Genomic DNA, 55081 nt, shown 5'->3' on the forward strand with positions numbered 1-55081 from the left:
TCGCTGGCAGGCGTGCCATGCAGCAGCAGGACTTCGCCGTCGATCCTGGCCTGGTCCGGCAGCGCGGCCATCCAGGCGAGCTGCGCGGGGGTCAGGACCGCATGGGTCAGCCGGTCCGATTCCCCCATCGCCGCCGGATCGCCCTCCAGCAACTGGCGCTCGTGGTTGCCGCGGATGGTCACCGCCGGCAGGTCCATCAGCAGGCCCATGGTCTCGGCCGGCCACAAAGGGCCGGACGCCAGGTCGCCCAGGTTGGCGATGGCATCGCAGCCACGGTGGCGGATGTCGTCCAGCACCGCCCGCAGCGCGGGCAGGTTGCCGTGGATGTCCGAGATGACGGCGATGCGCATCGCGCGACGCGCTACAGGTCGAACTTGATGCCCTGGGCCAGCGGCAGCGCGTCGGAGTAGTTGATGGTGTTGGTCTGGCGGCGCATGTAGGCCTTCCATGCATCCGAGCCGGACTCGCGACCGCCGCCGGTCTCCTTCTCGCCGCCGAAGGCGCCGCCGATCTCGGCGCCCGAGGTGCCGATGTTGACGTTGGCGATGCCGCAGTCCGAGCCCCAGGCCGCCAGGAACTGTTCGGCGCGCTTGAGGTTGGTGGTGAAGATCGCCGAGGACAGGCCCTGCGGCACGTCGTTCTGCATCGCGATCGCCTCGTCCAGCTCGCGGTACTTCATCACGTACAGGATCGGCGCGAACGTCTCGTGCTGGACGATGTCGGCATCGTTCGACAGGCCGGTGACGATGGTCGGCAGCACGAAGTAGCCCTTGCGGTCGGTGAGTGCGGCGCCGCCGGTCTCGATCGTGCCGCCGGCGGCCTTGGCCTTCTCCACCGCATCCAGGTAGGCCTGCACGCCCTCGGGGCTGTTGAGCGGGCCCATCAGGTTGGCCGGGTCGGTGGGATCGCCGATCTTGGTTTCCACCTGCCTGTAGGCGGTGACCAGCTTGGCCAGCACGTCGTCGTACACCGACTCGTGCACGAACAGGCGGCGGGTGGTGGTGCAGCGCTGGCCGGCGGTGCCGACCGCGCCGAACACGATCGCCGGGATCGCGAGCTTCAGCTCGGCGGTCTCGTCGACGATGATCGCGTTGTTGCCGCCCAGCTCCAGCAGGCTGCGGCCCATGCGGCGCGCGACGCGCTCGCCGACCATGCGCCCGACCTTGGTCGAGCCGGTGAAGCTCACCAGCGCGATGCGGCGGTCGTCGACGAACTGCTGCGCCAGCTCGCTGCCGGCGTCGTTGAACAGGAAGAACAGGTCCGGGAAGCCGCCCTTGCGCAGCGCCTCGTTGCAGATCTTCATCGAGGCGATCGCGGACAGCGGGGTCTTCGGCGAAGGCTTCCAGATGCAGATGTCGCCGCAGGCAGCCGCGACGAACGCGTTCCAGGCCCAGACCGCCACCGGGAAGTTGAACGCGCTGATGATCCCGACCAGTCCGATCGGGTGCCACTGCTCGTACATCCGGTGGCCCGGCCGTTCCGAATGCATGGTCAGGCCGTAGAGCTGGCGCGAGAGGCCGACGGCGAATTCGCCGATGTCGATCATCTCCTGCACCTCGCCATCGCCCTCGGGCTTGGACTTGCCCATCTCCAGCGCCACCAGCGAACCCAGCGCGTCCTTGTGCGTGCGAAGCGCCTCGGCGCACAGGCGCACGGCCTCGCCGCGACGCGGCGCCGGCGTGGTGCGCCAGACCTTGAACGCGGCCTGGGCGCGCTCGACGATCAACTCGTAGTCGGCCTGCGAGGACGCACCGACGCGGGCCAGCACCTCGCCGGTGGTGGGGTTGACCGGTTCGATCGTGCTGGCGCCGCTGGCCGGCGACCACTCGCCGTTGCCGAGGTAGGTGCCGGATTCTTCGGCCCCGAGGCCGAGCGCGGTGAGGACGGGATGGGTCATGGGAATGCGGACTCCTGTACGCCGCGGGGCCGCGAAGCGGCAGCGGGCGCGTGCGATGGGTGGCGCCCCCGGCGCGATTCGAACGCACGACCTTCCCCTTAGGAGGGGGACGCTCTATCCAGCTGAGCTACGGGGGCAGCAGTGCGGGGATTTTCGCACGCGGCCCGGCGTTTCCCCAACCGTGCCGCCCGCGACGAGCGCGGCGACGCAGCGCGGTGGCGACAGGGCGCCCCGCGTCGATCCTGCGCCAATCCGTACCCGCGCGAAGCCGCGGGCGGGGTATTCGACGGGTCAGCGGTCCGCAGGAGACGCGGGGAAGCGCCGCAGAGTCTCGCCGACGATGGCATCCAGGCCGGCATCGCCGGCATCCGAGGCATGTACGCTGCCGCGGCTGTATGCGCTCCACAACAGGGCAATGGTCGCCGGATCGATGGCCTCCACCAGCAGGCCGCCTTCGACCTCCACATGATGGTGGACGCGCGCGGCCGGCGCCCCCGCGTTGCCGACCATCACCAGTTGCGAACATGTCCCGCCGGTGCACGCCACGCCCGCCATGGGCGTGCCCCGCACGGGATCGGCGGGCGTCGCGCGCACCTGGTCGACATCGCGCACGCCCGCGCGCCAGGCCAGCAGGAAGTCCGCGCCGGCCATGTCGTCCACCTTCCGGTAGCCCTTGTCCTGCATTGCGCGCTCGAGGGCGGACTGCAGCCGTGCGCGCAGCTGGGGATCCTCGATCCTGGGGTCATGTTCGGCCGCCAGCTGGCGCGGCATGGGGAACCAGGCGTAGGTGGCGCCGGGCATCGCGCTCGCCTCGTGCCGCACGGTGACGCGCTGCGGCGTATCCGGTGCACTCACCTGCGTCCCCGCGCAGGCGACACTGGCGATCGCGAGCGCGATCGTGATGACGAGCCGATCGACGGCACGGCGGCGCGGGGGGCAGGCGGGGCGGTACAGGTCCATGTGTCGGCTCCGGATGGGGCGGGAAGGGCGCGGTCGTGCCGGCCCGTGCCCGAATCTACGCCTTCGGCGCGTCGACGTCGCGCAAATGCGCGCGACACCCGCGGCGCGGAGGTCGTGCACACGAGTCCCGCCGGAGTCCGGAGGCCGGACTCGCGCAGCGGCGCTGTCGGCACGCCGCGCACGACGACACGCCTGCGCGGTCAGGGCGTCACGGTCACCGTGCCGCGCATCAGCGACGCGTGTCCGGGGAACGAACAGAAGAAGGTGTAGGCACCGCCGGGCTCGAGCTTGCTGCCGGGCAGCGAGGCGGTCGCGGACTCGCCGCCGCCGACGAGCCTGGTCGCCGCCAGCACGCGCGCGTCGCCGGCCGGCACGTAGTTCGCCGCGGCGCCGGCCTTGATGCCGTCCTTGGCCACGGCATCGGCATCCGGGGTGGCGGTGAGCACGATGTTGTGGCCCATCGCGGCCACCGGCAGCTTGCCGGTGTGCTGCAGTTCCAGCGTGATGGACTTGCAGCCGGCCGAGACGCTGACGGTCTTCTGGTCGAACTGCATGTTGTCCCCGCCCTCGAGCTTGATCGTGCAGTTGGGCGCGGCCTGCGCGGCGCCCGCGCAGGCGAGCAGGGCCAGGGCGAGCAGGGAAGCGTGAAGGTGCATGGCGTACTCCGAGGGAGGTGGGTCGTTCCTGTGGACCGCATTGTCGCGCACCCGGCGCGCGCGCGGCTGAATCTGCGGCAGCCCACGCGGTTCACGGCAGCGGCCGGCAGCCGAGCGCCGCGAGCACGCCGTGCAGCGCGGGCACGCGCATCAGCCACGGTGCGGCGATGGCCAGCAGCCCCAGTGCGAGCACCAGCATCGCCGCGCCCGTGCGCAGGCCGGGGCGCTGCAGCCAGCGGCCCATGCGCTGGCCCGACCAGGTCAGCGGCAGCATCACCGGCAGGGTGCCGAGGCCGAAGGCGAGCATGGTCAGCGCGCTGTTGCGCGGATGCGCCTGCAGCCAGGCCACGGTCAGCAGGCTGAAGCTCAGGCCGCAGGGCAGCCAGCCCCACAGCGCGCCGATGCCGAGCCGACGCGGTAGGGTGTCAGCCGGAAGCAGGCGCCGCTGCAGCGGCTGCAGGAAGGCCCAGGCGCGCGTGCCGGGACGCGACAGGAAGCCGGGCAGGACGCGCACGCCCAGCAGCCGCAGCGCGACCGCCACCAGCGCCGCACCGGCCAGCGCGCGCAGCGCGATGCCGAGCCACGGATTGGCCAGCAACCACACCAGTCCGTGGCCAAGGGCGCCTACCGCCAGCCCCGCCAGCGCGTAGCCGCCGATCCGTCCCAGGTTGAGCTGCAGCGCGCCGGCCCAGCCGCCGCCGGGCGCGGTCGCCGACAGTCCGGTGGCGATGCCCCCGCACATCGCGGCGCAGTGCAGTCCCCCGACCAGTCCGGCCGTGAGCGAGGCCAGCAGGACCAGCCAGTCAATCGGCATCGGGCGTCCGGAGCGACGTCGATGGCGAGGTCGATGAGCTCGACAAGATCGTGCTGCGACGCGGCGTGTCGTCGTCGTTGGTGAGGATGTCGAGCGCGGGCGTGTCGAGATCGTCGAACTGGCCCCGCCGCACCGTCCACACGAACGCCCACACCGCCAACCCCAGCAGCACCAGGCCGATCGGCACCAGCAGCAGGATCCTCATGCGTCGCGCCTCGCCAGCCGCAGCGCGTTGAGGGTGACCGCCAGGGACGAGCCGGCCATGCCCAGTGCGGCGATCCAGGGCACCAGCGTGTTACGCGACGTGCCGCAGGCGGGGTCGTGGTGGATCACCGCGCGCATGGCCGGCCCCCTCAGCGGCAGCAGGCCGGGCCGTTGGCGGTCCTCGTCGCCACCGGTCGGGCCGGCATCGGAGGCGCGGATTCGACCGTGCCCGACGCCTGCGCCAGCGCGGTGGCCGCCGCCGCGCCCTTGCGTTCGCTGTAGCGGTCGGTGAGGTAGTCGCTGCGGCCGCGGACCATCCAGGTGAACTTCACCAGTTCCTCCATCACGTCGACCACGCGATCGTAGTACGGCGAGGGCTTCATCCGCCCGTCCGCGTCGAACTCCTGCCAGGCCCTGGGCACCGAGGACTGGTTGGGGATGGTCACCATCCGCATCCAGCGTCCGAGCAGTCGCAGCGCGTTGACCACGTTGAACGACTGCGATCCTCCGCAGACCTGCATCACCGCCAGCGTGCGTCCCTGGGTGGGGCGCACCCCACCGTCTTCCAGCGGCAGCCAGTCGATCTGGTTCTTGAACACGGCGGTCGGGCTGCCGTGGCGCTCCGGGCTCACCCAGACCTGGCCTTCCGACCACAGCGAGAGTGCGCGCAGCTCCTGGACCTTGGGATGGTCGGGTGTGGTGCTGCCCTGCAGCGGCAGGCCGTGCGGGTCGAACACGCGGGTCTCGGCGCCCATCGCGCGCAGCAGGTGTTCGGCTTCCAGCGCGAGCTTGCGGCTGTAGGATTCCGGCCGCAGCGAACCGTAGAGCAGGAGGATGCGGGGCGGGTGGGAGGGGTCCGCTGGATCCAGCCGGGCCCGGTCGGGGAGCTCGAGCGTGTCGGGAGCGAGGTTGGGCAGGTCGGTCACGGGCATGGGCATTGGCTGTCTTGTTGCGGTCATGATATTTCGACTATTCTAGAAATATGGAAATGAAACATGCAACCGTTGCGCTCGCCGCACTCGGTCAGGACACCCGGTTGGCCGTGTTCCGCCTGCTGGTCGAGGCCGGCCCCGCGGGACTCGCGGCCGGCGTGATCTCGGAGACCTTGTCGGTTCCGCCGGCGACGCTCTCGTTCCATCTCAAGGAGCTGGGGTCCGCGGGCCTGGTCGTCGCGATGCCGCAGGGCCGCTCGATCCACTACCGCACCGACTTCGACGCGATGCAGGAGCTGATCGGGTTCCTGACCCACAACTGCTGCGGCGGCGACGCCGCGGCGTGCCGGCCGGCGCGATCCGCGCCGGGTGCCAGGCGTCGAAAGGCGCCAGCAGCATGAGCGCACCGGGCTCCGCCAGAACGCACACGTCGTCCGCCACGCTGGCGCAGCGACGTCTTCGAACTCGCCGTCGCCACCGCGATCGTGCAGTTCACCGTCGAGTCGGGCACCGCACTGGCGACGGTGGTGGGGGTGCTGGTCGAGGTGCCGGCGATGCTGTCGCTGGTGCGCGTGGCCAACGGGTCGCGCGGCTGGTAGGGGCGCGCGACCGGTGATTCGTGTCCGGTCCACCCGGATAGCGGCGCAGGCCGCAACGACGCCCGGCCGGGGCGACGTGCCCTCCGGGTTTCCATTCACTCCATCGGACATCGCATGAGTATCAGCATCGGCATCAACGGCTTCGGACGGATGGGGCGCCTGGCCCTGCGCGCGGCCTGGGGCGACCCAGGCCCGGCCTTCGTCCACATCAACGACCCCGCAGGCGACCCGGCCACGCTGGCGCACCTGCTGCAGTTCGATTCGGTGCATGGGCGCTGGGATCGCGGCATCCGCGCGGCAGACGGCGCACTGGTGATCGACGACGTGCGCATCCCGGTCAGCCGCCACCACGACATCGCCGCCAGCGACTGGTCGGCCTGCGACGTCGTGATCGAGGCCTCCGGCAAGTTCCGCAAGCCCGACGTGCTGCAGCCCTACCTCGACCAGGGCGTGAAGCGGGTGGTGGTGACCGCGCCGATCAAGGCCGCCGGCGCGCTCGACATCGTCATGGGCGTGAACCACCAGCGCTTCGATCCCGCGCGGCACCGCATCGTGTCGGCCGCCTCGTGCACCACCAACTGCCTGGCGCCGGTGGTGAAGGCGATCCACGAGGGGCTCGGCATCCGCCACGGCAGCCTGACCACCATCCACAGCCTCACCAACACCCAGGTGATCGTCGATGCGCCGCACAAGGACCTGCGCCGCGCGCGCGCCTGCGGCAGCAGCCTGATCCCCACCTCGACCGGTTCGGCGACGGCGATCGCCGAGATCTTCCCCGAACTGCGCGGCCGCCTCGACGGCCATGCCGTGCGGGTGCCGCTCACCAATGCCTCGCTCACCGACTGCGTGTTCGAGGTCGAGCGCGCGACCACGGTGGAGGAAGTCAACGGACTGCTGCGCGCCGCGGCGGAAGGCGAACTTGCAGGAATCCTCGGTTACGAGGAACGGCCGCTGGTGTCGATCGACTTCCTGCACGATCCGCGCTCGGCGATCGTCGATGCGCCGTCGACCCTCGTGGTCAACGGCACCCAGGTGAAGATCTACGCCTGGTACGACAACGAATGGGGCTACGTGAACCGCACCGTGGAACTGGTGCGGCTGGTCGGCGGGGCGGGCTGACGCATGTCCGCACGGCTGTCGCCCGACGTGCGCCAGTACCTGCTGGTCACCGGCAACTACTGGGCGTTCACCCTCACCGATGGCGCGCTGCGCATGCTGGTGGTGCTGCATTTCCACCAGCTGGGCTACAGCCCGCTGCAGATCGCGTTGCTGTTCCTGTTCTACGAATTCTTCGGCGTGGTCACCAACCTCGTCGGCGGCTGGCTGGGCGCGCGGATCGGGCTCAACCGCACCATGCACATCGGCCTGGCGCTGCAGGTGTTGGCGTTGGGGATGCTGCTGGTGCCAGCGGCGTGGCTGACCGTCGTTTGGGTGATGGCGGCGCAGGCGCTGTCGGGCATCGCCAAGGACCTCAACAAGATGAGCGCCAAGAGCAGCATCAAGCTGCTGGTGGCGGACGATCGCCCGGGCACGCTGTATCGCTGGGTGGCGGCCCTCACCGGGTCGAAGAACGCGCTCAAGGGCGTCGGCTTCTTCCTCGGCGGCGTGCTGCTGACCGCGGTCGGCTTCGCGCCAGCGGTGGCGATCATGGCCGCGGCGCTGCTGCTGGTGTGGCTGGCGAGCCTGGTGTTGCTCAAGGGAGAGCTGGGCAAGGCGAGCGCGCGGCCGAAGTTCCGCGACGTCCTGTCCAAGAGCCGTGCGATCAACCTGCTGTCGGCGGCGCGGATGTTCCTGTTCGGTGCGCGCGACGTGTGGTTCGTGGTCGCGCTGCCGGTGTTCCTGTCCACCACGCTGGCCTGGGATTTCTGGCAGGTGGGCGGGTTCATGGCGGCGTGGATCATCGGTTACGGCTTCGTGCAGTCGCTGGCGCCGTACGTCACCGGACGCGATGATGCGCGCATGCCCGGCGGGCGCGCGGCGTTCGCGTGGGGCGCGGCGCTGGCCCTGGTGCCGCTGGCGATGGCCGCGATGCTCGGCGCCGGTGTACCGCCGCAGCCGGTGCTGGTGGGCGGGCTGGCCGTGTTCGGCGTGCTGTTCGCGGTCAACTCGTCGCTGCACAGCTACCTGATCGTCGGCCATGCGGCGCGCGACGGCGTGTCGCTGGACGTGGGCTTTTACTACATGGCCAATGCGATGGGCCGGCTGCTGGGCACGGTGCTGTCGGGCTGGGTGTTCCAGGTCGCGGGAATCGGCGCGTGCCTGGTGATTTCCGGCGTGTTCGTCGCGCTGGCGGCGCTGATCGTGCGCGCGTTGCCGGCGGTGCCCAGGGCGCGGTCGGGGAGGGAGTGACATCCGGCTGAGTGCGTGGATCCGCGACGCGACTCCGGCCGGTTCGCCTCACTCGATGGTCGGATGTTCACCGCATCGGCTCTGCCGGCCAACGTTTCGAGCGTAGGCGGCAGCGTTGCCGGCTATGCCGGACCGCCCCCGCGTGAGACAGGCAGCCGCCAGCCGCGCCGGATCGCCAGCCAGCGAATCACGAAACAGGCGGTGGCGCCGCCCACGGTCACGGGCGTGGGCGGCAGGTCCAGCGCATCGCCGGCCACCACCACGGTCGCGCCGACGAAGGCAGCGATCGCATACAGCTCGCGCTGCAGCACGCTCGGAACCTGCGCCACCAGCACGTCGCGTACGATCCCGCCGCCGACACCCGACAGGATGCCGAGCATGATCGCCCCGGTCGGGCCGAGTCCGGCGTCCAGCGCCTTGTCCGCGCCGAGCACCGCGAACAGCGACAGCCCGACCGCATCGGACAGCTGCACCGGGTTGCGCATGCGCTCGACCTGCTCGTGGCGGTAGAACGTGAGCAGGCCGGCGGTGCTGGACACGGCGAGATAGCGCCAGTCGAGCACCGACACCGGCGGCGTCGCGCCCAGCAGCACATCGCGGATGATGCCGCCGGCCGTGGCTGCGGCGAACGCCAGCACCAGCACGCCGAACAGGTCGAGGCGATGGCGCACCGCCACCAGTGCGCCGCTGATCGCGAACGCGAAGGTGCCGACGAAGTCGATGATCGCGACGAAGGTGGAGGTCATCGGCCTGGCCGGTGGGAATGCGACGAGGATGGCCCTTGGCGGCGACGCGCGGAAGCCGGGACACGGGCCCGCGCCCGACCGGGCATCATCCGCAGGGCTGGTCTTTCGCGAAGGGGTTGAGCCGGCGCACCCAGCTGTCGCCGCAGTCGATGTCCACCGGCGCCTCGCGGGCCTCGCGCGCCGCGGCCTCGCGGGTGGCGGCATCGCGGCGGGTCCGTTCGATCTCGGCCAGGCGCGCGCGGATCGCAGGCATCGCCGCGAGCGCGGCGCGTTCGCCCTCGAGGATGGCGGCGTTGCGCTGCTCGAAACTCACCGGCCCGATCTCGTTGACCTGCGGCCGGATCACCACGTCCGCGCGTTCGAGTTCCTGCCGCCCCAGCGTCTGGCCCATGATCGTGATCGACTGGTTGACGATCCCGGCCATGCCGGTCGGCGTACGCCCGCCCGCCTTGCTGGAGATGTCGATGGCGATCACCACGTCCGCGCCCAGCTGGCGCGCCGCGTCCACCGGCACCGGGCTGACCACGCCGCCGTCGACGTAACTGTGCCGGCCGATGCGGGTGGGCTCGAACACGCCGGGGACGCTGCTCGAGGCGCGCACCGCCTGGCCGGTGTTGCCGCGTACGAACACCACGCGATCGCCGGTATCCAGCCGCGTGGCCACGGCCGCGAAGGGCTTCTTCATCCGCTCGATCGGGAGTCGGCCGACCTCCGCGTTCACGTAGTCCTGCAGGGCCTGGCCCTGGACCAGGCCGCCGGAGAACAGCCGGATGTCGCGCAGGGTGGACTCGTCCAGCGCGACCGCGCGCTCCTGCATCCGGAACGGGTCGATGCCGCTGGCGTAGAGCGCGCCGACCACGCTGCCGGCGCTGGTGCCGGCGACCACGTCGGCGCGGATGCCGTTGGCTTCGAGCATCTTGATCGCGCCGATGTGTGCGAAGCCCTTGGCCGCGCCGCCGCCGAGCGCCAGTCCGACCTTCGGCGGCGGGGAAACCGCGGCAGGCGCGACCGGAGTCGGGGCCGGCGGCGCAGGCGGACGGGTGGCCTCACCGCCGCCGCAGGCGACGAGCACGACGCACAGCAGCGTGGCGCAGAACGGGCGGATCCGGCGTGGAATCGGGCGCATGCGTGGGCGGGCGTTGGACACCGCGGCGAGCATAGCGGCCAGCGGCCTGTCGCCAGCTGAAGCCGTCGCGCCGGACGCCCGCGCCTTGCGCGCGAACCACGCCGGCGCAGGCATGAAAAAGGCCGGCGTGTGGCCGGCCTCTTCCATGCGGTATCGAGTGGTGGAGCCAGGGAGGATCGAACTCCCGACCTCGTCATTGCGAACGACGCGCTCTCCCAGCTGAGCTATGGCCCCACGGCAGGACGGCGATTATACGGGTGTAGAGCCGTCGTCGCCAGCCGGCAGCAGCAGCGGCGCGAGCGCGGGTTCGAGTTCGCTCCGGCGCCAGCCCGAGAGCACGCCGGGCCAGTCCTCGCCGTCGAGCAGCGATTCCAGCCAGCGGCGCGATGCCAGCACCCCGTCGGGCAGCCCCAGTTCGCCGCTGCGCGCGGCCACGGCGTCCTGCAGCCGGCGCAGCGCCTTGCGGTCGCGCTCGCTGGTGCGAGGCGCGGGCGCGTCGTCCTCGTCGGGCAGGGGCGTGCCCAGCGCCTCGAACACGGAACCTGCGAGCTTGCGCGGCGCCTTGGGGTGCGTTTCGAACAGGCGGTCGAGTGCGCCGCGGTCCGCCGGCGCCTCGCGCGCCAGCGCCGCGGCGAGGTCGTTGTCCAGCACCCAGGTGCGAGGACGGTCGCTGCGCCGCGCCTGCGCATCGCGCCAGCGCAACAGGCGCAGCAGGCGGCGCTGTCCCGCGTCGTCGAGGAACTGCGCGCTGCGCAGCGACAGGTGCGGCCAGCGTTCGCCCTCGTCGCTGCGTGCATTGTCCAGCAGGCGCGCGCAATCCTCGTCGAACCACGCGCGTCGCCCCAGCGCGTCCAGCCGCGCCGACAGTGCGTCGTGCAGCGCGAACAGGTGGCGCACATCGTCGGCGGCATAGGCCAGCTGCGACGGCGACAGCGGGCGCTTCATCCAGTCCGACCGGGTTTCGCCCTTGTCCACGGCGATGCCGAGCAGTTCCTGCACCAGTCGCTGGTAGCCCAGGCCCGCGCCGATGCCGGCCAGCCCGGCCGCGATCTGGGTGTCGAACAGCGGCTCGGGCAACGCGTCGCAGGTACGCCGCAACGCGACCAGGTCCTCGCTGGCGCTGTGCATCACCTTGGCCACGGACCGCTCGCGCAGCAGCGGTGCGAGCGCCTCGGGCATGCCGGGCGCGAGCATGTCGAGCAGCAGGATCACCGGCGCTGCGGGCGCGGCCGCTTCCAGCGCCAGCTGCACCAGCGACAGTTGCGGCCAGTAGGTGCGTTCGCGGATGAATTCCGTGTCGATCGCAACCCGGGTGGTGACGGTTTCGAGATGCGAACGCAGGACGGCGGGTTCGGTGACCCAGTGCACGGACGATGACGACATGGGCGGCAGCCTAACGGCCGGCGGCCCGGGGTGGCAATCCTGGGCGCCTCCGCGGTGTGCCGGCGGACGCGTCGCCTCCCCGGTCGCGATGGCTTAATCTGGTGGCGATGCCGTCGAAGAAGTCCGTCTTGCGCAGGGCCTGGATCGCGCTGGCCGTGTGCGCCGTGTCCGTGGCCGGCTGCACGCGCGATCCGGCCGCGGCGCCCGATGCCGATGGCGTGCCGGCTCCGGTCGAGCAGAGCGAAGCCGGAACCGGCAGCGTCACCATCAGCGGCGACGACCGGGCCGCGGGCAGTCTGACCTGGCAGGTGCCGGCGGTGGATTTGTCGGACACGGATCCGCAGGCGTTGCGCCGCCGTGCCGACGAGGCGCTGGCGGACGGACGGCTGCACGAGGATGCCGACGCCGCGATCCCGCTCTACCTGGCGCTGTCGACCCTGCCCGGGCACGGTCGTCACGCCGAAGCCGGGCTGCGTCGCGCCCTGCAGCGCGTGCTGCAACAGGGCGAGGCATCATTGGCGGCCGCCGGGGAGGATGCCGGCGCACTTCCGCGTGCGCGCCGGCTGGCGGCGGTGGCGCGCACGGTCGACGCCGAGGACGCCGCGGTGCTGGAATTCCTGCAGCGCGTGGACCTCGCCGAACGGGTGGGCGCGCTCAACGCCGCGGGCGAGCGCGCGCTCGCCGAAGGGCGCCTGGGGGAATCCGGTGGCGGTGCGCTGGGGGCCTTCCGCGACGCGCTCGACCTGCAGCCCGCGCAGCCGCGGGCGCTGCAGGGCGTGGCTGCGGTGGAGAGCGCGATGATCCGGCGCGCGGAGGATGCCGCCGATGCGGGCGAATTCGACCTCGCACGGCGCTGGCTCGCGTTCGCGGCCGAAGTCCGGCCCGACCAGGGACTGGAGACCGTGGTGGACGCGCACGCACGCGTGGACCGCCTGCGCGCCACGCGCATCGCGCGCCTGCGCGACCTCGGGATCGCGGCGCTGCCGAAGTTCGGCGGCGTCGATGTCGCCCGCCGGCACCTGGCCGAGCTGCTGCGCATCGCGCGCCCGGGCGATCCGGTGGCGTCCGAACTGCGCGAGCGCATCGACCTGGCGGTGCACTACGGCCTGTACGCACCCGGACAGGTGTTCACCGACGCGCTCGAGACCGGCGGGCGCGGGCCGCAGATGGCGGTGGTGCCGCACGGGGCGTTCACCATGGGCGCGCGCGACGGCGAAGTCGACGCCAGCGACTACGAGCGGCCCGCCCACGCGATCCGCTTCGAGCGCGGCTTCGGCATGGCGATCCGCGAGATCACGGTCGGCGAGTTCCGCCGCTTCATCGCCGCGACCGGGCACCGCACGCGCGCCGCGCGGCGCGGGTTCTCGATGGTGTACGACGAGCGCAGCGGCAACTTCGTGCGCCGCAGCGGGGTGGACTGGTTCTCCGACTACCTCGGCCGGCCCGCCGACGACGGCCTCCCGGTGCTGCACGTGAGCGCGCGCGATGCGCAGGCCTACGCCGAATGGCTGGCGGCGCAGACCGGCAAGCGCTACCGGCTGCCGAGCGAGGCCGAGTTCGAGTATGCGCTGCGTGCAGGCGGGCAGGGCCGCTATCCATGGGGCGATGGGGAGCCCCCGCCGCGCGTGGCCAACACCACCGGCGCGCGCGACCGTTCTCCCGCCGGCCGTGCCTGGGCCAATGCGTTCGGCGGCTACGGCGACGGCTACTGGGGCCCGTCCCCCGTGGGCCGGATGGTGCCGAATGCATGGGGTCTTCACGACCTGGCTGGCAACGTCAGCGAGTGGGTGGCCGACTGCTGGCATGATGGCTACCGGCGGGCGCCCGGGGACGGCTCGGCATGGGTCAACCCCGGATGTCGCGACCAGGTCATCCGGGGAGGGTCCTGGGCCAGTTCGCCGGCGCAGACGCGCTCGGCCTGGCGCGCCCCGGCCAACGTGGACACCACCAATGCGCGGCTCGGCTTCCGGGTCGTGCGCGACCTGTAGGACCGGGGAGACAGACTGATGCGACGCGATCCGTTCGGTGGGCGCCACGCGGGACAGCCGGCCACGCGCCGCCGCGGCATCAATCCCCGCTTCATCATCCTGCTGCTGTTCGCGGGCTACGGGGTCTACTACTGGTTCTCGAACCAGTCGGTGGACGCGGTCACCGGCGAGTCGGTGCTGATCGACAAGGGCCTGTCGATCGACGACGAGAAGGCGCTGGGATTGCAGGCCTACCAGGAAATCCTGCAGCAGGAGCAGCCGGTGGACCCGAACTCGCCGATCGCGCAGCAGGTGCGCAGCATCGCCCAGCGGCTGGTGGCGAAGGTTCCGGAGGTGGAAGCCGCACTGGCGGCGGAGAACGGCCAGCCGGCGCCGACCTTCTCGCGCGGCTTCGAGTGGGAAGTCAATGTGATCGAATCCGAGCAGGCCAATGCCTTCTGCCTGCCGGGCGGGAAGATGGCCGTCTACACCGGACTGGTGCCGGTGGCGCAGAACGAGAACGCGATGGCGGTGGTGATGGGCCACGAGATCGCGCACGCACTGCTGCGCCACGGCGCGCAGCGCATGGCCCAGCAGAAACTCAGCCAGGTGGGGCAGATGGCCGGCGCGATGAGCGGCATGGACCCGCAGCAGCAGCAGATGATCATGGCCGCGATGGGTTACGGCTACCTGCTGCCGTACGCGCGCAAGCACGAGACCCAGGCCGACGAGGTCGGGCTGATGCTCGCGGCCGCGGCCTGCTTCGACCCGCAGGAATCGGTGCCGCTTTGGGAGCGGATGGGCGAGGCGAGTGGTGGCCAGGCACCGCCGGAGTTCTCCTCCACCCACCCCAATCCCGGCACCCGCATCGCCAACCTGCAGTCGCTGATGCCCAAGGCCCTCGAGTATCGCGAACGCTTCTGCGGCGCCGGTCCCGCCGGTGGCGCGGCGCGTTAGCCGCGCGCGACCCGCTCAGAACCCCATGTACAGGCCGCCGTTGACCGGGATGTTGGCACCGGTGATGTAGCCGGCGTCGTCGGCGCTGAGGAACTCGACCGTGCGCGCGATCTCCCCCGGATGCCCGAGGCGTCCGACCGGCACCTTGTCCACGATGCCCTGGCGGATGTCGTCGGGGATCGCGGCCACCAGCGCCGTTTCGCAGTAGCCCGGCGAGACGGAATTCACGGTCACGCCCTTGCGCGCCACCTCGCGGGCCAAGGCCATGGTGAAACCATGCATGCCGGCCTTGGCGGCGGAATAGTTGGTCTGGCCGAACTGGCCGGTCTGGCCATTGACCGAGCTGATGTTGACGATGCGCCCGAAACCGCGGCCGGTCATGCCCTCGATCGCGTGCCGACACAGGTTGAACACGCTGTCGAGGTTGACCGAGAGCACCGATTCCCACTGCGCGCGGTCCATCTTGCGCAGGGTGGTGTCGCGGGTGATGCCGGCGGCGTTGACCAGGATGTCGGGTCCCTCGCCGGCGGCCTCGATCCCGCGCACGAACTCTCCGCAGGCGTCGAAGTCGGCCACGTCCAGCGGCGCGAAGCGCACGTCCAGCCCGTCGACCTCGGCTTCGAAGCGCGCCACGCGCTCGGGATGCCCGCCCAGGTCGGCGGCGACCACGCGGCGGCCGGCGCGGGCGAGCGCGATGCAGATGGCGGTGCCGAGCCCGCCGATGCCGCCGGTGACGACGGCCGTTCGCTTGTTCATGAGGGTCCGGGATCTGGAACGGATGGCGCGGCGCGGCGATCCGCACGCGTCGGGTCGCGCAGGGCGGGAGGACTCAGCGGCCGCGCTTGTCCGGTGGACGCCGGTCCGGGTCCGGCTTCTGGCCGACGCTGCCGGTCAGGTTCTTCTGGAATTCCTTCCACATGTCCATGTTGCGCTCGGTGAGCTGGTTCATCATCGCCCACGGCGTCTGCCCGAGCATGCCGCCCATCTGCTGGCGGAACTGCTGCTGCTGGTCGAGGAAGACCTGCATCGAGCGCTCGAGGTAGTTGCCCATGAACCCCTGCAGCGAGTCGCCGTAGAACCGGATGATCTGGCTCAGCAGCTGGGTCGAGAGCATCGGTTCGCCGTCCGATTCGTGCTCGGCGATGATCTGCAGCAGGACCGACCGGGTCAGGTCCTCGCCCGACTTGGCGTCGCGGACCTCGAAATCCTCGCCGTCGACGATCAGCTGGCGCACATCCTCGATCGTGATGTAGCTGGAGATCTCGGTGTCGTAGAGACGACGGTTGGGGTACTTCTTGATGATCCGGTTCGCGGCCATGGAGCAGCTGCCCGATAGATGGTGCCGCGCAGCATGGCGCAGCGCAGCACGGCTTGCAAGCAGCCGCCATGAGTGCGCGGCGTTCATGAAGCCGGCGTCCGCGCGAGGGGGCATGCACGCCTGGCGGATCGGACGGCCCGCCATCGCGGGTCCGTGTACCGCCGTCGTGCGAATCCGTCCCCCGGGCAGCAGGCAGGCCGGCGGTGCCGGCCTGTTCGCGTGTTGCGGCGGGGACGGTGCTACCAGCCCATGTGGTGGCCGCCGTTGATGTCCAGGTTCGAGCCGGTGATCCAGGCCGCCTGCTCGTCCACCAGAAAGGCCACGGCGTAGGCGATCTCCTCCGGCCTGCCCAGGCGCCCGGTGGGGATGTCGGCAGCGATCTTGGCGCGCACTTCCTCCGGCACCGCCATCACCATGTCGGTGGCGACGTAGCCGGGCGAGACCGTGTTCACGGTGATTCCCAGCTTGGCGTTCTCGCGCGCCAGCGAAATGGTGAAGCCGTGCATGCCGGCCTTGGCCGCGGCGTAGTTGGCCTGGCCATACTGGCCCTTGAGCCCGTTGATCGAGCTGATCTGGATGATCCGGCCCCACTTGCGCTCGCGCATGCCCTCGATCACCGGCCGGGTGACGTTGAACACCGAGTTGAGGTTGGTGTTGATGACATCGCCCCACTGCGGGGCGCTCATCTTGTGGAAGGTGCCGTCGCGCGTGATGCCGGCGTTGTTGACCAGGATGTCGACGGGGCCGAGCGTCTTCTCGACCTCGCGCACCATCGCCTCGGCTTCGTCGGGCGAGGTGACGTCGCCCTTGACCAGGGCGAACTCGTAGCCGTCGGCCTTCATCTGCGCCTGCCAGGCGCGCGCCTTTTCCTCGCTGCGGTAGTTGGTGGCCACCCTGTGGCCCTGGTCCGCGAGCTTCTTGCAGATCGCCGTGCCGATACCGCCGGTGCCGCCGGTCACCAGAGCCACCCGTGTCGTCATGTCCTTGCTTCCCGTTTCGCCGCCACCCGCGGCACCGGGACAGTTTAGTCGCGGTGCGCGACAGGGGTGTTGTGCATCGCGGCGGGCAACCGGACCGGGCCGCGCGGAATGCGCGTCACATCGAATGTCGCCAGCGCGCAATCCAGGAACCCCGCGGGACCGGTGGCGGTCGCGACCGCGTCCGGATCCTGGCCGAGGATGCGCCACGCCAGCGCGAGCGCGGGCAGGGGCGCGGCGGCATCCACCGGCGACGCGGCCAGCGCCTTCGACAGCTTGTGCCCGGACGCGTCCACCACCAGCGGCAGGTGCGCGTAGCGCGGCGTGGACAGGCCCAGGCGCTGCTGCAGCAGGATCTGGCGCGGGGTGGAGTCCAGCAGGTCGGCGCCGCGCACGACGTCGGTGATGCCCTGCGCGGCGTCGTCCACCACCACCGCCAGCTGGTAGGCCCACAGCCCGTCGGCGCGGCGCAGGACGATGTCGCCGACGGCGGTCGCGACGTCCTGGGCCACCTGCCCGTGCAGCGCATCGTCGAAGGCGATCACGCAGCCATCCGGCACGCGCAGGCGGACGGCGGGATCCGCGCGCCGCGCGCCGGCCACGCAATGCCGATGGACGCCGCCCTGTCCGGCGACGTCGGCGCGGCTGCAGTGGCATTCGAACGCGTCCCCGGCGTCGAGCAGCCGCCCGAGCGCGGCCGCGTAGTGCGCGCCACGGGTGCTCTGGTATTCGACTTCGCCGTCGTGCCGCAGGCCGAACGCGGCCAGGGCCCGGATCTGTGCCTGCGCCGCGCCCGCGACTTCTCGCGGCGGATCGAGATCCTCCACCCTGAGCCGCCACTCGCCCCCGCTGCGGCGCGCCATGAGCCAGCTTCCCAGTGCCGCCACCAGCGATCCCAGGTGCAGCGGTCCGGTGGGCGAGGGCGCGAAGCGGCCGCGGTACGGAGCGGGGGCGGGCATGGGCGGGGCTGAACGCTTCGGTGGAATGGCTGGGCAACGGGCGCGGCAACGCCCGGGGCAACTTGAAATTCACCCTCGCCAACCATAATGGAACATGACGACGGACGCCCGACGACGTCCGCCCTGACCAGACCCTCCCATGTTCAAGCGCATCACCCTGTTCCTGATCACCAACCTCGCGGTGCTGGCCCTCGTCAGCATCGTCATGGCGATCTTCGGCGTGAACCCGTCGACCTTCGCCGGCCTGCTGGTGTTCGCCGCGCTGTTCGGCTTCGGCGGTTCGCTGATCTCGCTGTTCCTGTCCAAGTGGACCGCCAAGCGCTTCAGTGGCGCGCAGGTGATCGAGCAGCCGCGCAGCGAGGTCGAGCGCTGGCTGGTCGAGACCGTCAAGCGGCAGGCGCAGGCCGCCGGCATCGGCATGCCCGAGGTGGCCGTCTACGACGCGCCCGAGATCAACGCCTTCGCCACCGGTGCCAACCGCAACAACGCGCTGGTCGCGGTGTCGACCGGGTTGCTGCGGTCGATGGACCGCGACGAAGCCGAAGCGGTGCTCGCGCACGAGGTCGCCCACGTCGCCAACGGCGACATGGTCACCATGGCGCTGCTGCAGGGCGTGCTGAACACGTTCGTGATCGTGCTGGCGCGGGTGGTGGCGCGCGCGCTGAGCCAGTACATGGGCCGCGACATGGGCGGGATGGCGTATTTCGCCGTGGTGTTCGCACTCGACATGGTGTTCGGCCTGTTCGCGAGCATGATCGCGATGTGGTTCTCGCGTCACCGCGAGTTCCGCGCCGACGCCGGCGGCGCCGCACTGGCGGGTCGGCCCAAGATGATCGCCGCGCTGGAGCGGCTGGCGCAGAACCACGGCCAGAACACGTTGCCCAAGCAGATCGCCGCGTTCGGCATCAGCGGCGGCATCGGCCACGGCCTCAAGCGCCTGCTGATGAGCCACCCGCCGCTGGAGGAGCGCATCGCCGCGCTGCGCAATGCGCCGCCGGAGACCCTGCGCGAGGGCGTGCTGGTCTGATTCGCTGTCCGCCGCGTCGAGCGGCGGCGGCTGGAACACGAAAGGCGCGGATACCGCGCCTTTCGCTTCTCAGATCGGCGGTCCGGGCGGGTCTCCGCGACACCCGTCCGCGATGATCACTCGAAGTCGTAGTTCATCACCGGGCTGGCGGTCGCCAGGAAGTGGCCTTCGACGTAGTCCACGCCCGACGAGAACAGGATCGACATGCTGGCCGCGTCCTGCACGTACTCGGCGATCGTGCGGATGCCGAGTTCGCGCGCACGCTTGGCGATCTCGCGGACGCGGGCCTGGTTCTCCTCGTTGCGCGGCAGTTCCTCGATGAAGCTGCGGTCGACCTTGAGCATGTTCGGCTTCAGGTGCGTGAGCAGCTGGAACGAGTCCAGGCCGACGCCGAACTGTTCCAGCGCCAGCCGACAGTCGTAGCGGCCGATGGCGTCGGCGAAGGCCTGGGTCGCCTTGAGGTGGGTGAACACCTTGGCCTCGGGAAGCTCCAGCACCAGGTACTCGCCCGGCACCCCGTGCGCCTGAAGCTGTTCGCCGATGAAGGCCGCCAGCCCGCTGTCGTCCAGCGCGGCCTGGGTCACTTTCACCAGCAGTGTGGTGGGCCGGTTGGCGGCGATCCGCTGGCCCAGCACCGCGATCGCCTGGCCGATCACGGCACGGTCGATCTCGCTCAGCAGGGCGTGGTCCTCGGCGATCTGCATGAAGTTCGACGGCGAGATCAGCTGGCCATCGCCGGGATCCAGGCGCATCAGCGCCTCGTAGGTGGCGCCGGTGTCGCCCTGCAGGTTGATGATCGGCTGGTAGTGCAACACGAAGCGGTCGTGGTCGAGCGCATCGCGCAGGCGCGCGACCCAGGCGCGCACGTGTTCCTCCTCGGCGCGGTCCATCGCCGCGGGGTCGAAGATCTCGTAGCGGTTGCCGCCCACGCCCGAGGACGATTCGACCCCCTGCGTCGCCTTGGCCAGCACCTGCGAGACGCTGGCGATCTTCTCGCCGATCTGCACGCCGCCGATGCTGGCGGTGATCACGCTCGAACGGGTGCCGATGGAGAACACGTCGGCCGAGAACGCGGACAGGATGCGCTCGGCCAGGGCCGAGGTGGCGGCGTAGTCGCTGCCGCGCAGCAGCACCGCCAGGGTATGTTCGGAGAAGCGCGCGCCGGTCGCGCGGCCGTCCAGGCCCTCGCCGCGCAGCACCTCCTGCAGCCGGTGGCCGATCGCGGCCATCAGCGCGTCGGCCGAATCCAGGCCGATGTCCTGCAGCAGGCGCTGGTAGTGGTCGGGCTGGATCAGCAGCAGGCCGTGGTGGCCCTTGTGCTGGCCGGCGTCGTCGACCGCGTCCTCGAGCGAGCGCAGGAACGTCGGCCGGTTGAGCAGGCCGGTGACCTGGTCGCGCTGGCGCAGCTCCTCCAGTTCCTGGGCCAGCTCGGGGTCGAACTCCTGGCGGCGGAAGACCACCTGCAGGCAGGGCTCGCCCTCGTACTGGGCCTGGGTGAACTCCATCGAGGCCGCGAACGCGTTGCCCTCCAGGTCGCGCGCCTCCAGTTCGTAGCGCGGCGGCGGCGCCTCGCCCTTGGCCAGCGACTTGAGCAGCTGCTTGAATTCCTCGACGTGCTGCGGACCGACCATGTCCAGCAGCGACATGCCTTCGATGTCCTCGAAGCTGTCGTAGCCGAACATCTCCAGATAGGCGCTGTTGGCGCGGATGTGCATGCCTTCGTGGACGTAGGCGATCGGGTCGCGCGAGGATTCGATCAGCGCGTCGCAGCGGCGTTCGGTCTCGCGCACCCGGGCTTCGAGCCGGCGCTGCGCGCGGCGTGCCTCGAGGTCGTCCCATTCGTTGCGCACCTGCGACAGCACCTGCTGCGGCCGGTGGCGCAGCGCCACCGCACGCGCGCCGGCGGTCAGCACGGCGTCGTACTGCGCTTCGTCCAGCTGTTCGGCGATCGCGATCACCGGCAGGTCCTTGCCGGTGCCGGTGACCAGCTGCATGGTGTCATCGAAGCTGAGCGCCTGGGTCGCCAGCGCCGCCAGCACCAGGTCGGACGGGCCCGCCAGCGCCGCGGTGAGTTCCTGCGGGGTGGCCGCGCGCACGGGCCGCACCGCGATCCCGGCGTTGCGCAGCCCGCTGACCAGCGCCTCTGCATCCTCGACGCGTTCGTCGACGATCAGCAGGCGCAGCGCGTTTTCAGGCTTCTTCGACATGCAGTCCTCCCCATGGAAGCGGGGTTATGCCACGGCATCGCGGGTCGAGTCCATGGCGTCGCTCACATTGGACGCTTCGAACCCTCGCCTGCGACTTCGCGCACCAGCCGCGGCAACAGGTAGCCGGGCAGGCGCGCACGCATGGCGGCGTGCAAGGCGCGTGCCTGGTCGTCGGGCACCTCGAAATGCGCGGCGCCGGCGACGCGGTCGAGCTGGTGCAGGTAGTAGGGCAGCACGCCGGCGGCGAAGCCGCGCTCGGACAGCGCCGCCTGGGCATCGAGGCTGTCGTTCACCCCGCGCAGCAGCACCGCCTGGTTGAGCAGGCTGGCGCCGGTGGCGCGCAGCCGCGCCATCGCGGCGTCGACGGCGGAGTCGAATTCGTTGGCATGGTTGGCGTGGACCACCACGGCGACCGGCCAGGGCAGCCGCGAGAGCCAGGCGGCCAGTGCGTCGTCGACCCGCTCCGGCAGCACGATCGGCAGGCGCGTGTGCAGGCGCAGCCGGCGTACGTGGTCGATCCCGGCGAGGGCGTCGGTCAGCGCCGCGAGCTTGGGGGTCGACAGGGACAGGGGATCGCCGCCCGACAGGATCACCTCGTGCAGGCCCGGATCGGCGCGGATCGTCTCCACGGCCTCGGTCCACTGGTGGGCCGCTGCGGTCTGCTCGGCATACGGGAAGTGGCGGCGGAAGCAGTATCGGCAGTGCACCGCGCAGCTGCCGGTGGCGACCAGCAGGGCGCGCCCCTCGTACTTGTGGATCACGCCATGGCCGGCGCGCGCGGCCGCGTCGCCGACGGCGTCCAGCGAGAAGCCGGGCACGGGGCGCAGTTCCTCGTCGAGCGGCAGCACCTGGCGCAGCAGGGGGTCGTGCGGGTCGCCATGGCGCATGCGCGCGGCGAACCCACGCGGCACGCGCAGCGGGAACGCCTCCGCGGCGGCGTCGGAGACGCCGGCCAGCGTGTCCAGGCCGAGCAGCGACAGCAGTTCGCGCGGGTCGCGGATGGCATCGCGCCACAGGGCCTGCCAGCCCCGCGGCTGCAGCCGGGCGGGGGCAGCAGGTATCATGGCGGTTTGCGATTCTCGGGCCGGCGGCGCCGGCACTCACCGAATTCCCACATTCTAGCCGCCCGCGGGCGGCCACAGCAGGAGACGCCATGGCCACCCTGGGCATGAACGACGTGAAGAACGGCCAGAAGATCCTGGTCAACAACGAGCCGGCGATCATCACCGAGACCGACTACGTCAAGCCCGGCAAGGGCCAGGCCTTCACCCGCGTGCGCTACCGCCTGATCAAATCCGGCCGGATGCAGGAAGTCACCATGAAGTCGACCGACTCGGTCGAGGCCGCCGACGTGGTCGACACCGACATGCAGTACCTCTACAGCGACGGCGAGTACTGGCACTTCATGAACCCCGAGAGCTTCGAGCAGGTGCAGGCCGACCAGGCCGGCATGGGCGGCGCGGAGAAGTGGCTCAAGGGCGAGGAAACCTGCGTCGTGACGCTGTGGAACGGCACCCCGATCATGGTGACGCCGCCGAACTTCGTCGAACTCAAGATCACCGAGACCGATCCGGGCGTGCGCGGCGACACCTCGGGCGGCGGCGGCAAGCCCGCCACCCTGGAGACCGGCGCGGTGGTCCGCGTGCCGCTGTTCGTCGGCCAGGAAGAGACGATCAAGGTCGATACCCGTTCGGGCGAGTACGTCAGCCGCGTGAAGTGACGCGGCGGCGCGCCCCGCGCGTCGGGGTCTCGTCCGCGCGCAGGGTTCGTCTCGGCGCGACATATCGTCGGCGCGCAGCGCGCAGCGCGCGGGGCGCTGTCGGCCCTGCGTCACGGCGCCGGAAGGGTCGAGCGTTGCGGGCGTGCAGGACGGTCATCCGCAGCGTGCGCACGGAATGACAGAATGGGCCCATGACAGATGCCCAGATCCCCGAACCCTGTGATCTCCTGATCGAAGCCGGCTTCGTCGTGCCGGTCGAGCCGCACGGCGTGGTGCTCGACGATCATGCCGTCGCGGTCCGCGACGGACGCATCCTCGCGCTGATGCCCGTCGCCGAGGCGCGCCGGCGCTTCGCCGCCGCCGAGACCGTGTCCCGCCCCGACGCGGCGCTGGTCCCGGGTCTGGTCAACGCGCATACCCACAACCCGATGACGCTGCTGCGCGGCGTGGCCGACGACCTTCCGCTCAAGGTCTGGCTGCAGCAGCACATCTGGCCGATCGAGGGCGCGGTGATCAGCCCCGGGTTCGTCGAGGACGGCGTGACCCTGGCCATCGCCGAACTGCTGCGCGGCGGTGTGACCTGCGTCAACGAGAACTACTTCTTCCCCGACGTGCAGGCAGCCACGTACCGCCGATACGGCTTCCGTGCCCGCATCGGCCTGCCGGTGATCGATTTCCCCACCGCCTGGGCGTCGAGCGACGACGAGTACTTCGACAAGGCCGGCGCGGTCCACGACCAGTGGCGCGACGATCCGCTGGTGGCCACCGCGTTCGCGCCGCATGCGCCATACACGGTCAACGACGCGAACTTCGAACGCATCCGGATGCTGGCCGACCAGCTCGACCTGCCGGTGCACCTGCACCTGCACGAGACCGCGCAGGAGGTGGCGCAGTCGCTCGACGAGCACGGCCAGCGCCCGATCGCCCGCCTGGACCGGCTGGGCCTGGTGAACGACCGCCTGATCGCGGTGCACATGACCCAGCTGACCGAGGCCGAGATCCACCTGTGCGCGGAGCGCGGCGTGAGCGTGGTCCACTGCCCGGAGTCCAACCTCAAGCTGGCATCGGGTTTCTGTCCGGCCTGCGCCCTGGCGCGCGCCGGGGTGACGCTGGCGATCGGCACCGATGGCGTGGCCAGCAACAACGACCTGGACATGTTCGGCGAGACCCGCACCGCGGCGCTGCTGGCCAAGGCGGTGGCGAACGATGCCGCGGCGCTGGACGCGTTCGCCGCGCTGCGGGCCGCCACCCTGGGCGGCGCGAAGGCGATCGGGTTCGACCACCTGGTCGGCTCGATCGAGCCGGGCAAGCAGGCCGACCTGGCGTGCGTGGACCTGTCGGCGCTGGAAACCCAGCCGCTGCACCACGTGGTCTCGCAACTGGTCTACGCCACCGGGCGCCACCAGGTCAGCGATGTCTGGATCGCAGGCCGCGCACGCCTGCGCGAGCGCGTGCTGGTCGACATGGATTCCGCCCGCATCGTCGCCAACGCACGCCAGTGGCGCGAGCGCATCGCCGCGGTCGCGTTGCCCTAGGCGCATGGTCGCCGCTGCGGTCGCGGCGGCGCTGCGGGCTGCGGCGCATCGCCGGCAAGCGGCGCCTACAATGGCGCCCACGCACAGGACCCGAGCCGATGACCACTTCCCCCGGCGCCTCCGGCGCCAATTTCCGCCAGGACGAGCTCGACCGCTTCGGCGCGCTCGCCAACCGCTGGTGGGATCCCGACGGCCCGCAGAAGCCGCTGCACGCGCTCAACCCCGCGCGGCTGGGCTACGTGGCCGCGCGCGTTCCGCTGCACGGCGCGCGGGTGCTCGACGTCGGCTGCGGCGGCGGCCTGCTCAGCGAAGCGCTGGCGAAGGCGGGCGCGGACGTGGTCGCGATCGACCTCGCGCCGGAACTGGTGAAGGTGGCGCGCCTGCATGGGCTGGAATCGGGGGTGACGGTCGACTACCGCGTGCAGGCCGTGGAAGCGCTGGCCGCCGAGCAGCCCGGTGCGTTCGATGCCGTGACCTGCATGGAGATGCTGGAGCACGTGCCCGATCCGCTCGCGATCCTGCACGCCTGTGCCACCCTGCTCAAGCCGGGCGGCCGCCTGGTCGTGTCCACGCTCAATCGCACGCCGGCCGCATTCGCATTGGCGATCGTGGGCGCCGAGTACATCGCGCGCCTGCTGCCGACCGGCACCCACCGCTACAGCGAGTTCATCAAACCATCGGAACTGGCCGCCTGGCTGCGCGAGACGGGCCTGGCGCTGGAAGACGTCAGCGGCCTGCGGTACGAACCCTGGCGCAATACCGCCCGGATCGTGCCGCGCACCGACGTGAACTACCTGGCGTGCGCGCTGAAGCCGTGACCGGCGGCGCGACGCGTCCGCATATGCCGGGCCGGGAGCTCCCACGTCCCGGCAGACGCGCGCATCCCGATGGTCGCAGGCGGCGTGAGGCGGCCGACCTCCGTGGGTGCTGTCGCCACGTGCCTGCGGTCCATCCGGCGTCCGTTCGCGGCGATGCGCTGCTGGCCCGCGCCCATGCCTGATTCCGCCACTCCCGGCCGCTTCCCGCGCGGCGTCCTGTTCGACCTCGACGGCACCCTGCTCGACAGCGCCCCGGACATGCTCGCCACCGTCAACCGGATGCGTGCGGCGCGGGGCAGGGCGCCGATGGTGCTCCAGGCGATCCGTCCGCACGTCTCGCGCGGCGCGCGGGCCATGGCGGCCGCGGCGTTCCCCGACGTGCCGCCCGCCGGCGTACCGGACCTGGTGCCAGAGTTCCTGGCGCTCTATCGCGAGGAACTGGGCCGCCACGGCCGCCCGTTCGACGGCATCGAGGCGATGCTGGCGGCGCTGGAGGCCGATGGCGTGCGCTGGGGCATCGTCACCAACAAGCCCGCAGGCCTCGCGCGCGGCCTGCTGCCGGGCCTGGGATGGGAGACCCGCTGCGCGGTGCTGGTCGGTGGCGACAGCCTGGGCGAACGCAAGCCGCATCCGCTGCCGCTGCTGCACGCGGCGGAGGCGATCGGGATCGCGCCGGCAGACTGTGTGTACGTCGGCGACGATCGCCGCGACATCGACGCCGCGCGCGGCGCGGGCATGCCGTCGGTGGTCGCCCTCTGGGGTTACCGCCTGGACGACGACGATCCCGCCGCCTGGCAGGGGGACGCGATGCTGGCCTCGCCGCGCGAGCTGCTCGAACCGGCGGCATGGCCTCGCCGCTACTGACGCGCCCGGCCTAGCGGCGGCCACCGCCGCCCGGCGGGCAGCCGGAGCGCAGGCGTCTCCTACAATGGCGCGATGACAGCTCCCGGTTCGCTCGACGGTTTCATCGACAAGTGGCGCGCGCGCTGGCCGGAATGGGGCATCGCCGAGGCCTTCATTGCGCGCGATCAGCGGCCGCGGGCGGCGGCCTGGTTCGCCCTGCTGCAGGAACTGCGGGATGCCGCGTGGGCCGGCAGCGAGCCCGCCCCCGGGCTGGCCAAGCTGGCGTGGTGGCAGGAAGAACTGCGCGGCTGGGCGCGTGGCGCACGCCGCCATCCGCTCGGCGAGGCGCTGCAGCGCCTGGACGCCGACTGGGAGGCGCTGGGCCGTGCGCTGGCCGCGCTTCCGGCGACCCGCGATCCGGACGACCTGCGCGCCGACCATGGCGCGCTGCGGACCTGGGTGGGCGCCGTGCTCGCCTGCGAGGCCGACCTGTTCGGCGGTGTCGAGCCGCCGCCCGGCACGGTCGACGCCTGCGTCGGGGCCCATCGCGTCGAACGGGCGCTCGCCCGCGGCGACCTGGACGCCGCCTTGCGGCAGCAGGCCGACCTCGGCCACGCGGCGGCGCTGAGCCGTCCCCGCCGCTTGCACCAGGCCGTGCTGCGCGAGCGTCTGCGACTGACGACCGCGGAAGACGCCGGCCTGCGCCGGGTGCCGCCGCTGCGCATGCTGTGGGCGGGCTGGCGCGCGGCACGGGGATAGCAACGCATCGTTGCGCCGGCATCGCGCCCGGGGCCGTTAAACTGTCGACTGTTCCACCACCCGCATCCTGCCGTGAGCCGCTCCCCAGACTCCCCGTTGCCCGACGTCGCCGGCGAAGCCGCGCGCGCCGCCCGACCCATCGACTGGGTGGGCATGGCGGGCATCGCGCTGCCGGTGGCGGTGGCCGCCCCGCCCGGGCAGCCGTCGCTGCAGGTGCCCGCGTCGGTCGACGTGTCCGTCGACCTGCGTGACCCCGACGCCCGTGGCATCCACATGTCGCGCCTGTACCTGCGGCTGCAGGATGCGCTGGCGGCCGAGCCGCCGACCCATGCCGCGCTGCGGCGGGTGCTGCAGGACTGCATCGATTCGCAGCAGGGCCTGTCGACCCGTGCACGCCTGGCCATCCGCTACGGGCACATGCTGCGGCGTCGGGCGCTGGCCAGCGACCACAGCGGCTGGAAGACCTACCCGGTCGAACTGGTCGCGGAACTCGGGGACGGGCACCTCGCGCTCGACCTGTCGCTGTCGGTCGAATATTCCAGCACCTGTCCCGCCTCCGCGGCGCTGTCGCGGCAGCTGAATGCGGAACGGTTCGCCACGGATTTCGCCGCCGCCGCGCCGCTGTCGACGGGCGTCGTGCGCGACTGGCTGGCCTCTCCGCGCGGCCTGGCCGCGACCCCGCACGCCCAGCGCAGCCGCGTCGACGCCACGGTGCGCCTGCGCCCGGCCTTCGAGCAACTGCCGGTAGCGGCGCTGGTGGACGCGCTTGAGGCCGCGCTGGGGACCCCGGTGCAGACCGCAGTCAAGCGCGAGGACGAGCAGGCCTTCGCCGCGCTCAATGCCGCCAACCTGATGTTCTGCGAGGATGCCGCCCGCCGGGTGGCCGAGGCGCTGTCGGCCGATGCGCGGGTCGAGCGCTTCGAGGCCACCGTGTCCCACTTCGAAAGCCTGCACGCGCACGACGCGGTGGCCACGGTGCGTTCGTCCCCACGCTGAAGCGTGATCGGGGCACGATCCGGATGTGAACGCGATCGGCTAGGATCGCGCCCATGGGGACAGGGGATCCGTGGCGTGGCGCGTGCCTGCGCAGTCTGGTGCTGTGCTGGCTGCTGTCGTGGTCGGGCGCGATCGGCGCGGTCGGCCTGGAGGTGCGCGAACTGCGCGCCGATCTGCCTGCGTCCGAGGTGCTGGCCGGCCGGCACGATGCGCGGCTCGAACCGCCGCGCGACACGCCTACGCTGCAGCAGCCGCATCGCGACGCGCAATGGTGGCGGATCGCGGCCGATACGGCGGTCGAGGCGGCAGCCAGCCCGAAGCTCGTCCTGCGCTCGCCGTTCCTCTATCGCGTGCAGGCGTGGGTGCCGGGCGCGGAGGCGCCGACGCGGCACACGCTGTACGGCGCCGACGCCGACGATCGCTATTCCAGCCGCGCACTGGTGATCGACCTGCCCGACGGGCTGCGCGCAGGCGAGCCCGTATGGCTGCGGGTGGAGCGCAGCTCGACCATGGTGACGGCGCTGTCGGTGGAATCGCTCGACCAGGTCCACCGCAGCGACCTCGCGTTCGTGGCCTGGCGCTCGCTCGTGCTGACCAGCCTCGGGGTGCTGGTGATCCTGGCGCTGGCTTTCTGGGGCGGTACCGGAGAGCGCAGCTACGGCTATTTCGGGGCCATGCTGCTGTGCGCGATCGGGTATCTGGCCGCGATCGGCGGCGACCTGCGCTGGATGCCCGGCGCGGAGGCGCTGTTCGGCACCAGCGCGCAGACCAACCGCATCTTCGGCTGCATCGGCGTCGTGTTCAGCAACCTGTTCCAGCGCAGCTATCTCGACCTGCCGCGCAAGCTGCCGTGGTTCGACCGGCTGCTGGCGGCCGGCACGGTGATCGCGGCGGTCTCCGGCGCAGCCTCCTTCTTCGGCGACTGGTCGGCATTCTCGCTGAGCGGCAACTTCGCGCTGCTGTATTCGGCGGTGGTGCTGCTGGTGGCGAGCGCGGTGCTGGCGCTGGGCGGCGACCGGGTGGCGCGCGTGGTGCTGGCGTCGTGGCTCTCGCTGATGGTGTTCTCGTTCCTGGCCGCGGCGCAGATGATGGGGCTGTGGACGGGCCCGGCATGGCTGGGGCAGGGGCTGGCCGGCAGCTTCGTGCTCGCCAGCCTGCTGCTGGCGATCGGCCTGCTCGACAAGCTGCTGCAGCTGCGCCGCGACCGCGACCACGCCAGCCGCCAGGCGGTGATCGACCCGGTGACCAAGGCCATGAACCGGCAGGGCATCGAGGAACGCCTGTACCGCGAGGTCGAACAGGCGCGCGCGCAGTCCACGCCGCTGTCGATCGCGTTCGTGGACCTGGACCGGTTCAAGGAGATCAACGATCGCCATGGCCACGCCATCGGCGACCAGTGCCTGCGCATCGTGTCCTGGCGGCTGCGCAACCAGTTGCGCCGCAACGAGGCGATCGGCCGCTACGGCGGCGACGAGTTCCTGGTGGTGCTGCCCGGCCGGGCGCAGCACGACGCGCTGGCGATCGCCGAGCGCATGCGGATCTCGGTGAACTGCCGGCCGCTGTCGATGAGCGAGATCCGGATCCCGGCCACGCTCAGCATCGGCGTGGCCGAGCTGGACGCGGGCGAATCGATGGCGAGCCTGTTCGAACGCGCCGACGCGGCGCTCTACGCCAGCAAGTCCGCCGGTCGCGACCGCGCGAGCGCTGCGCATCCGCCCGACGGACTATGGACCGTCTGACCCACCTGGAGCCCCTGATGGACATGAAGACATCGACGCCGGCCGCGGCCGCGTTTCCGGCCACCGAGCTGCAGACCGGCGACATCCTGCTGATGCTGGGCGAGGGGCCGCTGTCGGAGCTGATCGCCTGGGCCAGCGACGGCGCCTACAGCCACGCGGCGATCGTGGCCGACGGCGGCGACCTGATCGAGGCGGCCGCCTCGGGCGTGCGTCGCTATCCACTGGCGCAGCGACTGGGCGACCAGGCGAACTACCACTTCATCGATGCCTTGCGCGTGCACGACCGGGCGGGCGCGCCCCTCACGGCAGTCGATCTCGGACAGGTGCTGGCGCAGGCGCAGACCATGCTCGGCGTGCCGTACCCGGTCGACCAGCTCGCGCTGCTCGGGGTGGTGATGGCGGTGCGCGGCAAGTGGCCGGTGCATCCGTGGGGACGGTTGCTGGTCCGGGTCGCGCTCGACCACGCGCTGCCCGATGACGACGGCCGCATGGTCTGCAGCGAGGTGGTGTACCGTGCCTATGCCGAGTGCGCCGCCGTGCCGGCAGGCCGGCTGGCGCCGGAGATCGTGATCGGGCCGCGCGGCACCGCGCCGTTTCCGGAGATCGACTGGAAGGCGCTGTTCGACGAGGTCTGGCCGCTGCTGCGTCCCGGCGGCCGCGAGACGCTGCATGGCCCGCGGATGCAGGTCAATGCGATGAAGAGCGTGGATCTGGCGGGTGCGGGCGCGGCAGGCGCCGAGCAGAGCGTGGAGCCGGTCTCCGACGACATGCTGGAGCAGGCACGTCAGGCCGTGCTGGCCCGGGCGGCATCGGCCGTGGTCGCGCCGCGGGGCGTCGGCGACGCGCTCCCCGCCGCGGACGCGTTGCCGGATGCGACACCCAATCCGCGCCTGGTCTCGCCGGAAGACCTGGCGATCTCGCCCAGCGTGACGCGCCTGGGGCGCCTGATGCAGCGCGCGATGACGGCCACCTGACCCGGGGCGCGACGCACCGATGGACGGACCCACACCAGGGCGCGCAGAAGCGCGCCCGCCGCCGCCGTCCCCCGCGTAGCCCGGGTAAGCGAAGCGCACGCGGGGAGGAACGGAGCACCCGGTCGGCATTCTTGCGCGCGTCGCCCCGGATGCGGCCTCCGGCCTGATCCGGGCTACGGTGGCCCCCGCGTAGCCCGGGTAAGCGAAGCGCACCCGGGGAGGAACGGAGCACCCGCGTCGGCATTCTTGCGCGCGTCGCCCCGGATGCGGCCTCCGGCCTGATCCGGGCTACGGTGCGCGTTCGAGCACGAGCTGCGGGTCGATGCGCACGTCGAACCAGCTCATGCCCCAGTGCAGGTGGGGTCCGGTCGAGCGGCCGGTGGAGCCGACCGCGGCGATCACCTGGCCCTGTTCGACCCGATCGCCCACCTTCACGTCGATCCGCGACAGGTGCAGGAAGTTGCTGCTGATGCCGTGGCCGTGGTCGACCAGCAGGGTGCCCCCGGTGAGGTACAGGTCGCGCTCGGCGAAGGTGACGATCCCGGCGGCCGGCGCGCGCACCGGCGTGCCGGTCGGCGCGGCGATGTCCATGCCCGAGTGCGGCGAGCCCGGCTTGCCGTTGTACACCCGCGCACGTCCGAACCGGCCGCTGACCCGGCCTTCGACCGGACGCAGGAATGCCCGGGTGAAATCGGTCCGCGGATCGTCGCGCAGCCTCGCCTCGGACACGCGCGCCTGCTCGCGCCGGATGCGTTCGGCGATGGCCGGCGGGGGGTCGACGGTCTTCGGCGGCACGCCGTTCACACGCTGCAGGGGCCAGTCGCGCGCATCCACGGCGATGCGCACGTCCTCGCGGCGGCCGTCCGGCCGCAGCACCGACACCTCCAGCGATCCGGCCGCGTCGCGTCCCACGCCGAAGACCACGGTGCCGTAGCCGGTCGTGCGCAGGGCGCGGCCGGCGTGAGCCACGGTGCTGCCGGGAGGTACCTTGCCCAGCACCATCGCGCCCTGCTGCACACGGGCGGGAAACACGATGCGGTCGTCGGCCGGCGCTGCGGCCGCCTCCGCGTCCGCTGCACTCGCCAGGGCAGGGAAGAAGGCCCCCATCAGCAGCGCCGCCAAGCACGCATCGCGCCACCGCCGAGCCCGCGAGGCGGCGTGTGCCGGCGAAACCATGGACGTGGCGTCCGCGCAACGGCCCGCGGGCCGCCCCGGGGTCCACGTCATCGATCGAACTCCAGCCGCCGTCCCAGCGGATTCCCGACCAGCGACGCACCGTCCCAGGCCAGCGCACCGTTGACCCAGGTGGACGCGATGCGCGAGCGGAACGTGGTGCCCTCGAACGGCGACCAGCCGCATTTCGACAGCACGTCCTCGCGGCGCACGGTGAACGGCGTGTCGTCCACCAGCACCAGGTCGGCGAAATAACCTTCGCGCAGGAAGCCGCGCTGCTTCACGTCGAACAGCTGCGCCGGTGCATGCGCGAACTTCTGCACCACCCGCGCGGTGTCGAAATGGCCCTCGTGCACGCACTCCAGCGCCGCCACCAGCGCGAACTGCACCAGCGGCAGGCCACTCGGTGCGCGCACGTAGGGGTTGTGCTTCTCCTCCCAGGTATGCGGTGCGTGGTCGGTGGCGAGCACGTCGATCACGTCGTCGGCCAGCGCGCGCAGCAGCGCGGTGCGGTCGGACGCGTCCTTGATCGCGGGATTGCACTTGATCTGGTGGCCCAGGCGCGCGTAGTCGGCGCGGTCGAAGCGCAGGAAGTGGATGCAGGTCTCGGCGGTGATGCGCTTGCGGCTGCCGTCGGCGCGGATCATCGGGCCGCGCTCGAACAGCGCCAGTTCGTCGGCGGTGGAGATGTGCAGCACGTGCAGGCGGGTGTCGTGGCGCCGCGCCAGTTCCAGCGCGAGGCGCGTGGACTTGATGCAGGCCTCGCGCGAGCGGATGTCGGGGTGGCACTGCGCCGGGATGTCGTCGCCGTACTTCGCCCGGTACCCGGCGAGGATCGCATCGATCATCGGCGTGTCCTCGCAGTGGGTGATGATCGGCACCGGGGTGTCGCGGAAGATCGCGTCGAGCGTGTCGGGATCGTCGACCAGCATGTTGCCGGTGGAGGCGCCCATGAACACCTTCAGCCCCGGCGTGGCGCGCGGATCGATGCCGCGCACGTTCTCCAGGTTGTCGTTGCTGGCGCCGAAGTAGAAGCCGTAGTTGGCGCGGGCACGGCCGTGGGCCCGCGCGTACTTGTCCTCGAGCGCCGCGTCGTTCAGCGTGGGCGGGCTGGTGTTGGGCATGTCCATGAAGCTGGTCAGCCCGCCGGCCACCGCGGCGGCCGACTCGGTCGCCATGTCGGCCTTGTGCTCCATCCCGGGTTCGCGGAAGTGCACCTGGTCGTCGATCATGCCGGGCAGCAGGCGCCGGCCTGCCGCGTCCACCACGGTCTCGTTGGCGCGCGCGGACAGGCCGCTGCCGATGGCGGCGATGCGGTCGCCCTCGATGCGCAGGTCGCCGTCGAATTCGCGGCCTTCGTTCACCAGGCGGGCGTTGACGATCAGGGTGTCGGCCATTCAGCGGGTTCCGTCGTGTCGGGGCGGCACCGGATCCAGTCCGCCCGGGTGGAGAGGATGGCAGCGGGCCACCCGGCGCGCCGCGAGCCAGCCGCCGCGCAGTGCCCCGTGCCGGTCGATGGCTTCCATCGCGTATTCGGAGCAGCTGGGCACGAAGCGGCAGCGCGGGCCGAGCAGCGGGCTGACGAAGCGCTTGTAGCCGCGCAGCAGGGCGATGAGGAAACGGTCGATCACGGCATCGGTCGGGTTCGGCGCGGTTGCCGCTGCCGCCGGAGCAGGGTATAACAGCCCGCTTTTCCCGTCCAAGGGAAACCAAGAGGAATCGCAGCACGTGGTTGCCAAGAAGTCCGCGAAAAAGACCGTCAGGCCCGCGAAAGCGGCCAAGCCCGCCGCGCGCAAGACCGCCGGCGCCGCCAAGGCGGTGAAGAAGACCCCGGCGAAGAAGGCCGCGGCCAAGTCCACCGCGCGCAAGGCGCCCGTCGCCAAGGCGCCGGCGAAGAAGACGCCGGTGAAGAAGGCGGCCGCCAAGGCCCCCGCCGTGAAGAAGGTCGCCAAGGCGCCCGTGGCGAAGAAGCCGGCGGCGCCGGCGAAGAAGGCCGCCAAGCCGGTCGCCAAGAAGGCTGCGGCGCCGGCTGCCAAGACCGCGCCGGCCCGCCCGTCGTCTGCACCGAAGAAGTCCCCGTCCGCTGCTCCGGCGCCCGTGGCGGCGAAGAAATCGAAGGCTGCCGAACCCGTCCAGGCCGCGCCCGCCCGCGCGCCGGGCGTGGCTCGCGTCCAGGGCAAGGTCGCGGTGGCGGTGACCAACAAGTCGTCCGCGCCGGCCGCCAGGCCCAGGTTCAAGGTGGTGCCCTACGAGACCGATCCGGAAAGCGGCCGCCCGATCCTGCCCGCCGGCTACAAGCCCAGCGCGGACGAGGAGTACATGAGCCCGCTGCAGCTGGAGTACTTCCGGCAGAAGCTGCTCACCCGGCGCGAGGAGCTGGTGGATGAGTCGCGGCAGACGATCGAGAACCTCAAGGACGAAGTACGCGACGTCGGCGACGACGCCGAGCGCGCCAGCCGCGAGACCGAGAACGCCCTCGAGCTGCGGACCCGTGACCGCTACCGCAAGCTGATCAACAAGATCGAGAGCATCATCCGCCGCGTCGACGAAGGCGATTACGGTTACTGCGTGGACACCGGCGAGGAGATCGGCCTCGACCGGCTCGAGGCGCGCCCGCAGGCCGAGCGCACGATCGATGCGCAGGAGCGCTGGGAGCACCTGCAGAAGCAGATGGGCGACTAGGCGTCCTGCCGGCGGTCGATCCGAAAGGCCCCGCTCCGGCGGGGCTTTTTCGTGTTCCACGGGCCGGCAGGCGCGAACACTTCGCAGCGGCTGGTGGGCGAATGTGCCCCAGCGACGGCGTCGCCATCGCCTCTTGCCCGGGTTCGTCCCCCGCCGTCCCCGCTCCGGATGCGCACGGACTCGTGCGGGTCAGGAGAACCGCTCGGCTATCGGCTATTTCAGGTCGCTGAAGTGCAGCCTGCGCAGCGTTGGCGAGCGCCACGCCGTGGCGGCGGCGACGCCGATGGTCACGCAGCCGCCCAGGACGACGGCCGGCACCAGGCCCAGCAGGCGCGCCATCGAGCCGGCGTAGAACGCGCCGATCTCGTTGGACGAACCGACGAACAGGCCGTTGATCGACGACACCCGCCCGCGCATGTGGTCGGGCGTGGCCAGCTGCATGATGGTCGAGCGGGTGACCACCGACACCCCGTCGCACACGCCCGATAGCAGCAGGAAGGCCGCCGACAGCCAGAACAGCGTCGACAGCCCGAAGCCGATCATGCACAGCCCGAAGCCCGCGACCGCCCACAGCAGGATATGCCCGGCGTGGCGGTCGAGCGGGTGCCGGGCCAGCCACACGCCCACCGCCACCGCACCCAGCGCGGGCGCCGCTCGCAGGATGCCCAGGCCTTCCGGCCCGTAGTGCAGGATCTCCTGGATGAAAGCCGGCGCGAGCGAGATCGCGCCGCCGAACATCACCGCGAACATGTCCAGCGCCAGCGCGCCCAGCAGCACCGGGTGGCCGAACACGAAGCGCCCGCCTTCGGCGATGCTGGCGAAGATCGGCGCGCGCTGCAGCTGGGGCGCCGGCTCGCTCACCCGCAGCCGCAGCATCGCCACCGCCGCCAGCGCGGCGAATCCGGCGGCCACGCCGTAGGCGGCCGGCTTGCCGGCCAGGCCGACCAGGGCGCCGCCGAGCGCCGGTCCGAGCACCAGCCCGGACTGGAACACGATGCTGCCCAGGCTGGCACCGCGCACGTACTGCTCGCGCGGCAGGACGCGCGCGAACAGCGCGTTGTAGACCGGGCCCAGGAAAGCGCGTACGCACCCGGTGAGCGCGATCGCGGCGTAGATGGCCACCAGCCCGGTCGCCCACCATCCGCTCGCGATCGCCACCAGCAGCAGGGGCGTGATCGCCAGCCCGCAGGCGGCGGCCGCGCCGAGGCGCCGTCGCGGAAGCACGTCGACAAGGTGGCCGGCGAACGGCGCGACGCAGAAGTAGGGCAGCACCTCGGCCAGGCCGATCAGGCCCAGCATCCACGGATCGCGGGTGAGTTCGTACACGTGCCAGCCGACGGTGACCGTGACGCCCTGGTAGGACAGGATCGTGCAGATCCGGAACGCCATCAGCAGGCGGAAGTCGCGGTTGCGCAGCGGCGCGGCGCGGCTGTCCGGGTGCGCTCGCGCCGCCGCGCTCACGCCAATGCGCGTTGCGCGGTGTCGCGGATGAAGGCGATCAGCGCGGCCAGGCCGTTGTTGCGGGTGGGCGAGAGGTGTTTCGCCAGGCCGATGTCGGCGACGTAGTCCGCGTCGGTGTCGAGGATCTCGCGCGCGCTGCGGCCGGAGTACACGCGCAACGCCAGGTAGATCAGCCCCGAGACGATGGCCGAATCGCTGGCGGCGGCGAAATCAAGCCGCGACGCATCGCCGCCGGGCACGATCCAGACCATCGACTGGCATCCCAGCAGCCGGTGTTGCTCGGTCTTCGCGTCCTCCGGGAACGGCGGCAGCTTGCGTCCAAGGTCGATCAGGTACTGGTAGCGCTCGGACCAGTCGCCGAAGAACGCGAACTCGTCGCGGATCGCAGCCTGGGCCTGTGCCGGGGTGGGTTCGAGGGGGAAGGGCGAATCGTTCACATCGGTCCTGTGCAGGTGCTCCGGGCTGTCCGGGGCGGGGGGGGATGGGCGGACGCCGGCGACACTTCAGGCCCGCTTCCAGCGCACGCCCTGCGGCGTGTCCTCGAGCAGGATGCCCTCGGCGGCGAGCTGGTCGCGGATCGCGTCGGCGCGCGCGAAGTCGCGGTTCCGCTTGGCCGCGGCGCGCTCGTCGACCAGCGCCTGGATGCGCGTGTCGTCATCGCCCGAGGCACCGCGCGCGAACCACGCCGCCGGCACCTGCTGCAGCAGCCCCAGCGCCGACCCGGCGCCGAGCAGTTCGGCCCTGAGGCGGCGACGTTCATCGGCATCGGCTGCCTTGCGGGCCTCGGCGGCAATGCGCGCGATCTCGGCCAGTGCCGCGGGCGTATTGAGATCCTCGTCGAGCGCCGCCTCGATCGCGTCGGGGATGGTGGCCTGTGCGTCCACGTCCTCGAGGTCGCGCAAGGTGCCGTAGAGGCGGTCGAGGGTGCGCACGCTCTGCTCGATCAGCGTGTCCGACCAGTCCAGCGGCTGGCGGTAATGGGCCGACAGCAGGGCGTAGCGCAACGCCTCGGGCGGATGCTGGCGCACCAGGTCGTGCACCTTCTCGATGTTGCCCAGCGACTTGGACATCTTCGCCCCGGACAGCGTCAGCATGCCGTTGTGCAGCCAGGTGCGGGCGAACACGCGTCCGCCGTGGGCGCATTCGCTCTGCGCCACCTCGTTCTCGTGGTGCGGGAACTGCAGGTCCACGCCGCCGGCATGGATGTCGATCGTTTCGCCCAGGTGCGCCGCCGCCATCGCCGAGCATTCGATGTGCCAGCCCGGGCGCCCGCGGCCCCAGGGCGAGTCCCAGCCGGGCAGATCGTCGCCGGAAGGCTTCCACAGGACGAAATCGCCGGCATTGCGCTTGTACGGTGCCACCTCGACCCTGGCTCCGGCCAGCATGTCGTCCGGGTCGCGGCGCGAGAGCCGGCCGTAACCCTCGAAGGTGTCGACCGCGAACAGCACGTGGCCCTCGGCGGCGTACGCATGCCCGCTGGCGACCAGGCGCTCGATCATGGCGACCATCTGCGCGATGTGCGCGGTCGCCGCCGGCTCCAGGTCGGGCTTGAACGGGCCGTCCACGCCCAGCGCGGCCATGTCCTCGCGGTAGGCGGCGGCGAAGCGGTCGGTGATCGTGGCGATCGGCACGCCCGCCGCGCGCGCGGCGGCGTTGATCTTGTCGTCCACGTCGGTGATGTTGCGCGCGTAGCGCAGCGCGCCGTGGCGCCGCCGCAGCAGCGCGGCGAGCACGCCGAACACCACCGGGCCGCGCGCATTGCCGATGTGCACGTAGCTGTAGACCGTCGGCCCGCACAGGTACATGGTCGGGCAGGCGGGATCGAGCGGGACGAAGGCTTCGACCTGGCGGGTCAGGCTGTTGAACAGGCGCAGGGACATCGGCACGCGGCGGCGGGAAACCGTCGATTCTAGGACGTGCGCGCGGTTCCGGCACGTGCGACGGGGTCGCAGCCGCGCCGCCACGCCATGAAAGGCGCGTGCAGACGGCCGGATTCAGCCGATGGCGGGGCGGCACCGCCTACACTGTCCTCAATGCTCCGAGCTCCCACGCCCATGACCGCCTGGCTGGCGAGGCCGCTGCTCGCGGCCGCGTGCATGGTGTGCGCCACGTCCGCGCTGGCGCAGGACGTCGAGGCGGCCCCCGCCCGTCAGCCCGAGAACGTACGGGTGGAGTATGCGCAGGTGCTGCGCGCCGAACCGGTGTTCCAGACCCTGCATGCGACCAGCATGGTCGAGCGCTGCGAGGCCTCGACGCCGGTCCATGACGACGACGAGAGCCAGACCGGGTTCGCCCGCGTGATCGGCGCGGTCAAGGGCGCGCTCACGCCCGACCCGAAGGTCGACGAGGTCGCGCCCTCGGCAGGTGGCCAGTGCCGGATGGTGCCGATGGAACGCGAGTTCCGTCGCCCGGTCGCGTTCGATGTCGACTACGTGCATCGGGGCGTGAAGTACCGTTCGCGCCTGCCGGCCGACCCCGGCAACCGCCTGCGCGTGCGCATCTCGGTCACGCCGGTCGTTTCAGGCGAAACTCCCTAGTTCCCGCGATCCTGTTGCAGTGCGGTGGCCCGGCGTGCGAGGATTCGCGCCGTGCAAAACGTCCTTGCCAACGCCGACATCCTGACCTCCGCCCGCATGGCGTCGGGGATGACGTCGCGCGCGCGTCGACCGGATCCCTATCGCTGAGCTGGGCCGCCCGGACGTTCGTCACCGTCATGCCGGAACCCAGCCAGAGGCTGGGTTTTTTCGTTTCTGCACTCCCCCCGACCCCCGATTTCCGACCCTGGACAGCCCGATGAAGCACTTCCTGAACACGCAGGACTGGAGCCGCGCCGACCTCGATGCACTGCTGGCGCAGGCCGCTGTCTTCAAGCGCGACAAGCTCGGCGATGCGCTCAAGGGCAGGTCCATCGCGCTGGTGTTCTTCAATCCGTCGATGCGCACGCGCACCAGTTTCGAGCTCGGCGCGTTCCAGCTCGGCGGGCATGCGGTGGTGCTACAGCCGGGCAAGGACGCCTGGCCGATCGAGTTCGACCTGGGCACCGTGATGGACGGCGACACCGAGGAGCACATCGCCGAGGTGGCGCGGGTGCTGGGCCGGTACGTCGACCTGATCGGCGTGCGCGCGTTCCCGAAGTTCGTCGACTGGGCGAAGGACCGCGAGGACCTCGTGCTGAGGTCGTTCGCGAAGTACTCGCCGGTGCCGGTGATCAACATGGAGACCATCACCCATCCCTGCCAGGAGCTCGCGCACGCACTGGCGCTGCAGGAGCACTTCGGCACCACGGATCTGCGCGGGAAGAAGTACGTGCTGACCTGGACCTATCACCCCAAGCCGCTCAATACCGCGGTGGCCAATTCCGCGCTGACCATCGCCACCCGCCTGGGGATGGACGTGACCCTGCTGTGTCCCACGCCTGAGTACGTGCTCGACGAGCGCTACATGGGCTGGGCGCAGCAGAACGTCGCCGAGAGCGGCGGGTCGCTGCAGGTGAGCCACGACATCGACAGCGCCTACGCCGGTGCCGACGTGGTGTACGCCAAGAGCTGGGGCGCGCTGCCGTACTTCGGCAACTGGGCGCCCGAGAAGCCGATCCGCGACCAGTACAGGCACTTCATCGTCGACGAGGCCAAGATGGCGCTGACCAGCAACGGCGTGTTCAGCCATTGCCTGCCGCTGCGCCGCAACGTCAAGGCCACCGACGCGGTGATGGACTCGCCGCAGTGCATCGCCATCGACGAGGCCGAGAACCGCCTGCACGTGCAGAAGGCGGTGATGGCCGCGCTGGTGCGGTAGCCGGCGTCGACCAGTCGCCGACCGCGCATACGTCGAGACGGAGGCCAGCGGCCTCCCGGAAGTCGTACCCCGTCCCGTCGCCCTGTTTCCAACTTCCTCCGTTTGAACGGGGGAGCGCGTACCGCCAAGAGAAGACCCGATGACCAGCCCCTCCGAATCCCGTGACATCGTCCTCGCCTTTTCCGGCGGGCTCGACACCAGTTTCTGCGTGCCCTACCTGAAGGAACGCGGCTGGAACGTGCACACCGTGTTCGCCGACACCGGCGGCGTCGACGACGAGGAGCGCGCCTTCATCGAACAGCGCGCCGCCGAACTCGGCGTGGCCAGCCATCGCACCATCGACGGCGGCGCGGCAATCTGGAACGGGTTCGTCAAGCCGTTCGTGTGGGCGGGCGAGGGTTACCAGGGCCAGTATCCGCTGCTGGTGTCCGACCGCTACCTGATCGTCGACGAGGCGCTGGCGCGCGCGGCCGAACTCGGTACCAACGCCATCGCCCACGGCTGCACCGGCATGGGCAACGACCAGGTGCGCTTCGACCTGGCGGTGAAGTCGCAGGGCGACTACCGCATCGTGGCGCCGATCCGCGAGATCCAGAAGCAGCACACCCAGACCCGCGCCTACGAGCAGGCGTACCTGGAGGAGCGCGGCTTCGGTGTGCGCGCCAAGCAGAAGGCCTACACCATCAACGAGAACCTGCTGGGCGTGACCATGTCCGGCGGCGAGATCGACCAGTGGCAGACGCCCGGCGACGGCGCGCGCGGCTGGTGCGCGCCGCGCAGTGCGTGGCCCACCGAAACCCTCACCGTGCACCTGAAGTTCGCTCAGGGCGAGGCGGTGGAACTGGACGGCAAGGCGCTCCCCGGCGAGCAGATCCTAGGCAAGCTCAACCGCCTGTTCGCGTCCTACGGCGTGGGCCGCGGGATGTATACGGGCGACACGGTGATCGGGCTCAAGGGCCGGATCGTGTACGAGGCGCCGGGGCTGGTGGCCCTGCTCACCGCGCATCGTGCGCTCGAGGAGGCGGTGCTGAGCAAGCAGCAGAACCGGTTCAAGCCCGACGTGGCGCGCAAATGGGTGGAGCTGGTGTACGAGGGCTTCTTCCACGATCCGCTGAAGGCGGACCTGGAGGCGTTTCTGGCGTCCTCGCAGCGCAAGGTCACCGGCGAGGTCGTGCTGGAGACCCGCGGCGGGCGGGTGGACGCGGTGGCGGTCGATTCGCCGCACCTGCTGCACTCCAGGGGCGCCACCTACGCGCAGTCCGCGGACTGGGGCGTGGAGGAGGCAGAAGGCTTCATCAAGCTGTTCGGAATGAGCAGCACGCTGTGGGCCGAGGTCAACCGCTGACGCACCGTCGGTCGGGGTCCCCGACCGATGCGGCGCCGCGCGACCCCTGACCGATCCTGGAACACGCATGCCCGATCTGCTGCCCAAGACTCTCGAACACCTCGACCGGCTGGTGTCGTTCGACACCCGCAATCCGCCGCGTGCGATCGGCACCGGCGGGATCTTCGACTACATCCGGGCGCAGCTGCCGGACTTCGGCGTCGAGGTGGTCGACCACGGCGCCGGGGCGGTGTCGCTGTTCGCGGTGCGGGGCGCGCCGGCGCGACTGTTCAACGTGCATCTGGACACGGTGCCCTCGTCGCCGCACTGGAGCGCCGACCCGCACGTGCTGCGCGTGGCCGACGGGCGCGCGACCGGGCTCGGCGCCTGCGACATCAAGGGCGCCGCCGCCGGCCTGCTGGCGGCCGCGCAGGCGGGGCAGGGCGATGCCGCGTTCCTGTTCACCAGCGACGAGGAGGCCAACGATGCGCGCTGCATCGCCGCCTTCCTGGCCCGCGACCACGGCTTCCGCGAGGTGGTGGTGGCCGAGCCGACGAACTGCGAGGCGGTGCTGGCCCACCGCGGCATCAGTGCGGTGCGCATGGCCTTCCGCGGGCAGGCCGGCCACGCGTCCGGCGCGTCCGCTCTGGAGGCCAGTGCGCTGCACCAGGCGGTGCGCTGGAGCGGCCGGGCGCTGGACCTGGTTGAACAGGAATCGCATCGCCGCTTCGGCGGATTGACCGGGCTGCGGTTCAACATCGGCCGGATCGAGGGCGGGATCAAGGCCAACGTGATCGCGCCGGCCGCCGAGCTGCGGTTCGGCTTCCGCCCGCTGCCCTCGCACGACATCGACCAGCTGCATGCGACCTTCCGCGGCTTCGCGGCGCAGGACGCGCTGGAAGCCTACGAAGAGACCTTCCGCGGCCCCTCGCTGCCTGCCGGCGACGTCGCCGCCGCAGAAGAGCGGCGCCTGGCCGCGCGCGACCTGGCCGAGGACCTCGGCCTGCCGGTCGGCAATGCGGTCGATTTCTGGACCGAGGCCTCGCTGTTCTCGGCCGCCGGCCTGACCGCGCTGGTGTGCGGCCCCGGCGACATCGCCCAGGCGCATACCGCCGACGAGTGGGTATCGATCGACCAACTGCAACGCTACGGCGGCCTGGTCGGCCGCATCCTCGGATCCGCATGAACATCGACGCCAACCGCCAGACCCGGCAGACCATCGTGCGCCTGCTCTCGAGCATGGCCAGCGCGAAGGAGATCAGCCAGTACCTCAAGCGCTTCTCCCAGGTCGACGCCAAGCGCTTCGCCGTGGTCAAGGTCGGCGGCGCGGTGCTGCGCGACGATCTCGAGGCGCTGACCTCCTCGTTGACCTTCCTGCAGGAGGTGGGGCTGACCCCGATCGTGCTGCATGGCGCCGGGCCCCAGCTCGATGCCGAACTCTCGGCGGCCGGCATCGCCAAGCAGACCGTCGACGGCCTGCGCGTGACCTCGCCCGAGGCGCTGGCGATCGTGCGGCGGGTGTTCCAGGCCTCCAACCTCGCGCTGGTCGAGGCGCTGCAGCAGGGCGGCGCGCGCGCCACCTCGATCACCGGCGGCGTGTTCGAGGCCGAGTACCTGGACCGCGACACCTACGGCCTGGTGGGCGAGGTGCGGGCGGTGAACCTGGCGCCGATCGAGGCCAGCCTGCAGGCAAGTTCGATCCCCGTCATCGCCAGCCTGGGCGAGACCCCCGGCGGCCAGATCCTCAACATCAACGCCGACTTCGCCGCCAACGAGCTGGTGCGCGTGCTGCAGCCGTACAAGATCATCTTCCTCACCGGCACCGGCGGGCTGCTGGATGAGGACGGGCAGGTGATCGATTCGATCAACCTGTCGAGCGAGTACGAGCACCTGATGCAGCAGCCGTGGATCAACGGCGGCATGCGGGTGAAGATCGAACAGATCAAGGACCTGCTCGACCACCTGCCGCTGGAATCCTCCGTGTCCATCACCCGTCCCGCGGACCTGGCCAAGGAACTGTTCACCCACAAGGGTTCGGGCACCCTGGTGCGGCGCGGCGAGAGGGTGCTGCGCGGCTCGGAGTGGAACGCATTCGACCTCGACCGCCTGCGCGACCTGATCGAGCGCAGCTTCGGCCGCCGCCTGGCCGCCGACTACTTCGAGCGCACGACGCTGCTGCGCGCCTACGTCAGCGAGAACTACCGCGCGGCGGTCCTGCTCACCGACGGCGACGGCATGGTGTACCTGGACAAGTTCGCGGTCCTCGACGACGCCCAGGGCGAAGGACTCGGCCGCGCGGTGTGGAACGTGATGCGAGACGAGACGCCGCAGCTGTTCTGGCGCTCGCGCCACAACAATCCGATCAACATCTTCTACTACGCCGAGTCCGACGGTTGCTACAAGCAGGAGAAGTGGAAGGTGTTCTGGTACGGCATCGACGCCTTCGCCGACATCGAACGCTGCGTGGCCCACTGCGCCACGCGTCCGCCGACGTTGCGGGAGGCGCTGCCATGAGCCGTCTCGAAACCCTGCCCGCGCCGTGGCGCAGCGTGCCGCGACTGGTCGGGCGCCACGCCGTGCTCGAACCGCTGCAGGCCGCGCACGCCGATGGCCTGCGGGCCGTGGTCGAAGGCAGTGGACTGGAGGCGCTGTGGTACACGCACGTTCCCGCGCCCGGGGACATGGATACCTACGTCGCCGGCGTGCTCGACGCCCAGGCCCAAGGTCGCGTCCTGCCGTTCGCGGTGCGCGACCCGGGCGGCGCGCTCGTCGGCTGCACGCGCTTCTACGGCCTGGAGCCCGAGGTGCCCAAGCTGCTGATCGGCTACACCTGGTATGCACCGCACGTGCAGCGCACCGGCATCAACACCGAGTGCAAGCGCATGCTGCTCGAGCACGCCTTCGATACCCTGCGCTGCGTGAACGTGAGCTTCGAGACCAGCTGGTTCAACCACGCCTCGCGCGCGGCGATCGCACGCCTGGGCGCGAAGCAGGACGGGGTGCTGCGCAACGCCAAGCGCCATGAGGACGGCTCGCTGCGCGACACGGTGGTGTTCTCGATCCTCGATACCGAATGGCCGGCCGTGCGCCGGCACCTGCAGGCCCGGCTGGACGCGCACGCATGAACCAGACGTCCCTGTCCCTCGGCATCGTCGGCGCGCGCGGCCATACCGGCCGCGAACTGATCCGGCTGGTGGCCGCGCATCCGCGCTTCGAACTCGCCTTCGTCTCCTCGCGCGAACTCGACGGGCAGCCGGTCGCCGACCACAACGACGGCTACACCGGCGCGCTGCGGTTCCAGGCTCTGGATGCCGCCGCGGTGGCCGCCGCCGGCGCCGACGCCGTGGTGCTGGCCCTGCCCAACGGCAAGGCCGCTCCGTTCGTGGCGGCGCTGGATGCCGCGCGCCCGGAGACGGTGCTCGTCGACCTGTCGGCGGACTACCGCTTCGACGACGGCTGGTACTACGGGCTGCCCGAACTCACCCGCGAGCGCTACGCCGGCCAGCGCCGGATCAGCAATCCGGGCTGCTACGCGACCGCGATGCAGCTGGCGATCGCGCCGATGCGCGACCTGCTGGCCGGGCCGCCGCAGTGCTTCGGGGTGTCGGGCTACTCCGGCGCCGGCACCACGCCGTCGGACAAGAACGATGTCGACCTGCTGCGCGACAACCTGATGCCCTATGCCCTGGCCGACCACATGCACGAGCGCGAGGTGACGCGCCAGCTCGGCGTGCCGGTCGAGTTCATGCCGCACGTGGCGCCGCACTTCCGCGGCATCACCATGACCGTGAACCTGCACCTGCGCGTACCGGCGACCCTCGACGCGGTGCAGGCGCGCTATCGCGAGCGCTACGCCGGCGAGCCGCTGGTGTCGATCGTCGACCAGGCGCCCTGGGTCAGCCGGATCGCCGGCCGCCACGGGGTCGAGATCGGCGGCTTCACGCTGGCGCCGGACGGGCGCCGGCTGGTGGTGGTGGCCACGCTCGACAACCTGCTCAAGGGCGCCGCGACCCAGGCGATGCAGAACCTCAACCTCGCGTCCGGATTCAACGAACTGGCGTCGATCCCGGCCTGACGCATTGCCCGGCGCGGGCCCCGGTCCGCGTTCTGGTGCACTGGAACACACGCAATCGCGGGCCGCGGCCCGAGCACGGAGACCCCGATGTCCGACCTGTTGTGGCAGAAACCCGGTGTGACGGTGGACGCGCAGATCCAGCGTTTCCTCGCCGGCGACGACGTGGTGCTCGATCGCGAGTTCTTCCTGCACGACATCACCGCCAGCACCGCGCATGCGCAGGGCCTGCAGCGCGTGGGCATCCTGTCGGGCGACGAGCTGGTTGGGCTGGAGCGCGAGCTCGCTGCGCTTGCCGACGACTTCCGCGCCGGCGCGTTCGTGCTCGACGAACGCTTCGAGGACGGCCATTCCGCGATCGAGGCGCGCCTGACCGAGCGCCTGGGCGACGCCGGGCGCAAGATCCACACCGGCCGCAGCCGCAACGACCAGGTGCTGGTCGCCACCCGGCTGTGGCTGAAGGAGAAGCTGGCGCGCGTGGCTGCGCTCTCGCGCGACACGGCGAAGGTGGCGCTCGATCGCGCCGCCGCCGAACGCGGGCTGCCGATCCCGGGCTACACCCACGTGCAGCGCGCGGTGGTCTCGTCGGCGGGCATGTGGTGGGCCGGCTGGGCCGAGGCGTTCATCGACGATGCCGTGCGTGCGAACGACACCCTGGCGCTGGTGGACTGCAATCCGCTGGGCACCGCCGCCGGCTACGGCGTGAATCTCGCGCTCGATCGCGACCACACCACCGCCGCGCTCGGCTTCGCGCGGATGCAGGTCTCGCCGGTCTACGCGCAGCTTTCGCGCGGGAAGTTCGAACTGGCCGCGCTCGAGGCGTTGGGCAGCGCGACGCTCGACCTGCGCCGCATCGCCTGGGACCTGTCGCTGTTCACCAGCGCCGAGTTCGGCTTCGTCGCGCTGCCGCCCCAGTACACCACCGGCAGCTCGATCATGCCCAACAAGCGCAACCCGGACGTGATCGAGCTGATGCGGGCCACCCACGCCAGCGTCGCCGCGGCGCGGACCGAGATCGAGCAGCTGCTGTCGCTGCCCTCGGGTTACCACCGCGACCTGCAGGCGTCCAAGGGCGCGATCTTCCACGGCTTCGGCCGCGGACTGGCGGCGCTGGAGCTGCTGCCCGCGCTGCTGGCCAACCTGGAGTGGCGCGAGGACCGCCTGCGCGCGGCGATCGACGCCGGCATGTACGCCACCGACGTGGCGGTGGAAGCCGCCATCGCCGGCGTGCCGTTCCGTGAGGCCTATCGCGCGGCCGCGGCCGCCTCGGACACGGCGGCGCAGGGACGTACGCCGGAGGCGAGCCTGGCCGCGCGCACCTCGCCCGGCGCCGCGGCGGATCTGCGTCTGGACGCGCTGCAGGCGCGTTGGGAGGCGCTGTGAACACGCCCGTTGCGCGTTACCTGGTGGTGCTGATGCGCCGGCCCGGGTTCGACGAGGCGCTGGTGGCGCCGCATCTCGCGTTCCTCGACGAACTGCGCGCGCAAGGGTTGGTGGAACTGAGCGGCGGTTTCGACGACCGCACGGGCGGCGCTTACCTGCTCCGCGGCGTCGACAGCCTGGAACAGGCCCACGCGATTGTCGCGCGCGACCCGCTGGTAACGCAGGGCGCGTCGGACCTGATTCTCCACGCCTGGCACGCACGCTGAGCATGGACGCCCACGCGTTCTCGGTACAGCTGCTGCCGCCCTGGCGGCGCGCCGTGCTCAAGGTCGGCAGCAGCCTGCTGGCCGCGAACGGCGGCGGGCTGTCGACCGAGTACGCGCAGGCGATCGCCGGCTTCGTGGTCGCCGCGCATCGCGCCGGGCGCGAGGTGGTGGTGGTGTCCTCCGGCGCGGTCGCGGCCGGACGCGCGATCCTGCGCGAACAGCCGCGCGATGGCGCCGAGATGGCCGAGCGCCAGGCGCTCGCCGCCGTCGGCCAGGCGCGCCTGATCGGCTTCTGGCAGGGCCTGCTCGACCGCCAGGTGGCGCAGGTACTGCTGACCCACGACGACCTGCGCAACCGCCGCCGCTACCTCAACGCGCGCGCCACGCTGTCGGCGCTGCTGCGCCATCGCGCGGTGCCGGTGGTGAACGAGAACGACACGGTTTCGGTGGACGAGCTCAAGCTCGGCGACAACGACAACCTGGCCGCGATCGTGGCCGCGCTGGTGGACGCGGACGTGCTGTTCATCGCCACCGACATCGATGGCCTGTACGACGCCGACCCGCGCCGGAATCCGGATGCGCGCCCGGTCGAAGTGGTGCCCCAGCTCACCCCCGCACTGCTGGCCGCGGCGGGCGGGTCGGGCAGTCAGGTGGGCACCGGCGGCATGCGCACCAAGCTCGAGGCCGCGCAGCGCGCCTCGGCGGCAGGCGTGGCGACGGTGCTGTTCAACGGCACCCGCGCCGACGTACTGGAAGGCCTGGCCGCCGATCGCCTGCGCGGCACCCGCATCCACGCGCTGCGCAGCCGGGTGGCCGTGCGCAAGCACTGGCTGCAGAACGCGCCGGCCGAGGCCGGCGGCATCTTCGTCGACGCCGGCGCGGCCAACGCGCTGGTGGAGAAGGGCGCCTCGCTGCTGCCCGGCGGCGTGGTCGCGGCCGAAGGCGATTTCCGCCGCGGCGACATGGTCGAGGTCTGGCTGCGCGACGAGCGCGGCAGCCGGCGCGTGGCACGCGGCGTGAGCCAGTATTCGGCCGCCGACATCCGCCGCGTGGCGAGGCGCCACTCGCGCGAGATCGAGGATGTGCTCGGCTACAGCTACGGCGGCACGATCATCCATCGCGACGACCTGATGCTGGTGTAGGGCGAACGGACGCGGCCGACCGGCACGCGCCAGTGGCCGGCGTCGGCGCCGGTTTGGAGGGGACGGACATGACGGGACGGGACGGGTAACGGATGAGCGAGATCAGAGAACTGGCCCTGCGCTGCCGCGACGCCTCCCGCGCCGTCGCCGCGCTGCGTACGGAAGATCGCGACGCCATGCTGCGGGCCATGGCGGACGCGCTGCTGGCCGATGCCCCCGCGATCCTCGCGGCCAACGCGCAGGACCTGGACGCGGCCCGCGACAAGGGCGTCGCTGCGGCCATGCTCGACCGCCTGCGGCTGGACGATGCGCGCCTGGCGGGCGTGGCCGACGCCCTGCGCGAGGTGGCCGCGTTGCCCGATCCGGTGGGCCAGGTGACCCGGCGCGAGACGCGCCCCAACGGCATCGTGGTGGAGCGCGTGCGCACCCCGCTCGGGGTGGTGGCGATGATCTACGAGGCGCGCCCGAACGTGACCGCGGACGCCGCGGCGCTGTGCCTGAAGGCCGGCAATGGAGTGATCCTGCGTGGCGGCAGCGAGGCGATCCGCTCCAACCAGGCCATCGCCACTGCGCTGCACCGCGCACTCGAAGCGGCCGGCGTGCCCGCTGCCGCGCTCACGATCGTCGAGGATCTGCGCCGCGAGACCATGGTCGAGCTGCTGCAGCTCACCGACATCGTCGACCTCGCCATCCCGCGCGGCGGCGAGGGGCTGATCCGGTTCGTCGCCGAGCACGCGCGGGTGCCGGTGATCAAGCACTACAAGGGCGTGTGCCACCTGTACGTGCACGCCGATGCCGACCAGGACCTGGCGTTGCGCCTGCTGGTGGACGGCAAGGTGTCGCGCCCCAGCGCCTGCAACGCGCTGGAGACGCTGCTGGTGCATGCCGACGTCGCGGGCGTATTCCTGCCGCGGGCGGCGCAGGCGCTGCGTGCGCACGGCGTCGAGTTGCGCGGGGATGCCGCGGCGCGCGCGCTCGTGCCCGGCATGGGCGAGGCGACGGTGGAGGACTACGATGCCGAGTATCTCGATCTCGTGATCGCCGTGCGCGTGGTGGACTCGCTGGAGGCCGCGCTCGACCACATCCGCCGCCACGGCTCCGATCACACCGAAGTCATCGCCACCCGCGATTCCGCCGTCGCCGAAGCGTTCGTGCAGGCGCTGCGCTCGGCGGTGGTGATGGTCAACGCGTCCTCGCGCTTCAGCGATGGCGGCGAACTCGGCCTGGGCGCCGAGATCGGCATCTCGACCACCCGCCTGCACGCCTACGGACCGATGGGCCTGGAAGCGCTGACGGTGGAGCGCTTCGTGGTGCGCGGCGAGGGGCAGACCCGGAACATCCACGGCTGAGGCCGGATGACCGGCAGCGGGCAGGCCAGGTCTCCGACCGGGAACGACCGGCACATCGGGCAAAAAAAGACCGGCGCGGGACCGGTCAGGGGATGAAGCGATGGGCGCGGCCGTGGAGAGGTCGGCCGCGCGAATCCCGAGTGGGGCCGGGTCAGGCGTATTCCGCCACCGTTTCCAGTTCGCCATCGTCGTTCTGGGCCTGCACCGTGGTGACCCGGCCATGGTTGAGGCTGCGGGCGTCGGCCATCAGCTGCGCGATCTCCAGCCCCTTGCCACGCTCGGGGAACCAGAACAGGGGGTGGTCGTCGTCGAGCAGCTGCCAGCCGCCGCCGCTTCGCACCAGCCTGAGGATGGATCCGGGCATCGAAGGCTCCGTGGAGGGAAAAAGTGCCCCGGCCCAGCGATCGACTTGCTCAAGGTCGCGGCTCTGGTTCCGTTGCTGAGCGGCATCCGTTGCCAGTTGCAGTGGCCGGGCTGCCGGGGCGATGCCAGTGTCCTCCCGGGGGCAGGCCGGCGCAGTCGGTGCAGTCCGCGTCGCGCCGTAGGATTTTTCCTACTCCTTGGCTCTCCCTGGCTGGAGTATGCTCGGCGGCAGTTGTCCGGCCGACCCAGGGAGGACCCGATGGCCAAGGTGCTGTGTATCGATGCCGGGACGCTGCGCGTCGCCATGGCCGCGCTGGCCGCCCTGGTGCTGGCCGGATGTCTGTCGGATCCTGGCCCGCATATCGGCGGCAGCGGGCAATGCCGCGACGAAGCGCTGGGCTGGGCCATCGGCCAGGTCGCGGACGAGGCCACCATGCGGCGGCTGCTGCGCGAGAGCGGGGCCGGGTTGATCGATCCGCTCGGACCCGACAGCAAGGTGCTCGCCGACCATCGCGGCGACCGCCTGCGCGTGCGCATCGACGCCGACAACCGCATCCAGTCGGCCCGCTGCGAGTAGGCCCGTCGCGGCACCGCCGCGCGGACGCGAAAAAGCCGGCGCGAGGCCGGCTTGTCCGTGTCGCATGCCGCGATTGGTCGGGGAGACAGGATTTGAACCTGCGACTTCTACGTCCCGAACGTAGCGCTCTACCAGGCTGAGCTACACCCCGACTTGGGCAAGCCGCGTATTTTAGTGACCCGATGCACCGCGAGGCAAGGGGGCGGACGACGGAAACCGGATTCAGCGCAGCGCCGAGGCCAGTTCGCGCAGCGCGGCCGGGTCCAGGACCTCGACGTGGTGCGGATCGGGCAGGGCGATCACGCCCTGCTCGCGCAGCCGGGTGAAGCTGCGGCTCACGGTTTCCACGGTGAGGCCGAGGTGGTCGGCGATGTCGCCGCGCCCCATCGGCAGCGCCATGCGCGGATCGTCGGCGCCGATGCCCATCTGACCCCGCAGACGCACCAGGAAACTGGCCAGCCGCTCCACCGGCGCCAGCCGGGCGAGCATGAGCATGACGTCCTGGGCATCGTCCAGGTCGCGGCAGGCGCGGTCGAGCAGGGTGTGCTCGAACGCGGGGTAGCGCCCGCGCAAATCGCGGATGCCGTCGATCTCGAACGCGCAGACCCGGCTCGGCACCACCGCCTCGATGTTGTGGCGATGGGTGGGATGCCCGGACAGGCCGACGAAATGCCCGGGCAGCACGAACCCCACCACCTGCCGGCGCGCGTCGGCAAGCGTTCGCACCAGCCGCAGCATTCCGCTGGTGACGCTGTAGGCGTGGCGGCGGGGCTGGCCGGCGCGGGCCAGTTCGGCGTTGGCCTGCAGATCGTGCGAGGAGACCTGGCGTTCCAGCGCATCGGCCTCCGGTGGCGGCAGCGCCGAACACACCGCCAGGTCGCGCACCGCACAGCGTGCGCAGTCCAGCGGCACGACGACGCGGGAGTGCTGGCGACAGCGGGCGAGGGGCTGGCGGGTCATGGGAGATTTCTCGATGCCGATCATGACGCCCGTACCTCCAGCAGCGCTGGACGGATTGTCCAGGCGCGGTGGACGGGGTGTCGCGCATGGCGGCCCCGGGCCGCGGCGCGGACCGGTCGGCAGGTAGAATGGACGACTTTCCCGCCGAATGCGCCCGTGCCAGGCATGATCAAGCCCAGAACCCCGACCGGCGTCATGGAACTGCTGCCGCGCGACCAGATCGCGTTCCAGCGCATGCTCGACACCATCCGCCGCATCTTCGAGGGCTTCGGGTTTCTGCCGATCGAAACCCCGGTGTTCGAACTCTCCGAAGTGCTGCTGACCAAGTCGGGCGGCGAAACGGAGCGCCAAGTCTATTTCGCCCAGTCCACCGGCACCCTGGAGAAGGCGGAGGAAGGCCTGCCCGAGCTGGCGCTGCGCTTCGACCTGACCGTGCCGCTGGCGCGCTACGTCGCCGAGCACGAGCACGCGCTGGCGTTTCCGTTCCGGCGCTACCAGATGCAGCGCGTGTACCGCGGCGAACGCGCGCAGCGCGGGCGCTTCCGCGAGTTCTACCAGTGCGACATCGACGTGATCGGCAAGGACGCGCTGTCGCCGCGCCACGATGCCGAGATTCCCGCGGTGATCCACGCCGTGTTCGATGCGCTCGACATCGGCGATTTCACCATCCAGTTCAACCACCGCAAGCTGCTGCGCGGCTGGTTCGAAGGCCAGGGCATCGCCGGCGACGCGCAGCTGGCGGTGCTGCGCGAGATCGACAAGCTCGGCAAGCGCGGCGAGGACGCGGTCCGCGCCACGCTGGCGGGCGAGGGCTTCGGGCTGTCGTCCGGGGTGATCGACCACCTGCTCGCGTTCTCGCGCGTGCGCTCGCGTGGGCACGACGATGCGCTTGCGCAGCTCGACGCGCTGGGGGCAGGCACGCCGCTGTTCGAGGAAGGCCGCGACGAACTGCGCGAGGTGCTGCACCGGCTCAAGGCGCTTGGCGTGCCGGAATCGCGCTACGCGATCAACCTGTCGATCGCGCGGGGACTCGACTACTACACCGGTATCGTCTACGAGACCACGCTCGATGCGCACCCGGGCATCGGCTCGATCTGTTCGGGCGGCCGCTACGACAACCTCGCCAGCCACTACACCCGTTCGAAGCTGCCGGGCGTCGGCATCTCGATCGGCCTGACGCGCCTGTTCTGGCAGCTGCGCGAGGCGGGCCTGGTGGCCACGGCCGACAGTTCGGTCGACGTGCTGGTGACGCTGTTCGACGACGCAGGCCTCGACCACGCGCTGGGCCTGTCGCAACAGCTGCGCGCGGCCGGCCTGAACGTGGAGACCCAACTCGAGCCGCGCAAGCTCGGCAAGCAGATGCAATATGCCGATCGCGCTGGCATCCGCTTCGTCGTGATCCGCGGCGACGACGAGGCCGCGCGCGACGTGGTCGCGGTCAAGGACCTGCGCCGCGGCGAGCAGTTCGAGGTCGCCGACGCGGACCTGGCGCGCACCCTGCTGGTCGAACGCGAGCAATGGCGCGCGCTCGGGCAGGGCGCGGGCTGACCACTGCGGAGACGTCCGCGTCGCGGGCGATGCCCGCGATTCCCGGGCAGTACCTGCGTTGCGCGGCCCTGGCAGCAGGCGGCGCGCGGCGCCGAAACGATGAAGGCGGAAGACCGATGAAACCCGTATTGCTCGACGGCCGCTCGCTGACCCGCGACCAGCTGGTGATGGTGGCCAACGGCGCGTCGGTGTCCCTGGATCCCGCGGCGCTGCGTGACGTGGCGCGCGCGGCCGATTTCCTCGCCGCGCAGGTCGCGCGCGAGGAACCGATCTACGGCGTGTCCACCGGCTTCGGCAGCAACGCCGACAAGCTGCTGGGCGCGCATCCGCTGCGCGACGAGCTGCCGGGCGCGGCGAAGTCCGGGCGTTCGCTGCACGAGGAGTTGCAGCACAACCTGATCGTGACCCACGCGGTGTGCGTCGGCGAACCGCTGGCGGCCGACGTGGTGCGCGCGATGCTGTGCATCCGCATCAACACCCTGCTCAAGGGCCATTCCGGCATCCGGGTAGCCACCCTCGAGGCGCTCACGGCGCTGCTCAACGCGGGCGTCGTGCCGGTGGTGCCTGCGCTGGGCTCGGTCGGCGCCTCGGGCGATCTGGCGCCGCTGTCGCACCTGGCGATCGTGCTGCTGGGCGGTGGCGAGGCGTTCGTCGACGGCGAGCGCATGTCGGGCGCGGAGGCGCTGCGGCGCGCGGGACTGGCGCCGATCACGCTGTCTTACAAGGAAGGCCTGGCGCTGAACAACGGCACCGCGCAGATGCTCGCCACCGGTGCGCTGGCGCTGCACCGGCTGGACCGGCTGCTGGACACCGCCGATCTCGCCGCGGCCATGACCCTGGATGGCTTCGCCGGCCGGCTCGGCGCCTTCGACGAGGACGTGCACGCGCTGCGCCCGCACCCCGGCCAGGTGCACACCGCCGCGCACATCCGCGAGCTGCTGGCCGGGTCCACGCTGGCCGACATTCCCTACCACCTGGTGCCGAAGTTCCGGCCCTGGCTGCCCGAAAGCTGGGACACGCCGGAGGCGCGGTCCCTGAGCTTCGACATTGGCTGGGACTGGGTGCCGAGCGACCAGCGCCATGGGCGCGAGAAGTTCTACAGCCGCTTCAAGCCGTTCCGCGGCGGCAAGAAGCACCAGCCGCAGGACAGCTATTCGCTGCGCTGCATCCCCCAGGTGCATGGCGCGGTGCGCGATGCGGTGGCGCACGCCAGGCGCGTGTTCGACATCGAGCTCAACGCGGTCACCGACAACCCGCTGGTGTTCCCCGACCGCGATGCCGAACACGTCGAGCAGCATGTGATTTCCGCCGGCCATTTCCACGGCATGCCGCTGGCGCTGGCGATGAGCGCAGTCAAGGCCGCGATCCCGGTGCTGGCCGCGATCAGCGAGCGGCGGCTGAACAAGCTGGTCGATCCGGCCACCAGCGACGGTCTGCCGGGTTTCCTCATCGGCAACGAGGACGGCACCGAATCGGGCTTCATGATCGTGCAGTACACCGCGGCCGCGATCGTGAACGATCTGGCCACGCGTGCGCATCCGGCCAGCGTGTATTCGATCCCGACCAGCGCCAACGCCGAGGATCACGTGTCCATGGGCACCAACGAGGCGCGCCACGTGCTGTCGATGGCCGAAGACCTGGGCAAGGTGCTGGCGCTGGAGCTGTACACCGCCGCGCAGGCGCTGGACCTGCGGCTGGACATGATCAATGCCGCGCGCGATCTCGCGCGGCGCGACGATGCGGCCGCACTGGCGCGCAAGGTGCACGGCGTGGGCGAGGGCGATCCGCGGCATCCGGCGCTGATGGCCGAGGTCGAGGCGCTGCGTGCGGAGCTGGCGCAGGCCGAACCGTTCCACCCCGGGACGCGGATCGCCGCCGCGCATGCCGCGATCCGCGCGCGCATCCCGTTCCTCGAACGCGACCGGGCGCTCGACGGCGAAGTCGCGGCTGCGGTCGAACTGGTGGCCGACGGCAGCGTGCTCGCGGCGATCGGCCGGTGAACGGCGGGCCCCGCACTTGAACCTGCCGCTGCACTTCGGCTGGGCGGGGGTGTTCGAGACGTCGCTGATCGCGCTGCTGGTCGGTGTCGCGATGTGGATGGTCTGGCGCTGGCTGGCGCGACGTGGAGGCTGGACCCGGGCGCACGCCATCGGCTGGGCCTGCGTGAGCGCGATCGCGATCGCGGCCGGCATCGACAGCTGGAACCTGTTCTACCTCGGGGTGGTGAAGCTCGAATCGCCGGTGTATGCGCGGATCGCGCTGTCGAAGATCCACGACCCCGATTTCCTCGGCACGCGGGTGTTCATGGCCTGGACCGGCGCCATCTGCGGGGTGGTGGCGGGCTGGGCGCTGACGGCGCGCGCGTCGGCCCGGGAATCGCACGACTGAAGGTCGCCGTCCGGCAGGCAGGGCCGCCGGCATGAGGCGATGGCCCGGAGCGCGATCCGGGCGTCGACCGCGGGGGTCCCAGCCCATGTCGCATCGTCGGTACGCGGCGGGAGGCCGGCTTGCCACGTGTTGCTCC

General features: G+C 71.3%; 55 protein-coding genes, 3 tRNA genes and 1 pseudogene (1 of these 59 only partly in view). 31 read left to right on the forward strand and 28 right to left on the reverse strand.

Features of this window, described 5'->3' with window-relative positions; translation table 11 throughout:
• The 9 genes from QFW81_RS09315 to arsH form a co-directional block, all read right to left on the reverse strand.
• Positions 1-350, reverse strand: the 5' end (the start) of a protein-coding gene (locus tag QFW81_RS09315) for a metallophosphoesterase family protein (protein ID WP_280578468.1). Its footprint begins 391 nt before the window's first position; the window shows 350 of its 741 coding nt (coding positions 1-350); the start codon lies at positions 348-350; the stop codon falls past the left edge of the window.
• A gap of 11 nt (positions 351-361) precedes the next feature.
• Entirely contained in the window at positions 362-1897 is a 1536-nt protein-coding gene (gene amaB, locus QFW81_RS09320; protein ID WP_280578469.1) for an L-piperidine-6-carboxylate dehydrogenase, read from the reverse strand.
• A gap of 60 nt (positions 1898-1957) precedes the next feature.
• A tRNA-Arg gene (locus QFW81_RS09325) sits at positions 1958-2034 on the reverse strand.
• 154 nt (positions 2035-2188) lie between these two features.
• A complete protein-coding gene (locus QFW81_RS09330) occupies positions 2189-2857 on the reverse strand; it encodes a DUF4136 domain-containing protein (RefSeq protein WP_280578471.1) in 669 nt (222 codons plus the stop codon).
• A 200-nt stretch (positions 2858-3057) separates the two neighbouring features.
• Positions 3058-3513, reverse strand: a complete 456-nt coding sequence (gene azu, locus QFW81_RS09335; RefSeq protein WP_280578472.1) for an azurin — start codon at positions 3511-3513, stop codon at positions 3058-3060.
• Positions 3514-3604: 91 nt separating this feature from the next.
• Positions 3605-4327 carry a sulfite exporter TauE/SafE family protein gene (locus QFW81_RS09340; RefSeq protein WP_280578473.1) on the reverse strand — a complete coding sequence of 241 codons (723 nt, stop codon included), beginning with the start codon at positions 4325-4327 and terminating at the stop codon, positions 3605-3607.
• Positions 4317-4532 (reverse strand): cbb3-type cytochrome oxidase assembly protein CcoS, encoded by a 216-nt coding sequence (ccoS, locus tag QFW81_RS09345; protein WP_280578474.1) that lies wholly within the window; start codon positions 4530-4532, stop codon positions 4317-4319. Before ccoS ends, QFW81_RS09340 begins: the two co-directional genes overlap by 11 nt.
• Positions 4529-4669 carry a hypothetical protein gene (locus QFW81_RS09350; RefSeq protein WP_280578475.1) on the reverse strand — a complete coding sequence of 47 codons (141 nt, stop codon included), beginning with the start codon at positions 4667-4669 and terminating at the stop codon, positions 4529-4531. Before QFW81_RS09350 ends, ccoS begins: the two co-directional genes overlap by 4 nt.
• Positions 4670-4680: 11 nt before the next feature.
• On the reverse strand, positions 4681-5463 hold the full coding sequence (arsH, locus tag QFW81_RS09355; RefSeq protein ID WP_280578609.1) for an arsenical resistance protein ArsH: 783 nt from the start codon (positions 5461-5463) through the stop codon (positions 4681-4683).
• A 50-nt stretch (positions 5464-5513) separates the two neighbouring features.
• Here arsH and QFW81_RS09360 point away from each other — a divergent pair, with 50 nt between their 5' ends.
• From QFW81_RS09360 to arsJ, 4 genes and pseudogenes are all read left to right on the forward strand, one after another.
• Positions 5514-5864 carry an ArsR/SmtB family transcription factor gene (locus QFW81_RS09360; RefSeq protein ID WP_280578476.1) on the forward strand — a complete coding sequence of 117 codons (351 nt, stop codon included), beginning with the start codon at positions 5514-5516 and terminating at the stop codon, positions 5862-5864.
• A 48-nt stretch (positions 5865-5912) separates the two neighbouring features.
• Positions 5913-6062: pseudogene (locus QFW81_RS09365) on the forward strand (arsenical-resistance protein); the annotation flags it as partial.
• 114 nt (positions 6063-6176) lie between these two features.
• Complete coding sequence (locus QFW81_RS09370) at positions 6177-7181, forward strand: ArsJ-associated glyceraldehyde-3-phosphate dehydrogenase (protein WP_280578477.1); 1005 nt, start codon at positions 6177-6179, stop codon at positions 7179-7181.
• 3 nt (positions 7182-7184) lie between these two features.
• Positions 7185-8411: an organoarsenical effux MFS transporter ArsJ gene (gene arsJ / locus QFW81_RS09375; protein ID WP_280578479.1), complete on the forward strand. Its 1227-nt coding sequence runs from the start codon at positions 7185-7187 to the stop codon at positions 8409-8411.
• A 122-nt stretch (positions 8412-8533) separates the two neighbouring features.
• Here the strand turns inward: arsJ and QFW81_RS09380 are convergent, their stop codons facing one another.
• The 4 genes from QFW81_RS09380 to rnd form a co-directional block, all read right to left on the reverse strand.
• The gene (locus QFW81_RS09380; protein ID WP_280578480.1) at positions 8534-9157 is read right to left on the reverse strand and encodes a trimeric intracellular cation channel family protein; all 624 of its coding nucleotides are present in this window, start codon (positions 9155-9157) and stop codon (positions 8534-8536) included.
• 85 nt (positions 9158-9242) lie between these two features.
• On the reverse strand, positions 9243-10283 hold the full coding sequence (locus tag QFW81_RS09385; RefSeq protein WP_280578481.1) for a patatin-like phospholipase family protein: 1041 nt from the start codon (positions 10281-10283) through the stop codon (positions 9243-9245).
• 158 nt (positions 10284-10441) lie between these two features.
• A tRNA-Ala gene (locus QFW81_RS09390) sits at positions 10442-10517 on the reverse strand.
• A 15-nt stretch (positions 10518-10532) separates the two neighbouring features.
• The gene (gene rnd / locus QFW81_RS09395; RefSeq protein WP_280578482.1) at positions 10533-11666 is read right to left on the reverse strand and encodes a ribonuclease D; all 1134 of its coding nucleotides are present in this window, start codon (positions 11664-11666) and stop codon (positions 10533-10535) included.
• A 107-nt stretch (positions 11667-11773) separates the two neighbouring features.
• Between rnd and QFW81_RS09400 the strand changes: the two genes are divergently transcribed.
• A complete protein-coding gene (locus QFW81_RS09400) occupies positions 11774-13654 on the forward strand; it encodes an SUMF1/EgtB/PvdO family nonheme iron enzyme (RefSeq protein WP_280578483.1) in 1881 nt (626 codons plus the stop codon).
• Positions 13655-13672: 18 nt separating this feature from the next.
• Positions 13673-14590 (forward strand): M48 family metallopeptidase, encoded by a 918-nt coding sequence (locus tag QFW81_RS09405; RefSeq protein WP_280578485.1) that lies wholly within the window; start codon positions 13673-13675, stop codon positions 14588-14590.
• Between the two features lie 15 nt (positions 14591-14605).
• Here the strand turns inward: QFW81_RS09405 and phbB (QFW81_RS09410) are convergent, their stop codons facing one another.
• The 4 genes from phbB (QFW81_RS09410) to gluQRS form a co-directional block, all read right to left on the reverse strand.
• Complete coding sequence (phbB, locus tag QFW81_RS09410; protein ID WP_280578486.1) at positions 14606-15346, reverse strand: acetoacetyl-CoA reductase; 741 nt, start codon at positions 15344-15346, stop codon at positions 14606-14608.
• A gap of 73 nt (positions 15347-15419) precedes the next feature.
• The gene (gene phaR, locus QFW81_RS09415; RefSeq protein ID WP_280578488.1) at positions 15420-15908 is read right to left on the reverse strand and encodes a polyhydroxyalkanoate synthesis repressor PhaR; all 489 of its coding nucleotides are present in this window, start codon (positions 15906-15908) and stop codon (positions 15420-15422) included.
• A gap of 239 nt (positions 15909-16147) precedes the next feature.
• Positions 16148-16888, reverse strand: a complete 741-nt coding sequence (phbB, locus tag QFW81_RS09420) for a beta-ketoacyl-ACP reductase (RefSeq protein ID WP_280578489.1) — start codon at positions 16886-16888, stop codon at positions 16148-16150.
• Between the two features lie 44 nt (positions 16889-16932).
• Positions 16933-17844: a tRNA glutamyl-Q(34) synthetase GluQRS gene (gene gluQRS, locus QFW81_RS09425; RefSeq protein ID WP_280578490.1), complete on the reverse strand. Its 912-nt coding sequence runs from the start codon at positions 17842-17844 to the stop codon at positions 16933-16935.
• A 139-nt stretch (positions 17845-17983) separates the two neighbouring features.
• On the opposite strand from gluQRS, the gene htpX reads away from it, so the two are divergent.
• Positions 17984-18871, forward strand: coding sequence for a protease HtpX (gene htpX, locus QFW81_RS09430; protein ID WP_280578491.1), 888 nt, complete (start codon positions 17984-17986; stop codon positions 18869-18871).
• A 116-nt stretch (positions 18872-18987) separates the two neighbouring features.
• Here the strand turns inward: htpX and QFW81_RS09435 are convergent, their stop codons facing one another.
• The gene (locus tag QFW81_RS09435) at positions 18988-21078 is read right to left on the reverse strand and encodes an EAL domain-containing response regulator (RefSeq protein WP_280578492.1); all 2091 of its coding nucleotides are present in this window, start codon (positions 21076-21078) and stop codon (positions 18988-18990) included.
• A 62-nt stretch (positions 21079-21140) separates the two neighbouring features.
• Positions 21141-22142 (reverse strand): EF-P beta-lysylation protein EpmB, encoded by a 1002-nt coding sequence (gene epmB, locus QFW81_RS09440; RefSeq protein WP_280578493.1) that lies wholly within the window; start codon positions 22140-22142, stop codon positions 21141-21143.
• Positions 22143-22231: 89 nt separating this feature from the next.
• Here epmB and efp point away from each other — a divergent pair, with 89 nt between their 5' ends.
• The 8 genes from efp to QFW81_RS09480 all read left to right on the forward strand — a co-directional run bounded on the left by efp (position 22232) and on the right by QFW81_RS09480 (position 30462).
• Positions 22232-22798, forward strand: a complete 567-nt coding sequence (efp, locus tag QFW81_RS09445) for an elongation factor P (protein ID WP_280578494.1) — start codon at positions 22232-22234, stop codon at positions 22796-22798.
• A 191-nt stretch (positions 22799-22989) separates the two neighbouring features.
• Positions 22990-24333: a TRZ/ATZ family hydrolase gene (locus QFW81_RS09450; protein WP_280578495.1), complete on the forward strand. Its 1344-nt coding sequence runs from the start codon at positions 22990-22992 to the stop codon at positions 24331-24333.
• A 98-nt stretch (positions 24334-24431) separates the two neighbouring features.
• Positions 24432-25151 carry a bifunctional 2-polyprenyl-6-hydroxyphenol methylase/3-demethylubiquinol 3-O-methyltransferase UbiG gene (ubiG, locus tag QFW81_RS09455; RefSeq protein ID WP_280578496.1) on the forward strand — a complete coding sequence of 240 codons (720 nt, stop codon included), beginning with the start codon at positions 24432-24434 and terminating at the stop codon, positions 25149-25151.
• Between the two features lie 174 nt (positions 25152-25325).
• Positions 25326-26015, forward strand: a complete 690-nt coding sequence (locus QFW81_RS09460; protein WP_280578497.1) for a phosphoglycolate phosphatase — start codon at positions 25326-25328, stop codon at positions 26013-26015.
• A gap of 72 nt (positions 26016-26087) precedes the next feature.
• Positions 26088-26753: an isoprenoid biosynthesis enzyme family protein gene (locus QFW81_RS09465; protein ID WP_280578498.1), complete on the forward strand. Its 666-nt coding sequence runs from the start codon at positions 26088-26090 to the stop codon at positions 26751-26753.
• A gap of 72 nt (positions 26754-26825) precedes the next feature.
• Positions 26826-27749 carry a GTP cyclohydrolase FolE2 gene (gene folE2, locus QFW81_RS09470; protein ID WP_280578500.1) on the forward strand — a complete coding sequence of 308 codons (924 nt, stop codon included), beginning with the start codon at positions 26826-26828 and terminating at the stop codon, positions 27747-27749.
• A gap of 53 nt (positions 27750-27802) precedes the next feature.
• The gene (locus QFW81_RS09475; protein WP_280578502.1) at positions 27803-29488 is read left to right on the forward strand and encodes a sensor domain-containing diguanylate cyclase; all 1686 of its coding nucleotides are present in this window, start codon (positions 27803-27805) and stop codon (positions 29486-29488) included.
• A 17-nt stretch (positions 29489-29505) separates the two neighbouring features.
• Positions 29506-30462, forward strand: coding sequence for a hypothetical protein (locus tag QFW81_RS09480; protein ID WP_280578503.1), 957 nt, complete (start codon positions 29506-29508; stop codon positions 30460-30462).
• Between the two features lie 288 nt (positions 30463-30750).
• Here the strand turns inward: QFW81_RS09480 and QFW81_RS09485 are convergent, their stop codons facing one another.
• The 3 genes from QFW81_RS09485 to yidD all read right to left on the reverse strand — a co-directional run bounded on the left by QFW81_RS09485 (position 30751) and on the right by yidD (position 33266).
• Positions 30751-31569: a M23 family metallopeptidase gene (locus tag QFW81_RS09485; RefSeq protein WP_280578505.1), complete on the reverse strand. Its 819-nt coding sequence runs from the start codon at positions 31567-31569 to the stop codon at positions 30751-30753.
• A 116-nt stretch (positions 31570-31685) separates the two neighbouring features.
• Positions 31686-33032: a dihydroorotase gene (locus QFW81_RS09490; protein ID WP_280578506.1), complete on the reverse strand. Its 1347-nt coding sequence runs from the start codon at positions 33030-33032 to the stop codon at positions 31686-31688.
• Entirely contained in the window at positions 33033-33266 is a 234-nt protein-coding gene (gene yidD, locus QFW81_RS09495) for a membrane protein insertion efficiency factor YidD (protein ID WP_280578508.1), read from the reverse strand.
• Here yidD and dksA point away from each other — a divergent pair.
• Positions 33247-34317, forward strand: coding sequence for an RNA polymerase-binding protein DksA (gene dksA / locus QFW81_RS09500; RefSeq protein ID WP_425604002.1), 1071 nt, complete (start codon positions 33247-33249; stop codon positions 34315-34317). The genes yidD and dksA overlap by 20 nt on opposite strands.
• A gap of 213 nt (positions 34318-34530) precedes the next feature.
• Here dksA and QFW81_RS09505 read toward each other — a convergent pair whose 3' ends face one another.
• From QFW81_RS09505 to cysS, 3 genes are all read right to left on the reverse strand, one after another.
• The gene (locus tag QFW81_RS09505) at positions 34531-35733 is read right to left on the reverse strand and encodes an MFS transporter (protein WP_425604007.1); all 1203 of its coding nucleotides are present in this window, start codon (positions 35731-35733) and stop codon (positions 34531-34533) included.
• 41 nt (positions 35734-35774) lie between these two features.
• Positions 35775-36215 (reverse strand): SufE family protein, encoded by a 441-nt coding sequence (locus QFW81_RS09510; RefSeq protein WP_280578513.1) that lies wholly within the window; start codon positions 36213-36215, stop codon positions 35775-35777.
• 66 nt (positions 36216-36281) lie between these two features.
• Positions 36282-37658 (reverse strand): cysteine--tRNA ligase, encoded by a 1377-nt coding sequence (cysS, locus tag QFW81_RS09515; RefSeq protein WP_280578514.1) that lies wholly within the window; start codon positions 37656-37658, stop codon positions 36282-36284.
• 174 nt (positions 37659-37832) lie between these two features.
• Here cysS and QFW81_RS09520 point away from each other — a divergent pair, with 174 nt between their 5' ends.
• The 11 genes from QFW81_RS09520 (at position 37833) to QFW81_RS09570 (ending at position 49109) form a co-directional block, all read left to right on the forward strand.
• Positions 37833-38315, forward strand: a complete 483-nt coding sequence (locus QFW81_RS09520; RefSeq protein WP_280578515.1) for a hypothetical protein — start codon at positions 37833-37835, stop codon at positions 38313-38315.
• A 256-nt stretch (positions 38316-38571) separates the two neighbouring features.
• Positions 38572-39573 (forward strand): N-acetylornithine carbamoyltransferase, encoded by a 1002-nt coding sequence (locus QFW81_RS09525; protein ID WP_280578516.1) that lies wholly within the window; start codon positions 38572-38574, stop codon positions 39571-39573.
• A 139-nt stretch (positions 39574-39712) separates the two neighbouring features.
• Positions 39713-40918, forward strand: coding sequence for an argininosuccinate synthase (locus tag QFW81_RS09530; protein WP_280578517.1), 1206 nt, complete (start codon positions 39713-39715; stop codon positions 40916-40918).
• A gap of 67 nt (positions 40919-40985) precedes the next feature.
• Positions 40986-42083 (forward strand): acetylornithine deacetylase, encoded by a 1098-nt coding sequence (locus QFW81_RS09535; protein ID WP_280578518.1) that lies wholly within the window; start codon positions 40986-40988, stop codon positions 42081-42083.
• Positions 42080-43411 (forward strand): acetylglutamate kinase, encoded by a 1332-nt coding sequence (locus tag QFW81_RS09540; RefSeq protein WP_280578519.1) that lies wholly within the window; start codon positions 42080-42082, stop codon positions 43409-43411. Before QFW81_RS09535 ends, QFW81_RS09540 begins: the two co-directional genes overlap by 4 nt.
• A complete protein-coding gene (locus QFW81_RS09545) occupies positions 43408-44022 on the forward strand; it encodes a GNAT family N-acetyltransferase (protein WP_280578520.1) in 615 nt (204 codons plus the stop codon). Before QFW81_RS09540 ends, QFW81_RS09545 begins: the two co-directional genes overlap by 4 nt.
• A complete protein-coding gene (argC, locus tag QFW81_RS09550) occupies positions 44019-44972 on the forward strand; it encodes an N-acetyl-gamma-glutamyl-phosphate reductase (RefSeq protein WP_280578521.1) in 954 nt (317 codons plus the stop codon). The genes QFW81_RS09545 and argC overlap by 4 nt, the downstream gene beginning before the upstream one ends.
• An 87-nt stretch (positions 44973-45059) precedes the next feature.
• The gene (gene argH / locus QFW81_RS09555) at positions 45060-46352 is read left to right on the forward strand and encodes an argininosuccinate lyase (RefSeq protein ID WP_280578522.1); all 1293 of its coding nucleotides are present in this window, start codon (positions 45060-45062) and stop codon (positions 46350-46352) included.
• A gap of 32 nt (positions 46353-46384) precedes the next feature.
• Complete coding sequence (locus QFW81_RS09560; protein WP_280578610.1) at positions 46385-46618, forward strand: YciI family protein; 234 nt, start codon at positions 46385-46387, stop codon at positions 46616-46618.
• A gap of 2 nt (positions 46619-46620) precedes the next feature.
• The gene (gene proB, locus QFW81_RS09565; protein WP_280578523.1) at positions 46621-47760 is read left to right on the forward strand and encodes a glutamate 5-kinase; all 1140 of its coding nucleotides are present in this window, start codon (positions 46621-46623) and stop codon (positions 47758-47760) included.
• A gap of 92 nt (positions 47761-47852) precedes the next feature.
• On the forward strand, positions 47853-49109 hold the full coding sequence (locus tag QFW81_RS09570) for a glutamate-5-semialdehyde dehydrogenase (protein ID WP_280578524.1): 1257 nt from the start codon (positions 47853-47855) through the stop codon (positions 49107-49109).
• 151 nt (positions 49110-49260) lie between these two features.
• Here the strand turns inward: QFW81_RS09570 and QFW81_RS09575 are convergent, their stop codons facing one another.
• Positions 49261-49473, reverse strand: coding sequence for a hypothetical protein (locus QFW81_RS09575; protein WP_280578525.1), 213 nt, complete (start codon positions 49471-49473; stop codon positions 49261-49263).
• Positions 49474-49731: 258 nt separating this feature from the next.
• Between QFW81_RS09575 and QFW81_RS09580 the strand changes: the two genes are divergently transcribed.
• The gene (locus QFW81_RS09580) at positions 49732-50049 is read left to right on the forward strand and encodes a hypothetical protein (RefSeq protein ID WP_280578527.1); all 318 of its coding nucleotides are present in this window, start codon (positions 49732-49734) and stop codon (positions 50047-50049) included.
• Between the two features lie 74 nt (positions 50050-50123).
• On the opposite strand, the gene QFW81_RS09585 is transcribed toward QFW81_RS09580, so the two are convergent.
• Both QFW81_RS09585 and QFW81_RS09590 read right to left on the reverse strand, forming a co-directional pair.
• Positions 50124-50200: transfer RNA gene (locus QFW81_RS09585), tRNA-Pro, on the reverse strand.
• A 71-nt stretch (positions 50201-50271) separates the two neighbouring features.
• Positions 50272-51009, reverse strand: a complete 738-nt coding sequence (locus tag QFW81_RS09590) for a Crp/Fnr family transcriptional regulator (protein ID WP_280578528.1) — start codon at positions 51007-51009, stop codon at positions 50272-50274.
• A gap of 165 nt (positions 51010-51174) precedes the next feature.
• Here QFW81_RS09590 and hisS point away from each other — a divergent pair, with 165 nt between their 5' ends.
• From hisS to QFW81_RS09605, 3 genes are all read left to right on the forward strand, one after another.
• Complete coding sequence (hisS, locus tag QFW81_RS09595; RefSeq protein ID WP_280578529.1) at positions 51175-52557, forward strand: histidine--tRNA ligase; 1383 nt, start codon at positions 51175-51177, stop codon at positions 52555-52557.
• A gap of 116 nt (positions 52558-52673) precedes the next feature.
• Positions 52674-54557 (forward strand): HAL/PAL/TAL family ammonia-lyase, encoded by a 1884-nt coding sequence (locus tag QFW81_RS09600; RefSeq protein ID WP_280578530.1) that lies wholly within the window; start codon positions 52674-52676, stop codon positions 54555-54557.
• 16 nt (positions 54558-54573) lie between these two features.
• Positions 54574-54945, forward strand: coding sequence for a hypothetical protein (locus QFW81_RS09605; RefSeq protein ID WP_280578531.1), 372 nt, complete (start codon positions 54574-54576; stop codon positions 54943-54945).
• Positions 54946-55081 lie beyond the last annotated feature (136 nt).

This window comes from Luteimonas kalidii, from assembly GCF_029887935.1.
In the GTDB taxonomy this organism is placed as follows: Bacteria; Pseudomonadota; Gammaproteobacteria; order Xanthomonadales; family Xanthomonadaceae; genus Luteimonas; species Luteimonas kalidii.

Bases quoted from the DNA above. Each gene is read 5' to 3' on its own strand.
- amaB (WP_280578469.1), bottom strand. From the start codon at position 1,897: ATGACCCATCCCGTCCTCACCGCGCTCGGCCTCGGGGCCGAAGAATCC.
- QFW81_RS09330 (WP_280578471.1), bottom strand. From the start codon at position 2,857: ATGGACCTGTACCGCCCCGCCTGCCCCCCGCGCCGCCGTGCCGTCGAT.
- azu (WP_280578472.1), bottom strand. From the start codon at position 3,513: ATGCACCTTCACGCTTCCCTGCTCGCCCTGGCCCTGCTCGCCTGCGCG.
- QFW81_RS09340 (WP_280578473.1), bottom strand. From the start codon at position 4,327: ATGCCGATTGACTGGCTGGTCCTGCTGGCCTCGCTCACGGCCGGACTG.
- ccoS (WP_280578474.1), bottom strand. From the start codon at position 4,532: ATGAGGATCCTGCTGCTGGTGCCGATCGGCCTGGTGCTGCTGGGGTTG.
- QFW81_RS09350 (WP_280578475.1), bottom strand. From the start codon at position 4,669: ATGCGCGCGGTGATCCACCACGACCCCGCCTGCGGCACGTCGCGTAAC.
- arsH (WP_280578609.1), bottom strand. From the start codon at position 5,463: ATGCCCGTGACCGACCTGCCCAACCTCGCTCCCGACACGCTCGAGCTC.
- QFW81_RS09360 (WP_280578476.1), top strand. From the start codon at position 5,514: ATGGAAATGAAACATGCAACCGTTGCGCTCGCCGCACTCGGTCAGGAC.
- QFW81_RS09370 (WP_280578477.1), top strand. From the start codon at position 6,177: ATGAGTATCAGCATCGGCATCAACGGCTTCGGACGGATGGGGCGCCTG.
- arsJ (WP_280578479.1), top strand. From the start codon at position 7,185: ATGTCCGCACGGCTGTCGCCCGACGTGCGCCAGTACCTGCTGGTCACC.
- QFW81_RS09380 (WP_280578480.1), bottom strand. From the start codon at position 9,157: ATGACCTCCACCTTCGTCGCGATCATCGACTTCGTCGGCACCTTCGCG.
- QFW81_RS09385 (WP_280578481.1), bottom strand. From the start codon at position 10,283: ATGCGCCCGATTCCACGCCGGATCCGCCCGTTCTGCGCCACGCTGCTG.
- rnd (WP_280578482.1), bottom strand. From the start codon at position 11,666: ATGTCGTCATCGTCCGTGCACTGGGTCACCGAACCCGCCGTCCTGCGT.
- QFW81_RS09400 (WP_280578483.1), top strand. From the start codon at position 11,774: ATGCCGTCGAAGAAGTCCGTCTTGCGCAGGGCCTGGATCGCGCTGGCC.
- QFW81_RS09405 (WP_280578485.1), top strand. From the start codon at position 13,673: ATGCGACGCGATCCGTTCGGTGGGCGCCACGCGGGACAGCCGGCCACG.
- phbB (WP_280578486.1), bottom strand. From the start codon at position 15,346: ATGAACAAGCGAACGGCCGTCGTCACCGGCGGCATCGGCGGGCTCGGC.
- phaR (WP_280578488.1), bottom strand. From the start codon at position 15,908: ATGGCCGCGAACCGGATCATCAAGAAGTACCCCAACCGTCGTCTCTAC.
- phbB (WP_280578489.1), bottom strand. From the start codon at position 16,888: ATGACGACACGGGTGGCTCTGGTGACCGGCGGCACCGGCGGTATCGGC.
- gluQRS (WP_280578490.1), bottom strand. From the start codon at position 17,844: ATGCCCGCCCCCGCTCCGTACCGCGGCCGCTTCGCGCCCTCGCCCACC.
- htpX (WP_280578491.1), top strand. From the start codon at position 17,984: ATGTTCAAGCGCATCACCCTGTTCCTGATCACCAACCTCGCGGTGCTG.
- QFW81_RS09435 (WP_280578492.1), bottom strand. From the start codon at position 21,078: ATGTCGAAGAAGCCTGAAAACGCGCTGCGCCTGCTGATCGTCGACGAA.
- epmB (WP_280578493.1), bottom strand. From the start codon at position 22,142: ATGATACCTGCTGCCCCCGCCCGGCTGCAGCCGCGGGGCTGGCAGGCC.
- efp (WP_280578494.1), top strand. From the start codon at position 22,232: ATGGCCACCCTGGGCATGAACGACGTGAAGAACGGCCAGAAGATCCTG.
- QFW81_RS09450 (WP_280578495.1), top strand. From the start codon at position 22,990: ATGACAGATGCCCAGATCCCCGAACCCTGTGATCTCCTGATCGAAGCC.
- ubiG (WP_280578496.1), top strand. From the start codon at position 24,432: ATGACCACTTCCCCCGGCGCCTCCGGCGCCAATTTCCGCCAGGACGAG.
- QFW81_RS09460 (WP_280578497.1), top strand. From the start codon at position 25,326: ATGCCTGATTCCGCCACTCCCGGCCGCTTCCCGCGCGGCGTCCTGTTC.
- QFW81_RS09465 (WP_280578498.1), top strand. From the start codon at position 26,088: ATGACAGCTCCCGGTTCGCTCGACGGTTTCATCGACAAGTGGCGCGCG.
- QFW81_RS09475 (WP_280578502.1), top strand. From the start codon at position 27,803: ATGGGGACAGGGGATCCGTGGCGTGGCGCGTGCCTGCGCAGTCTGGTG.
- QFW81_RS09480 (WP_280578503.1), top strand. From the start codon at position 29,506: ATGGACATGAAGACATCGACGCCGGCCGCGGCCGCGTTTCCGGCCACC.
- QFW81_RS09485 (WP_280578505.1), bottom strand. From the start codon at position 31,569: ATGGGGGCCTTCTTCCCTGCCCTGGCGAGTGCAGCGGACGCGGAGGCG.
- QFW81_RS09490 (WP_280578506.1), bottom strand. From the start codon at position 33,032: ATGGCCGACACCCTGATCGTCAACGCCCGCCTGGTGAACGAAGGCCGC.
- dksA (WP_425604002.1), top strand. From the start codon at position 33,247: ATGAGGAAACGGTCGATCACGGCATCGGTCGGGTTCGGCGCGGTTGCC.
- cysS (WP_280578514.1), bottom strand. From the start codon at position 37,658: ATGTCCCTGCGCCTGTTCAACAGCCTGACCCGCCAGGTCGAAGCCTTC.
- QFW81_RS09520 (WP_280578515.1), top strand. From the start codon at position 37,833: ATGACCGCCTGGCTGGCGAGGCCGCTGCTCGCGGCCGCGTGCATGGTG.
- QFW81_RS09525 (WP_280578516.1), top strand. From the start codon at position 38,572: ATGAAGCACTTCCTGAACACGCAGGACTGGAGCCGCGCCGACCTCGAT.
- QFW81_RS09530 (WP_280578517.1), top strand. From the start codon at position 39,713: ATGACCAGCCCCTCCGAATCCCGTGACATCGTCCTCGCCTTTTCCGGC.
- QFW81_RS09535 (WP_280578518.1), top strand. From the start codon at position 40,986: ATGCCCGATCTGCTGCCCAAGACTCTCGAACACCTCGACCGGCTGGTG.
- QFW81_RS09540 (WP_280578519.1), top strand. From the start codon at position 42,080: ATGAACATCGACGCCAACCGCCAGACCCGGCAGACCATCGTGCGCCTG.
- QFW81_RS09545 (WP_280578520.1), top strand. From the start codon at position 43,408: ATGAGCCGTCTCGAAACCCTGCCCGCGCCGTGGCGCAGCGTGCCGCGA.
- argC (WP_280578521.1), top strand. From the start codon at position 44,019: ATGAACCAGACGTCCCTGTCCCTCGGCATCGTCGGCGCGCGCGGCCAT.
- argH (WP_280578522.1), top strand. From the start codon at position 45,060: ATGTCCGACCTGTTGTGGCAGAAACCCGGTGTGACGGTGGACGCGCAG.
- QFW81_RS09560 (WP_280578610.1), top strand. From the start codon at position 46,385: ATGCGCCGGCCCGGGTTCGACGAGGCGCTGGTGGCGCCGCATCTCGCG.
- proB (WP_280578523.1), top strand. From the start codon at position 46,621: ATGGACGCCCACGCGTTCTCGGTACAGCTGCTGCCGCCCTGGCGGCGC.
- QFW81_RS09570 (WP_280578524.1), top strand. From the start codon at position 47,853: ATGAGCGAGATCAGAGAACTGGCCCTGCGCTGCCGCGACGCCTCCCGC.
- QFW81_RS09575 (WP_280578525.1), bottom strand. From the start codon at position 49,473: ATGCCCGGATCCATCCTCAGGCTGGTGCGAAGCGGCGGCGGCTGGCAG.
- QFW81_RS09580 (WP_280578527.1), top strand. From the start codon at position 49,732: ATGGCCAAGGTGCTGTGTATCGATGCCGGGACGCTGCGCGTCGCCATG.
- QFW81_RS09590 (WP_280578528.1), bottom strand. From the start codon at position 51,009: ATGACCCGCCAGCCCCTCGCCCGCTGTCGCCAGCACTCCCGCGTCGTC.
- hisS (WP_280578529.1), top strand. From the start codon at position 51,175: ATGATCAAGCCCAGAACCCCGACCGGCGTCATGGAACTGCTGCCGCGC.
- QFW81_RS09600 (WP_280578530.1), top strand. From the start codon at position 52,674: ATGAAACCCGTATTGCTCGACGGCCGCTCGCTGACCCGCGACCAGCTG.